This window comes from Streptomyces viridiviolaceus (genome assembly GCF_014650995.1).
Lineage (GTDB): Bacteria > Actinomycetota > Actinomycetes > Streptomycetales > Streptomycetaceae > Streptomyces > Streptomyces viridiviolaceus.
In genome coordinates this window covers 55,984-112,561 of the sequence record NZ_BMWA01000024.1, presented here as the reverse complement: position 1 = coordinate 112,561, position 56,578 = coordinate 55,984, and the positions used below count along the sequence as shown (strand labels likewise).

Annotated in this window: 51 protein-coding genes and 1 pseudogene (2 of these 52 running past the window's edge); 25 read left to right on the top strand and 27 right to left on the bottom strand. The window is 71.8% G+C overall.

The genetic code is table 11. The features are described 5' to 3' along the window. Positions 1–1,546: the 3' portion of a fucose isomerase gene (locus IE260_RS30340; protein WP_189877634.1), read on the top strand. The gene continues 89 nt to the left of window position 1, outside the view; the window shows 1,546 of its 1,635 coding nt (coding positions 90–1,635); its start codon lies beyond the left edge, outside the window; the stop codon is at positions 1,544–1,546. A 118-nt stretch (positions 1,547–1,664) separates the two neighbouring features. Beyond that, entirely contained in the window at positions 1,665–2,669 is a 1,005-nt protein-coding gene (locus IE260_RS30335; RefSeq protein WP_189877632.1) for an NADPH:quinone reductase, read from the top strand. A gap of 16 nt (positions 2,670–2,685) precedes the next feature. Here the strand turns inward: IE260_RS30335 and IE260_RS30330 are convergent, their stop codons facing one another. Then, positions 2,686–3,111, bottom strand: coding sequence for a hypothetical protein (locus IE260_RS30330; RefSeq protein WP_189877630.1), 426 nt, complete (start codon positions 3,109–3,111; stop codon positions 2,686–2,688). A gap of 430 nt (positions 3,112–3,541) precedes the next feature. On the opposite strand from IE260_RS30330, the gene IE260_RS30325 reads away from it, so the two are divergent. After that, complete coding sequence (locus tag IE260_RS30325) at positions 3,542–4,069, top strand: DUF2269 domain-containing protein (RefSeq protein ID WP_189877701.1); 528 nt, start codon at positions 3,542–3,544, stop codon at positions 4,067–4,069. A gap of 93 nt (positions 4,070–4,162) precedes the next feature. Here IE260_RS30325 and IE260_RS30320 read toward each other — a convergent pair whose 3' ends face one another. Then, on the bottom strand, positions 4,163–5,110 hold the full coding sequence (locus IE260_RS30320) for a helix-turn-helix domain-containing protein (protein ID WP_189877628.1): 948 nt from the start codon (positions 5,108–5,110) through the stop codon (positions 4,163–4,165). Between the two features lie 94 nt (positions 5,111–5,204). Between IE260_RS30320 and IE260_RS30315 the strand changes: the two genes are divergently transcribed. Together IE260_RS30315 and IE260_RS30310 are read left to right on the top strand one after the other, a co-directional pair. Then, positions 5,205–6,728, top strand: coding sequence for an alpha/beta hydrolase (locus IE260_RS30315; protein ID WP_189877626.1), 1,524 nt, complete (start codon positions 5,205–5,207; stop codon positions 6,726–6,728). Positions 6,729–7,193: 465 nt separating this feature from the next. Further along, a complete protein-coding gene (locus tag IE260_RS30310) occupies positions 7,194–7,691 on the top strand; it encodes a GtrA family protein (protein ID WP_189877624.1) in 498 nt (165 codons plus the stop codon). A gap of 59 nt (positions 7,692–7,750) precedes the next feature. Here IE260_RS30310 and gap read toward each other — a convergent pair whose 3' ends face one another. From gap to IE260_RS30295, 3 genes are all read right to left on the bottom strand, one after another. Then, the gene (gap, locus tag IE260_RS30305) at positions 7,751–8,749 is read right to left on the bottom strand and encodes a type I glyceraldehyde-3-phosphate dehydrogenase (RefSeq protein WP_189877621.1); all 999 of its coding nucleotides are present in this window, start codon (positions 8,747–8,749) and stop codon (positions 7,751–7,753) included. 101 nt (positions 8,750–8,850) lie between these two features. Further along, positions 8,851–9,807, bottom strand: coding sequence for a GlxA family transcriptional regulator (locus IE260_RS30300; protein WP_189877619.1), 957 nt, complete (start codon positions 9,805–9,807; stop codon positions 8,851–8,853). Between the two features lie 110 nt (positions 9,808–9,917). Further along, complete coding sequence (locus IE260_RS30295; RefSeq protein WP_189877617.1) at positions 9,918–13,736, bottom strand: CHAT domain-containing tetratricopeptide repeat protein; 3,819 nt, start codon at positions 13,734–13,736, stop codon at positions 9,918–9,920. 81 nt (positions 13,737–13,817) lie between these two features. Here IE260_RS30295 and IE260_RS30290 point away from each other — a divergent pair, with 81 nt between their 5' ends. Together IE260_RS30290 and IE260_RS30285 are read left to right on the top strand one after the other, a co-directional pair. Further along, positions 13,818–14,210, top strand: coding sequence for a hypothetical protein (locus tag IE260_RS30290; RefSeq protein WP_189877614.1), 393 nt, complete (start codon positions 13,818–13,820; stop codon positions 14,208–14,210). Between the two features lie 22 nt (positions 14,211–14,232). Continuing rightward, complete coding sequence (locus tag IE260_RS30285; RefSeq protein WP_189877612.1) at positions 14,233–15,159, top strand: hypothetical protein; 927 nt, start codon at positions 14,233–14,235, stop codon at positions 15,157–15,159. Between the two features lie 204 nt (positions 15,160–15,363). On the opposite strand, the gene IE260_RS30280 is transcribed toward IE260_RS30285, so the two are convergent. Further along, positions 15,364–16,236: an SGNH/GDSL hydrolase family protein gene (locus tag IE260_RS30280; RefSeq protein WP_189877610.1), complete on the bottom strand. Its 873-nt coding sequence runs from the start codon at positions 16,234–16,236 to the stop codon at positions 15,364–15,366. 259 nt (positions 16,237–16,495) lie between these two features. Continuing rightward, positions 16,496–17,455: an adenosine kinase gene (locus IE260_RS30275; RefSeq protein WP_189877608.1), complete on the bottom strand. Its 960-nt coding sequence runs from the start codon at positions 17,453–17,455 to the stop codon at positions 16,496–16,498. Positions 17,456–18,409: 954 nt separating this feature from the next. Here IE260_RS30275 and htpG point away from each other — a divergent pair. After that, positions 18,410–20,308: a molecular chaperone HtpG gene (htpG, locus tag IE260_RS30270; RefSeq protein WP_189877606.1), complete on the top strand. Its 1,899-nt coding sequence runs from the start codon at positions 18,410–18,412 to the stop codon at positions 20,306–20,308. A 70-nt stretch (positions 20,309–20,378) separates the two neighbouring features. Here htpG and IE260_RS30265 read toward each other — a convergent pair whose 3' ends face one another. Continuing rightward, positions 20,379–20,834 (bottom strand): MmpS family transport accessory protein, encoded by a 456-nt coding sequence (locus tag IE260_RS30265; protein ID WP_189877604.1) that lies wholly within the window; start codon positions 20,832–20,834, stop codon positions 20,379–20,381. Positions 20,835–21,290: 456 nt separating this feature from the next. On the opposite strand from IE260_RS30265, the gene IE260_RS30260 reads away from it, so the two are divergent. Then, positions 21,291–21,566 (top strand): hypothetical protein, encoded by a 276-nt coding sequence (locus tag IE260_RS30260; RefSeq protein ID WP_189877602.1) that lies wholly within the window; start codon positions 21,291–21,293, stop codon positions 21,564–21,566. Between the two features lie 92 nt (positions 21,567–21,658). Next, entirely contained in the window at positions 21,659–21,955 is a 297-nt protein-coding gene (locus IE260_RS30255; RefSeq protein ID WP_268254952.1) for a DUF6463 family protein, read from the top strand. Between the two features lie 85 nt (positions 21,956–22,040). Here the strand turns inward: IE260_RS30255 and IE260_RS30250 are convergent, their stop codons facing one another. From IE260_RS30250 to IE260_RS30235, 4 genes are all read right to left on the bottom strand, one after another. Beyond that, the gene (locus tag IE260_RS30250; protein ID WP_189877598.1) at positions 22,041–22,973 is read right to left on the bottom strand and encodes a LysR family transcriptional regulator; all 933 of its coding nucleotides are present in this window, start codon (positions 22,971–22,973) and stop codon (positions 22,041–22,043) included. A gap of 84 nt (positions 22,974–23,057) precedes the next feature. Further along, on the bottom strand, positions 23,058–23,894 hold the full coding sequence (gene fdhD, locus IE260_RS30245; RefSeq protein WP_189877595.1) for a formate dehydrogenase accessory sulfurtransferase FdhD: 837 nt from the start codon (positions 23,892–23,894) through the stop codon (positions 23,058–23,060). After that, positions 23,882–25,066, bottom strand: coding sequence for an MFS transporter (locus tag IE260_RS30240; RefSeq protein WP_229881448.1), 1,185 nt, complete (start codon positions 25,064–25,066; stop codon positions 23,882–23,884). Before IE260_RS30240 ends, fdhD begins: the two co-directional genes overlap by 13 nt. A 160-nt stretch (positions 25,067–25,226) precedes the next feature. Continuing rightward, a complete protein-coding gene (locus IE260_RS30235; RefSeq protein WP_189877593.1) occupies positions 25,227–27,518 on the bottom strand; it encodes an FdhF/YdeP family oxidoreductase in 2,292 nt (763 codons plus the stop codon). Between the two features lie 328 nt (positions 27,519–27,846). Here IE260_RS30235 and moaA point away from each other — a divergent pair, with 328 nt between their 5' ends. Together moaA and IE260_RS30225 are read left to right on the top strand one after the other, a co-directional pair. Further along, the gene (gene moaA, locus IE260_RS30230) at positions 27,847–28,869 is read left to right on the top strand and encodes a GTP 3',8-cyclase MoaA (protein ID WP_229881445.1); all 1,023 of its coding nucleotides are present in this window, start codon (positions 27,847–27,849) and stop codon (positions 28,867–28,869) included. A gap of 242 nt (positions 28,870–29,111) precedes the next feature. Continuing rightward, positions 29,112–30,296 (top strand): molybdopterin molybdotransferase MoeA, encoded by a 1,185-nt coding sequence (locus tag IE260_RS30225; protein ID WP_189877591.1) that lies wholly within the window; start codon positions 29,112–29,114, stop codon positions 30,294–30,296. A 27-nt stretch (positions 30,297–30,323) separates the two neighbouring features. Here the strand turns inward: IE260_RS30225 and IE260_RS30220 are convergent, their stop codons facing one another. The 4 genes from IE260_RS30220 to IE260_RS30205 form a co-directional block, all read right to left on the bottom strand. Continuing rightward, positions 30,324–32,624: an FdhF/YdeP family oxidoreductase gene (locus tag IE260_RS30220; RefSeq protein ID WP_189877589.1), complete on the bottom strand. Its 2,301-nt coding sequence runs from the start codon at positions 32,622–32,624 to the stop codon at positions 30,324–30,326. A gap of 37 nt (positions 32,625–32,661) precedes the next feature. Beyond that, positions 32,662–33,180, bottom strand: a complete 519-nt coding sequence (locus IE260_RS30215) for an SRPBCC family protein (protein WP_189877587.1) — start codon at positions 33,178–33,180, stop codon at positions 32,662–32,664. A 212-nt stretch (positions 33,181–33,392) separates the two neighbouring features. Next, complete coding sequence (locus tag IE260_RS30210) at positions 33,393–35,195, bottom strand: FUSC family protein (protein WP_189877584.1); 1,803 nt, start codon at positions 35,193–35,195, stop codon at positions 33,393–33,395. Between the two features lie 90 nt (positions 35,196–35,285). Further along, on the bottom strand, positions 35,286–35,945 hold the full coding sequence (locus IE260_RS30205) for a type III effector protein (protein ID WP_189877583.1): 660 nt from the start codon (positions 35,943–35,945) through the stop codon (positions 35,286–35,288). 128 nt (positions 35,946–36,073) lie between these two features. Here IE260_RS30205 and IE260_RS30200 point away from each other — a divergent pair, with 128 nt between their 5' ends. From IE260_RS30200 to IE260_RS30190, 3 genes are all read left to right on the top strand, one after another. Beyond that, a complete protein-coding gene (locus tag IE260_RS30200) occupies positions 36,074–36,508 on the top strand; it encodes an Hsp20/alpha crystallin family protein (RefSeq protein WP_189877698.1) in 435 nt (144 codons plus the stop codon). Positions 36,509–36,620: 112 nt separating this feature from the next. Continuing rightward, positions 36,621–37,040 carry a DUF2267 domain-containing protein gene (locus tag IE260_RS30195; protein WP_189877696.1) on the top strand — a complete coding sequence of 140 codons (420 nt, stop codon included), beginning with the start codon at positions 36,621–36,623 and terminating at the stop codon, positions 37,038–37,040. A 70-nt stretch (positions 37,041–37,110) separates the two neighbouring features. Beyond that, complete coding sequence (locus IE260_RS30190) at positions 37,111–37,548, top strand: DUF2267 domain-containing protein (RefSeq protein ID WP_189877581.1); 438 nt, start codon at positions 37,111–37,113, stop codon at positions 37,546–37,548. A gap of 95 nt (positions 37,549–37,643) precedes the next feature. Here IE260_RS30190 and ligA read toward each other — a convergent pair whose 3' ends face one another. Further along, complete coding sequence (gene ligA, locus IE260_RS30185; protein ID WP_189877579.1) at positions 37,644–39,743, bottom strand: NAD-dependent DNA ligase LigA; 2,100 nt, start codon at positions 39,741–39,743, stop codon at positions 37,644–37,646. Positions 39,744–39,852: 109 nt separating this feature from the next. On the opposite strand from ligA, the gene IE260_RS30180 reads away from it, so the two are divergent. Further along, a complete protein-coding gene (locus IE260_RS30180; protein ID WP_189877577.1) occupies positions 39,853–40,596 on the top strand; it encodes an SOS response-associated peptidase in 744 nt (247 codons plus the stop codon). A 128-nt stretch (positions 40,597–40,724) separates the two neighbouring features. Here the strand turns inward: IE260_RS30180 and IE260_RS30175 are convergent, their stop codons facing one another. From IE260_RS30175 to IE260_RS30165, 3 genes are all read right to left on the bottom strand, one after another. Continuing rightward, the gene (locus IE260_RS30175) at positions 40,725–41,069 is read right to left on the bottom strand and encodes a hypothetical protein (protein WP_189877575.1); all 345 of its coding nucleotides are present in this window, start codon (positions 41,067–41,069) and stop codon (positions 40,725–40,727) included. 137 nt (positions 41,070–41,206) lie between these two features. Then, on the bottom strand, positions 41,207–41,758 hold the full coding sequence (locus IE260_RS42040) for a zinc-binding dehydrogenase (RefSeq protein ID WP_229881441.1): 552 nt from the start codon (positions 41,756–41,758) through the stop codon (positions 41,207–41,209). 462 nt (positions 41,759–42,220) lie between these two features. Beyond that, a complete protein-coding gene (locus IE260_RS30165) occupies positions 42,221–42,631 on the bottom strand; it encodes a MarR family winged helix-turn-helix transcriptional regulator (RefSeq protein WP_189877573.1) in 411 nt (136 codons plus the stop codon). A gap of 138 nt (positions 42,632–42,769) precedes the next feature. On the opposite strand from IE260_RS30165, the gene IE260_RS30160 reads away from it, so the two are divergent. From IE260_RS30160 to IE260_RS30145, 4 genes are all read left to right on the top strand, one after another. Continuing rightward, positions 42,770–43,303 carry a DinB family protein gene (locus IE260_RS30160; RefSeq protein ID WP_189877571.1) on the top strand — a complete coding sequence of 178 codons (534 nt, stop codon included), beginning with the start codon at positions 42,770–42,772 and terminating at the stop codon, positions 43,301–43,303. Between the two features lie 64 nt (positions 43,304–43,367). Continuing rightward, the gene (locus IE260_RS30155; protein WP_189877569.1) at positions 43,368–43,643 is read left to right on the top strand and encodes a hypothetical protein; all 276 of its coding nucleotides are present in this window, start codon (positions 43,368–43,370) and stop codon (positions 43,641–43,643) included. Positions 43,644–43,869: 226 nt separating this feature from the next. Continuing rightward, entirely contained in the window at positions 43,870–46,410 is a 2,541-nt protein-coding gene (locus IE260_RS30150) for an ATP-dependent Clp protease ATP-binding subunit (protein ID WP_229881438.1), read from the top strand. A 59-nt stretch (positions 46,411–46,469) separates the two neighbouring features. Then, positions 46,470–46,748: a hypothetical protein gene (locus IE260_RS30145; RefSeq protein ID WP_189877567.1), complete on the top strand. Its 279-nt coding sequence runs from the start codon at positions 46,470–46,472 to the stop codon at positions 46,746–46,748. A gap of 21 nt (positions 46,749–46,769) precedes the next feature. On the opposite strand, the gene IE260_RS30140 is transcribed toward IE260_RS30145, so the two are convergent. Next, positions 46,770–47,246 (bottom strand): GreA/GreB family elongation factor, encoded by a 477-nt coding sequence (locus tag IE260_RS30140; protein WP_189877565.1) that lies wholly within the window; start codon positions 47,244–47,246, stop codon positions 46,770–46,772. 300 nt (positions 47,247–47,546) lie between these two features. Between IE260_RS30140 and IE260_RS30135 the strand changes: the two genes are divergently transcribed. Beyond that, entirely contained in the window at positions 47,547–48,923 is a 1,377-nt protein-coding gene (locus tag IE260_RS30135; protein WP_373303426.1) for a cytochrome ubiquinol oxidase subunit I, read from the top strand. A gap of 75 nt (positions 48,924–48,998) precedes the next feature. Continuing rightward, complete coding sequence (locus tag IE260_RS30130) at positions 48,999–50,033, top strand: cytochrome d ubiquinol oxidase subunit II (protein ID WP_229881430.1); 1,035 nt, start codon at positions 48,999–49,001, stop codon at positions 50,031–50,033. Between the two features lie 18 nt (positions 50,034–50,051). Here the strand turns inward: IE260_RS30130 and IE260_RS30125 are convergent, their stop codons facing one another. Then, positions 50,052–50,729, bottom strand: coding sequence for a hypothetical protein (locus IE260_RS30125; RefSeq protein WP_189877563.1), 678 nt, complete (start codon positions 50,727–50,729; stop codon positions 50,052–50,054). A 264-nt stretch (positions 50,730–50,993) separates the two neighbouring features. On the opposite strand from IE260_RS30125, the gene IE260_RS30120 reads away from it, so the two are divergent. Together IE260_RS30120 and IE260_RS30115 are read left to right on the top strand one after the other, a co-directional pair. Continuing rightward, entirely contained in the window at positions 50,994–51,977 is a 984-nt protein-coding gene (locus tag IE260_RS30120; RefSeq protein WP_189877562.1) for a Dyp-type peroxidase, read from the top strand. A 4-nt stretch (positions 51,978–51,981) separates the two neighbouring features. Continuing rightward, a complete protein-coding gene (locus IE260_RS30115) occupies positions 51,982–52,797 on the top strand; it encodes a family 1 encapsulin nanocompartment shell protein (RefSeq protein WP_189877560.1) in 816 nt (271 codons plus the stop codon). Between the two features lie 28 nt (positions 52,798–52,825). Here IE260_RS30115 and IE260_RS30110 read toward each other — a convergent pair whose 3' ends face one another. The 5 genes and pseudogenes from IE260_RS30110 to IE260_RS30090 all read right to left on the bottom strand — a co-directional run bounded on the left by IE260_RS30110 (position 52,826) and on the right by IE260_RS30090 (position 56,442). Beyond that, entirely contained in the window at positions 52,826–53,185 is a 360-nt protein-coding gene (locus IE260_RS30110; RefSeq protein WP_189877558.1) for a thioesterase family protein, read from the bottom strand. A gap of 9 nt (positions 53,186–53,194) precedes the next feature. After that, positions 53,195–54,598 (bottom strand): potassium channel family protein, encoded by a 1,404-nt coding sequence (locus tag IE260_RS30105; RefSeq protein ID WP_229881427.1) that lies wholly within the window; start codon positions 54,596–54,598, stop codon positions 53,195–53,197. A gap of 177 nt (positions 54,599–54,775) precedes the next feature. Continuing rightward, positions 54,776–55,312, bottom strand: a complete 537-nt coding sequence (locus IE260_RS30100; protein ID WP_189877556.1) for a DUF488 domain-containing protein — start codon at positions 55,310–55,312, stop codon at positions 54,776–54,778. Between the two features lie 51 nt (positions 55,313–55,363). Then, a pseudogene (locus IE260_RS30095) lies at positions 55,364–55,738 on the bottom strand (LLM class flavin-dependent oxidoreductase); the annotation flags it as partial. A gap of 110 nt (positions 55,739–55,848) precedes the next feature. After that, a complete protein-coding gene (locus IE260_RS30090; protein ID WP_189877554.1) occupies positions 55,849–56,442 on the bottom strand; it encodes an NADPH-dependent FMN reductase in 594 nt (197 codons plus the stop codon). Between the two features lie 112 nt (positions 56,443–56,554). On the opposite strand from IE260_RS30090, the gene IE260_RS30085 reads away from it, so the two are divergent. Beyond that, positions 56,555–56,578 carry the beginning of a helix-turn-helix domain-containing protein gene (locus IE260_RS30085; RefSeq protein ID WP_189877552.1) on the top strand. It continues 813 nt past the right edge of the window, so the window shows 24 of its 837 coding nt (coding positions 1–24); it begins with the start codon at positions 56,555–56,557; its stop codon lies off the right edge, out of view.

Here is a 56,578-nt window from a genome sequence, read left to right as displayed (position 1 = left end):
CGCCGCCAACGCCACCTGCTGGCCCACCCAGGAGAAACTGGAGAGCGACCTCGCGGCCGCCGTCACCGACCTCGGCTGGAAGGTCCGCCGCGGCCACCCGGTCGACGACGCCAAGGGCCACGGGTTCATCGACAGCCAGCGCGCCGGTATCGAGGTCTTCAGGAACCTGCCCCGTGAGGCCCCGCTGATCGTCGTCGAGGCCGTCTGGCAGTACAGCCACCACGTCCTCGCAGGTCTGCGCAGCCACCGGGGCCCCGTCCTGGTGGTGGCCAACTGGAGCGGCGAGTTCCCCGGCCTGGTCGGTCTGCTGAACCTCGCCGGCAGCCTCACCAAGGCCGGACGGGACTACTCGCTCCTGTGGAGCGCCGACTTCACCGACGACCGGTCCCGCGACGGGCTGCGGACCTGGCTGGAGACGGGCACGCTCACCCACGACACCAGCCATGTACGCCCCCTGCCGCCCCTGCCGCGGGACGCCGAGACCGAACTGGGCGTGGCCCTCGCCCGGCAGCTGCGCGAGGAGAAGGCCGTCATCGGTGTCTTCGACGAGGGCTGCATGGGCATGTACAACGCCATCATCGACGACGAACTCCTCAACCCGCTCGGCATCTACAAGGAACGCCTGTCGCAGAGCGCGCTGGTCGCCGAGATGAACAAGGTCTCCGACGAGGAGGCCCAGGCGGTCCGCGCCTGGCTCGACCGCGCCGGCATGACCTTCCACACCGGCACCGACGAGGCCACCGAACTCACCGACGCCCAGCTGCTCAGCCAGTTCAGGATGTACATCGCCGCACTGCGCATCTCCGACGACTTCGGGCTCGACGCGGTCGGCATCCAGTACCAGCAGGGGCTGAAGGACACCGTCCCGGCCAGCGACCTCGCCGAGGGCCTGCTCAACAACGTGCAGCGCCCCCCGGTGTTCAGCCGCGACGGCGCCCGCGAGCTCTACCCCGGCGCGCCTCTGCCGCACTTCAACGAGGTGGACGAGGGCGTCGCCGTCGACTCGCTCGTCACCAACCGGATCTGGACGGCCATGGGCCTCGACCCGGCCACCACCCTGCACGACATCCGCTGGGGCGAGGAGTACGACGGCCGGTTCGTGTGGGTCTTCGAGATCTCCGGCTCGGTGCCCGCCTCCCACAACGGCGGCTACGACAGGTCGTACAGCATGCGCCAGCCGCCGATGTTCTTCCCCCTCGGCGGCGGCACGCTCAGCGGGGTGTCCAAGCCGGGCGAGATCGTGTGGTCGCGGGTGTTCCTGATGGACGGCCGCCTGCACGTCGACCTCGGCCGTGCCACCTCGGTGGAACTGCCCGAGGAGGAGACCCGGCGCCGGCTGGAAGCCACCAACCACCAGTGGCCGATCATGCACGCGGTGTTGCACGGCGTCACCCGCGACCAGTTCATGGCCCGCCACCGCGCCAATCACCTCAACGTGGCCTACGCCCCCGACGCGGCGACCGCCGACAAGGCACTGCGCGCCAAGGCGGCGCTCTTCGCCGAACTGGGCGTCGAGGTGCACCTGTGCGGGGACGTCGGGCTCTAGACGTTCCACGAGGCCCCGCGGGCGCCGCGTCACCCGTGTGCGCGCCCGCGCCCGTCCGGATTCCCCCACCAGGGCTTCTCGCACCGCCGGACGGACGGCCGGTTCGTAGCATGAGGGCATGACCGGCACAGTTCCCGTTCCCCCCACGATGCAGGCCGCGTACATCGACTCCGTCGGCTCCGCCGACGACATCCACTGGGGTGAACTCCCGGTGCCGTCCGTCGGCCCCACGGACGTCCTCGTCCGTGTCGGGGCCGTGGCCGTCGATCCCGTGGACACGTTCGTGCGCTCCGGGACCTACGCCACACCTCTTCCGCTTCCCTTCGTCGTCGGCCGTGACCTCGTGGGCGAGGTCGTCGGTGCCGGACCCGGCGCGGTGGGTTTCACCGACGGGCAGCGGGTGTGGTGCAACAGCCTCGGTCACGCGGGCAGACAGGGGGCGTGCGCGCAGTACGCGACGGTCGCCGCCGAACGGCTCTACGTCGCGCCGGACGACATCGACGGGGAGCACCTCGTGGCAGCCGCCCACCCGGCGGCATCGGCGTGGCTGGCACTGTTCCGGCACGGGCGGCTGCGGGCCGGTGAGACCGTGTACATCGGCGGCGGTGCCGGCAACGTGGGCGGCGCGGCCGTGGCCCTGGCCGCCCGGGCCGGGGCGCGGGTGGTCGCCACGGCGCGCGCCGAGGACGCCGCCGCTGTGCGCGAGCTGGGAGCCGCCGAGGTCCTCGACTACCGGGCGGCCGACCTCGGCGAGCGGCTGCGCCGGGCCGCGCCCGACGGCTACGACGTGCATCTGGACACGTCCGGGCACGGGGTGCTGGCCGAGTCCGTGGAACTGCTGGCCGGGGGCGGGCGCCTGGTCGCGATGGCCGGACTGGGCGCAGGGCCCTCGGAACTCCCCCTGGGCCGGCTGTACACCCGGGACGCGAGCATCGTGGGCTTCGCCATCAGCAACGCCACGACCGACGACCTCGCCCGGGCGGCGCAGGGGGTCGTACGCCTGCTGCGCGACACCCCGTGGCGTCCGCGCATCGTCGGTCGTCTGCCGTTGTCGAGGACGGCGGAGGCCCACCGGAGGCTGGAGGCAGGGGAGGTGCGCGGCCGGCTGATCCTGGTCGTGTGAGCGACGGCGGAGGTGGTCAGCGGGCCTTGCACCTGGCCTCGTCGACGACGAAGCCGAGCCCGATACCGAGCATCCAGAAGTCCTTCGCCAGTGGCATGCCCTCCTGAGTGGGGCGCAGGCCGCCCGGCCGGCGCATGCCGGGGGTGCGCAGGTACAGGCCCACCAGGCCGGAGGAGAACGCGGTCAGGCCGATCCCCGCCACCATCGTCGGTACGACCGGCAGCAGCAGTGCGGCGCCGAGTGCCGTCTCACCGGCCGAGAGCATGCGGACGAAGGTGGTCGGCCGCAGCCTGCCGAGGAACGGGTAGGCGGTCTTCGCCATGGAGTGCAGGTAGGCGGCGCTCTGCTCGTCCATGCCGCGTTTGGACATGCCGGAGTCGAGGAGGAAGGCTCCGGTGACCAGTCGTGGCGGCACGTGTCTCGGTTCGATGGGCAGGCGCATGGCAACTCCCGGCAGCGAGGTGAAGAGTCTCGCGAAGCAGCCTATGGCGCACGTCGGCCTGCCGCAGGGCGGCGAGCGTCGACCACATGGCCCGTCGACTTCGAGGCGCTTCACCATGTACGGCGCCCAGGTCAACCCCGTGCCACGAGCCGGCGCCGGCCGCTGCTGCCCGTGGCGGCGGGCACGGGCATCGGGTCGGACTGCGCGACGCGGCACTGCGACGCCCGTCACCGCCCAGGACACCGACATCGAGGGCTACGCCAAGCGGGCGAAGAAGACGCCGGTCACGCGCTCGACAGTGAGCGGCAGCAACCCGCGCGGCCACAACCAGAACCTGGTCCGGCGACGCCCCGCGTACGCCCAGGTCGGTACGCGCGGTTACTCCCGCCGCCGGACGTCTTCGGGGGCATCACCCGGCAGCGTGGGTGAGGTGAAACTCAGCCGACCCGCTCGCCGGGCTTCCCTCGTCGTCCATGTCGTCGCCTCCGCCGGATGGCTCGGGCTCACGCTCGGGTTGCTGGCGCTCGGCGTCACCGCGGCCACCACCGCCTCACCGGCGAGCGTGGAGGCCGGTGTCCGCGCCATGAAGCTCTTCGCCGACTGGCTCCTGCTCCCTCTGGCGTTCCTCACCCTCTCCAGCGGTGTGGTGCTGTCCCTGGGCACCCCCTGGGGTCTGGCGCGGCACCGGTGGGTCTGGACCAAGTTCTGGCTCACCCTGGCGACGACCGTGGCCACGGCCTTCGCGCTGCGCCCCGGGGTCGACTCGGCGGTCGCGGCCGTCGCCGCGGGCCGGCCCCTCCCCGACGCGGGCGACGTGCTGTTCGGACCGATCGTCTCCCTGTCCGCCTACGTGTTCATGACGGTGATCTCGCTCCTCAAGCCCTGGGGGCCGACCCGGCGGGGCCGCAGGCTGCGCGGCTCGGCCCGCCCGCACGTCGGCGTCACCGGCCCGTCGTAGACGCGTCGAGGTGCGCCGGCGTCTCGCCGACGGCGGCGCATCGCCTCGGCGGCCGACCGGGGCCGGTCTCCGAGCCGGTGCCGCGCGGACGGCTCACGCCGCCGTGCCGGCCGTCTGCGTCCGAAGCGCGGCGAGCAGCCAGTCGTGCGCGGACCCGGGCGTGGGCTCCGGCCGCCGGCCCGGCGGGGTGATCACCTCGGCCACCAGCTCCCAGTACCGGTCGATCCGCGGGTCCGCCGCGAGCTGCCCCGCCAGCAGACGGCGGAAGTCCGCCGTGTCCCGAGCGCTGTACGCGCTCGCGTAGGCGGCCACGAAGCAGTCCAGCGCCTCACCCGGGTGCGGTTCCCGGTTCAGGCGCAGCCCCGCGCCCGCCAGCTCGTACGCCTCGGCCAGCCCGGCGTACAGTACGGCCGCCCCGCGGGCCCCCGCCGCCCTGTGGGCCTCGGGCTGCGGCTGTTCGACGCCCTTGCACGGGCGCAGCGTGAGGGAGTTGAGCCGGGCGAAGGCGAGGACCTGGGCCGGCTCGGGGTCGTCGGGCGGCTGGGGGACCGCCGCCTCCAGGAACGCGGTGACCGACCGGGCCGGCATCCGCGGCGGCAGCCAGCCGCGCCAGAAGCGGACCAGCGGCGCCGTGCTCGGCGGGGTGCTCACCGCGCCGATGACGCGCAGCCGGTCGGCCCGCTCCGCGGGCGGACACTCCTGCACCAGCCGCAGCGCGGCCTCACGCCAGCGCAACGCCTTGAGCTCGGTGCCGAGTTCGCGCAATCTGCCGGCGACGGCGTCCTCCAGCACACTGCCCGGCGCGTCCTCCTCGTCGACGACGCGGTGCACCTCCGGCACCGACAGACCGAGGGCGCGCAGGGAACGGATCAGACGCAGCCGTTCGAGCGACTCGGGACCGTAACGGCGGTGCCCGCCCACGCTGCGGGAGGCTTCCGGCAGCAGACCGCGGTCGGAGTAGAAGCGGACGGTCTTGACGGTGACCCCCGCGTGCTCGGCGAGCTCGCCGATGCTGCACAGACCGTCGTACGACGTGAACACTTGAACCTCCCCCAGGCGGAGTTCCTACCGTACCCGCGAGCGCGGCCGCGGCCATCGGAGCGGCCGCGGACGACTGCGTACCGAGGAGAGAGTCATGACCGCGTTCATCCTGGTGGCGGGGCTGTTCACCAACGCACACGTGTGGGAGGGCACGGCCGGGCGACTGACCGCGGCGGGTGCCGAAGCGCACGCGGTGGCCCTCACCGGACTCGACGGCCCGCCCGGCGGTGCGGAAGTCGCCGGCATCGACCTGGAGACGCACGTCGCGGACGTGCTCGCCGCGATCGACTCCGCCGCATCCGGGGACATCGTGCTGGTCGGCCACGACTACGGCATCCACCCGGTGCTGGGCGCAGCCGACCGGCGGGCGGACCGCATCGCCCGGATCGTCCACCTGGACTCGGGTATGCCGCAGGACGGTGTCCCGGCGCTCGCCGCCGTGCCCGACCAGTCGCTGCGCGAGCAGTTGGCCGAGCGCGCCGGGGCGGGCGGGGCCGAGGGGGCCGACGGAGTTCTGCCGCCTCCGGCACGTGAGGCGTGGCAGCGGTGGGGCAGCACCGAGGGCATCCCGGACGTGGCGCTGGACCGGCTCACCGCCCTCGCCGTACCGCAGCCGCTGGGCACCCTGCTGCAGCCGCTGCGGCTGACCGGCGCGGTGGACGCGGTGCCGACCACCGGGGTGCTGTGCACCGGCAACGGCACGAGTATCGAGATGGTCCAGATGCTGGTGGGCTTCGGCGACCCCGCCCTGCAGGCCCTGACCGACCCGAGCGTGACCTTCTTCGAACTGCCCACCGGGCACTGGCCGATGCTGTCCTGCCCCGGCGAGCTGGCGGACACCCTGCTGCGGGCCGCGGCCGGCGAGGGACATCGGCTGACCCCGGCCGAGGCCGCCGGGACGCCCGGGCACCTGCGGCCGTTCCTGCTGGACGTCCCCGAGATCCCCCGGGAGCGGAACGGGAACGTCGACCTGTACCTGCCCGACGCGGCGGGTCCCCGGCCCGCGGTGGTGTTCGTGCACGGAGGCCCGGTGCCCGCCGAGGCGCGGCCGACCCCGAGGGACTGGCCGACCCTGGTGGGGTACGCCCGGTACGCGGCCGCGCAGGGCGTGGTGGGAGCGACTCTCGACCACCGCCTGCACGACCTGGCCGACTACGAGCGTGCCGCGGCGGACGTGGCCGCCGCGGTGGAGCAGGTCCGGGCCGATCCCCGGGTGGACGGGGACCGGGTCGCGCTGTGGTTCTTCTCCGGCGGCGGCCCGCTCACGGCGGACTGGCTCGGGGCGCCCCCGGCATGGCTGCGCTGCCTGGCGGCCGTCTACCCGATCCTGGCCCCGCTGCCGAACTGGGGGCTCGGCGACAGCCGGTTCCGTCCCGCGGACGCGCTGGCGGGCGCGGGCACGCTGCCCGTGGTCCTCGTCCGGGTGGGACTGGAGATGCCCGAGATCGCCGCGACGGTCGAGGAGTTCCTCGCCGCGGCCAAGGACTGCGGGGCGGACGTCGAGGTGGTCGACGTACCGAACGGCCACCACGGCTTCGAGACCCTCGACCCGACCGACGAGTCCCGTGAGGCCGTGCACCGCGCGATGCGCTCGGTGCTGGCACGTCTGACGGACTGAAGCCCGGTCCGCCGTGCCGCGGGACGACGCCCTCACCGACGCCGGTCCTCGCCCCACGGTCCGGCACGAGTGCGGCACCGGTCCCGCGGACGGCGTCGGACCGGTCGTCCGCCGCGCCGGTCGGCCGCGGTGACGGGCTGGTCGAGACGGCGCAGCGCGTGGGTCGTCCCCTCGACCCTGGTGGCGAACCGGTCGCGTTCGTCGCGGAGCATGCGGTGTTGTGCCGCGGTGGTGCGGCCGGAGGCACGGCTGGGTGAGGACCCCGCGCTCCTGTCTCCGCAGCCGGCCGTGCACCCCGCCGCGTCGTGGTCGCCGTGCCCGCCACACCGCCGTCGGCGGGCCCGCGCCTCCGCCCGGTCGGGCCCGTCGGCCCTGGAACACCGCGGAGCACCGCGCCTAGTAGGCTGCGCAGGCACGAGGTGCCGGTGGTGATCACCCGGCCGACGAGCGGTGGGGGCGTGACAGATGGCTCGGCTGAGGATTCCCGGGGCGGCCCGCCTGCCATGGTCCCGGGAGGTCGGCTTCTTCATCGCGATCGGCATCGTCTCGACCGTCGGACAGGCACTGCTCTACTGGCTGTTGCGCAACTGGTGGCAGCCCGCGGTCGCCAACCTGGTGTCCCTGCTCGTACTGACCGTGCTGAACACCGAAGCGAACCGGCGGCTGACCTTCGGACACGTCGCCGCACCGGCGGTCCGTGCCCACCTGGGGGCCGGCGGCCTCTTCCTGCTCGGCTACCTGGTCACGTCCGGTGCGGTCCTGTTGTTCAAGCACCTCGATCCCGGCGCTCCGCGAGTCGCCGAGACCGTGGTACTCGCCGGCACGTCCGTGGTCGTCACCGTCGTGCGCTTCCTCGTACTGCGGCTGGCCGTCTTCCGCGGTCCGGGCCGCGGCGACGGCGAGCCCGGACCGCGGGAGGCGGCCTCGTCGACCGGTCCGGAACGCTCGGTACCCGCGGGCTAGGACGGCGCACCGTCGTTCCAGGGTGCGGCACCCCAGGAGGCGCCGCACCCGGTGCTCGGTCAGCCGGCGGCGAGGAGTTCCAGCGTGTCGATCACGCGGTTCGAGAAGCCCCACTCGTTGTCGTACCAGGCGACCACCTTGACGTGGCGCCCGTCCACGCGGGTGAGGGCCGAGTCGAAGACCGACGAAGCCGGGTTGCCGGTGATGTCGGACGACACGAGCGGGTCGTCCGAGTACTCCAGGATGCCGGCGAGCCGGCCCTCGGCCGCGGCGCGGTACGCCGTCAGGACGTCGTCACGCGACACGTCACGGCTGACGGTCGTGTTGAGCTCGACGATCGAGCCCACCGGCACCGGCACCCGGATCGAGTCGCCCGACAGCTTGCCGTCGAGGTTCGGCAGGACGAGGCCGATCGCCTTGGCGGCGCCCGTCGTGGTCGGCACGATGTTGACGGCGGCGGCGCGGGCACGGCGGGCGTCGCGATGCGGACCGTCCTGCAGGTTCTGCTCCTGCGTGTAGGCGTGCACCGTCGTCATGAATCCGTGCTCGATGCCGGCGAGTTCGTCGAGCACCGCGGCCAGCGGCGCGAGCGCGTTCGTCGTGCACGAGGCGTTCGAGACGATCGTGTGGAGGTCCGGGTCGTACGCGTCGGTGTTGACCCCGAACGCGAGCGTGACGTCCGCTCCGTCCGACGGCGCGCTGACGAGCACCTTCTTCGCGCCCGCGTCGAGGTGGGCGCGGGCCGCCTTGGCCGACGTGAAGCGGCCGGTCGCCTCGAGCACGATGTCGACACCGAGCTCGCCCCACGGCAGCCGCGCCGGTTCACGCTCGGCGAGCACGGTGATGCGGCGGCCGTCCACGACGAGGGCGTTCCCGTCGACGGTCACCGGGCGACCGAGCCGGCCGGCCGTCGTGTCGTAGGCGAGCAGCCGGGCGAGGGTGGTGGGCTCCGTGAGGTCGTTGACGGCGACGATCTCGAGGTCACTGTCGCGTTCGAGCAGTGCCCGCAGCACATTGCGTCCGATGCGGCCGAATCCGTTGATGGCGATGCGCGTCATGAGTGGTGTCCCTTCGTTCGTCACCAGGTTCGCGCGCGGCGCGGGTCCGCGGCAGCGGCGTGAGTGCCACGGTTCGAAAGGATCGCGCCAGGTGCGACGGGCTACTCGCCCTTGGCGAACGTGCGCCGGTACTCGCTGGGCGTGGTGCCGAGGATGCGCTGGAAGTGCAGCCGCAGATTCGTGCCCGTCCCCAGACCGACGTCGGCGGCGATCTGCTCGACGCTCCGCTGCGACCGTTCGAGCAGCTCACGGGCCATGTCGACGCGGGCGCGCATGACCCACTGCATCGGCGTGTAGCCCGTGTCCTCGACGAACCGCCGCGAGAGTGTGCGCGGCGACACCGCCGCATGCCGGGCGAGCACCTCGAGGGTGAGGGGCTCGCCGAGCCGGTGCAACGCCCACTCGCGGGTCGCGGCGAACCGCTCACCGAGGGGCTCCGGCACGCTGCGCGGCACGTACTGCGCCTGGCCGCCGCTGCGGTAGGGGGCCGCGACCAGGCGCCGGGCCGCGTGGTTCGACGCGGCCACTCCGAGGTCACCGCGCAGCATGTGCAGGCACAGGTCGATGCCCGACGCGGCACCGGCCGACGTCAGCACGCTGCCCTCGTCGACGAACAGGACGTTCTCGTCGACCTGGACGAGCGGATGCTTCGCGGCGAGCGCCCGCGCGTAGTGCCAGTGCGTCGTCGCACGCCTGCCGTCGAGCAGGCCCGTGGCGGCGAGCGCGAAGGCGCCCGTCGAGATGGCGGCGAGCCGCGCGCCCCGGCGGTGGGCGGCCGTCAGCGCGTCGACGACGGCCCGCGGCGGATCGTCGCGGTCCGGGGACCGGTACCCGGGGATGAAGACGATGTCCGCCCACGCGAGCGCTTCGAGGCCGTGGGCGACGTGGTACGACAGGCCGTCGCCGCCGGTCACCAGACCGGGTACCGCACCGCACACCCGCACCTCGTACGGCATGCTTGCGCGGGTCGTGAACACCTGCGCCGGGATACCGACGTCGAGCGGCTTCGCACCCTCGAGCACCAGGACGGCAACGCGACGCAGACGGGAGTTCGGCACGGAGACAGGCTACGCGGGTGACGGCCGGGACCTTTCTGAGTTCGTCGCGCAGACGACCGCCGTCGGTCATGGACGACGCCGTCGAGACCGGCTGAACGCTCCTGCACCCCCTACGGCCCCGCGTGCACCTGGCAGGCCCAGAGGCTGGGGGTCTGCGGGTAGGTGTCCCGCAGCGAGCGCACCGTGGTGTGCAGGGCCTGCGCGGTGCGGGACACCTCCAGTGCGCCGTTGCCCGTGTGCAGGGCCGCATACACGTTCCGGGCGGTCTCGGCCCCGATCGCGTCGACGACGTGCCACAGCGAACCGACGACGTGCGGGAAGCCGGCCATCTGGAACGCGCTGACGACGTGGACGGCCTCGTCGGCGAGTTCGGGGCTGCTGCGCAGGGTGTCGCAGGCGGAGAGGTACGCGAGACGGGCGGCCGGCAGCCTGAGCCGGGCGAGGTCGCGGACGGTCAGCGGGTGTTCGGCGTGGTCGTGGAGGATGAGCCGGCTGTCGGACGGACTCCGCAGATCGCTGAGGGCGTGGCAGGCGAAGTGCGCGTACGCGTGGCGGGGCAGGGCGGAGACGACCGCGGACCGCGTGGCCGAGGAGTCGGCCAGCAGCTCGGCACGGGGCAGCAGCCCGGCCAGGTGCTCCGACTCGCGGCGTACGCCGGGCAGGGGTGCCGTGCCGGCGGCTTCCGCGACGCCGACCACGAGCGTTCCGGTGCCCGCCGGGCGGGCGGCACGCTGCCGGGCGTGGTGCAGGGCGCGCAGCGTCGGCGTGTAGGAGGAGACCACCCGGTCCAGCGCGCCCGAGGTGCCGTCGGCGGGGGCCGCCGCGTGCGGCGGCAGCGTGCCCAGGGCGCCGCCCGGCGACCACCACAGCCGGGGCCACGGTCCCGTCGGTGCGGCCGGGACGCCGAGGTGGTCGAGGACGGGGCCGGTGACCGTCTGCCACAACCAGGCGAGCGTGGACCGGACGACCTGCTGGGCGCGCTGTGCCTGCCTGCGCGGGGTTCCGGGCGACTCGATGCGTGCCAGGGCCTCCTCGAACTTCTGCCGGCGCGTTGCCGTCGTCCCCGGATCGAGCCCCGGAAGCGGCACGGCGTCGATGGAGTGCTCGGTGACGACCAGCGCGTCACTGCCGTACGGGGAGACGTTGACCAGGACCACCGGGCCTGCCGCCGCCGTCGCACGCAGTTCGCGTTCGTCCCACTCACGCACCGGACGCAGCAGACCGAGTCCTGGGTGCTCGGTGCGGATCCGGCGTGTGAGTTCCTGCCAGTCGGCGGCCAACCGCTGGCGCCGGTCGGCCCGGGCGTCGGCGGCGCGCGCTCCGTCCCGGGGGGCTTCCTCCGGGAACTCGGCACTGAGTGGTTCCCGGCTCTCGGTCGCCGTGTCGAGGGCCGTACGGAGCTCCTCGAAGCGGTCGGCGAGGTCCGGTGCGGCCTCCCGGAGCCGGGTGAGGTCGCTGTCGGCGTCGAAGGCTTGGGAGAGCAGCACACCCCTGGCCTGTTCGAGGAGCCCGACCGCCAGCCCGGGCCGGCCGCACCGCACGGCGCAGGCAGCCGCGGCAGCCCCCAGACCGACGGACCGGCTCAGCAGGAACTCCTGGTCGTCCCGCAGGAGATGGCGGGGCGTGACGGAGTGCAGCAGGTCGACCGCCATCACGTAGCCGTCCAGGGCACGGTCCCAGACGCCGAGCTGCGCCCAGAGGTCGCCGCAGGCCCGCGCGGCGGTCAGGCGCTCCGAGGGCGGGCACTGCTGCTCCAGGGCTGCTTGCCTGAACACGTCGGCCGCCTCGGCCAGATCGGTGTCGCGTCCCCGGCCGGTGCCCTGGTCCCGCAGAACGACGCCGAGGTTCGTCAGGCGCAGTGTGCGCCTGGCATGGCCCGGCGGGGTGACCTCGACCACCCGGCGGAACAGCGCGATCGCCTCCTTGCGGACCGCCGACGACACCAGGGAGCGGAAGCTCAACAGGCGGGTCTCTGCGGCCAGGGTCAGGGCACCGGGCAGGTCGGGCGAGTCCGCGGGCAGTGCCGCGACGACCGCGTCGGCCAGCTCCCGGGCCTCCCGCGCATCGATCAGCCGTTGCGCGGGGTCGCGGCGGCTCATGAGGGCCGCGGCCAGGTTGTGGCGGCGGCGCGGCAGCAGGGGGTCGTCCGCCGGGGTGAGTGCGAGGGCCTCCCTGAAGAGCCGGATCGCCTCGTCGAGCCGGGCGTCCGGGTCGGCGGCACGCTCGAAACCGGTCATGACACTGATCGCCGTGGAGCCGAGCACCGTCGCGCGGTGTGCGCGGCCCAGCCCGGGCAGCTCCCTGGCACGGCGCCGGCACTCCTGGGCCTCCCGCAGGTCCTCGCCGTCACCCAGCAGCTGGTGGCGCAGGCCCAGGGCCATCCCGAGGTTGAGCAGCCGCACGCTGAGGATCTCGTGCTCTTCCGGGGTCGACGCCACCGCCTCCCGCATGACCCGGACCGCCTCGTTCAACTCCTCCCGACGGCCGGTGCGTTGATAGCTGCTGGTCAATACCAGGCCGAGATCGCTGAGTGTCACGGCCCGCTCGGGGTGGCCCGGCGGCAGCAGCGCCTCGGCCCTTCGCAGCAGCGTCAGGGCCTCGGCCAGGTCCGCGCTGTTGCCGTCGGGATCGAGCCGGTACCGGGCGTGCAGGGCCATCGCGGGGGCGATCAGCCGCGTCGCGGTCTCGGCGGTCGCCTGCGCGGACGCGGCTGCCACGGCCGTCAGATGCGTGATCGCCGCGTCGAGATCGGCCGGATCGCCGGTGAGCGCGAAGCGGGCGCGCAGGGCGTTGCCCAGCGTGTTGCGCACCCCGGTGCGCTGCTCCCCGTCCTGCGACGCCTCCCATGCCTGTGTCAGCACCCCGACCGCCTCGTGCAGATCCTGCGGCCGGCCGGTGCGCTGGTATCGCAGCATGAGTGCCAGGCCCAGGTTGAGACCTGCGGCGGCCGGACCCTTGGGATCGCCGGCGGCGGCCCGGCGGAACAGGTCCACCACCTCGTCGCACTCCTCGGCCGTGGCGCCCTCCCGGTGCCTCAGCGCCAGCAGCGCGGCGCCCAGGGTGCTCAGGCAGTGGGCCAGGTGCGGGCTGTGCGGGGGCAGTTGGGTCAGTACGTCTCGCGCGATGCCGACCGCCTCGTAGAGATCCTCCGGGTCGAGCGACTGCCTGTAGCGCTCCAGCAGTTGGATGCCCAGGTTGCTGAGGGCCAGGAGCCGCTCGGGGGAGTGGGCCGGGATGCGTTTGAGGGTGCGGTGGCTGAGTCGGATCCCCGCCGCCGGTCCCGAGTCGGCGTCCGGCTCGCGCCGCCCGACGAGGGACAGCGCGTGGGTCAGATCGGCGACCCGGGGCACGTACGCGGGATCGTGCTCGGGTGTCGCGAGGACGGCGAGGCTGCCTGTCGCGACCGCCGTGGCGAGCAGGGCCTCGTGCGTGGGCGCGTCGATGCCCACCCGCACGGCCAGCCGGTACAGGCGCAGGTCGTCCTCGGTGGCGTCCCGTGGCGGATCGTGCTGTCTGCCCTCGGCCGCGATCACGGCCGCCGCGCACTGGGCCGACCACTCGGCGACACCGTCGGCGTTCGCGGGGTCGGGCCGGACCGCGGGGTCGGTCGTCGCGTAACCGGCCGCCAGTTGCGGTGGTACGAGACCGGGATCGGCCACCCAGACGGGGAAGAGCAGGGTTCCGGCCATGGCGCCGTGGACGGGGCCGTCGGGACCGGGGGAGGCCGCCGCGCGCGCGGCACACAGCCATCCCGCCGCGTGCCGGGCCTCCAGGTCGGTCCTCAGGTCGGCCAGGCACAGCAGTCCCCGCAGTTCGGCGTCGGCCTCGGGGCCGAACACCACGTCCGGATTCACCCCTGTGTGCGCGCTTCCCGCGCCTGCGACGCGTGCGCGGATGGCCTGCACGAGCCGGTCCCGGTCGTCCCTCACCTTGTCGCGCCCCCCTGTCGTTCAACCCCGTGGCGTGGCGACCCACCCTCAACAGTGCCAGTCCTCGGGCACACTTGGAGCATGACCGTATCGCCTGACCATCCCGAACTCGTGCACCGCACAGCGGCGTTGTGCGCGCTGCTCGGCTCGCGCGACACGATGCGCGAACCGGACGTCCGGGAGGCGGCCGAGCGCGCGCGGGACCGGCTGCGGTCGGGGGCGGACGCCGACGAACTCGCCGCGTGCTTCGACGCCTTGGACCACGCGCTGCGTCGGGCCGGGGTCGCGGTCGGCCTCTCCCCGGCACGCGTTGGGCTCGCGGTCCGCGGGGTCGCCCAGCACCTCAAGGTGGCCGTGTGCCCCGGACCGGTCCGCTGCAGCCGGTCGGAGCGGGCCCGCGACCTGCTGCCCGCCCCGCACTGTGCCGTCCACGACGCACGTATGCACAAGGCGCGCCTGCGCCCCGACGGGTGACCGCCTCCGGGCCGCCGACCCCATGAACCCTCTCCTCGCCACCCTGGGCAGCAAGCTCACCGAACGCTGGCTGAACCTCCTGGTGCTGCCCGGCGCCCTCTTCCTGGCCGTCACCGCCGTCGGCACCACCCTGGGCCACCGCCACTGGCACGACGTCGACCGGCTGCGCACCACACTGGACGAGCTCGCCGCCCGTCCCGCGCTCGACCGGACCGGCACCGCCGCACTTGTGGTGGCACTCGTCCTGCTGGCCGCCGCCGCGGCCTCACTCGGCGCGCAGTTCCTGGGAGGCGCCATCGAGCGGTACTGGCTGCGCTTCGGCCAGGACCCCCTCTCGCGTGCCCTCACGGCACGGCGCCGACGTCGGTGGGGTGAAAGGGACGAGAAGGTCGAGGAGGCCGTCCTCCGAGCCGCCACGACCGGGGACGGGGCAGACGGTGCGGTGTCGGTCCCGGCCCGTACGTGGGCACGGATCCAGGCGCTGACCGAGGCCCGCGACCGCATCGCGGTACGCGCCCCGACGCGGCCCACCTGGTACGGCGACCGCATGCAGGCGGCCGCGGACCGCGTCGAGGCCGCCTACGGGGCCGACCTCGCCGCCCTGTGGCCCCGGCTGTGGCTGATCCTCCCCGAGCCCGCCGAACGGCAGATCCGGTCGGCCCACGACTCCTTCGGCGCCGCGGCGCGGCTCGCGGCCTGGGCGGTGGGCTACGCCTTGCTCGCCTGCTGGTGGTGGCCGGCCGCGCTGGTCGCCGTGGGCTGCGCGGCGGCGTCCCGGTCCCGTGCCCGTGCCGCGCTGGAGGGGCTCGCGGCACTCGTCGAAGCGGCCGTCGACGTACACGGCCGGGAGCTGGCGGCCCGGGTCGGTCTGATCGCCCCGGACTCGGCGGGGCTGCTGGCCCGTGACACGGGGGACCGGATGTCGGAGATCTTCCGGAAGAACGACTGAGACGCGGACGGGACCGGTGCCCGGACGAGCCGGCGGGGCCACGGCTTCATGTGGCCTGACGCCGGGCCGCCGACGCCGAAACCGCTCCGCACGGAGCGGACGTGACGCCCCGTCGCCGAGGCGGCGGGGCGTCTCCTGGCGTCCACGGGCCTCTCTCCCGCACGTCACCGCCGTCGACGACGGCCCGAGCGGTCTGCCGAGGCGTCAGCTCAGGCCGAGGACGCTCATGGTGTGCTCGGCCATGCGCTTCTCCCCGAGGGCGTTGGGGTGGACGGGGACGACGCTGTGGCCGAAGAGGAGCGGCTCGATCCACCGGGTGCCGGCGGCCTTGCAGGCGTCGTGGCCGTCCGACGCCTGCGAGAAGTCCACGTAGACCGCACCGGTCTCCTCGGCGGCGCGCTCGACGACGGCGTTCAGGTGCGCCTGGATGCCCCGCAGGTAGGGCACGTCGCCGGAGGCGATCGGCAGCTTCGCGAAGCAGGACGGGTCGGCGGTGGCCGGCACGATCCACGGGTAGCCCAAGGCGGCGACACGCGCATGGGGAGCCTTGGCGCGCACGTTCTGAAGGGCGGCCTTGAGGGCGGGATAGGTGTTCGCGGCTATCCGGTCGTCGAAGGAGCTGCCGTGCTTGTCCTTGCAGGGGCTGCCCTTTCCGCCGCTGAGAACGCCCGCGGAGCCGCAGGCGAGGATGGCGTTGATGAACGTGTTGTTGTCATTGCCGCCGATGGTCAGCGTCACCAGGTCGGTGTCCGCGCCGAGCGCGTTCAGCTGGGGGGCGACTCCCGGGTACTGGGCCTGAGTGAAGTGTTTCGTCTGGGCGGCGCCGCAGGTGACGTCCTTGAGGTGGGCGCCCGTTCTGGAGGCGATGACGTTGGGGTAGTTCGCCGTGGAGCGCAGACACAGCAGGTTGGAGGTGTCCACGGGCAGGACTCCCGAGCCGGCGCTGTAGCTGTCGCCGAGAGCGACGTAGTCCAGGGTCGTGGTGGCGTGTGCGGTGGTGGCGGTGAGGCCGAGGGCGAGCGCGCCAACGGCGGCTGCTGTCGCGGTCATGACATGGCGCACGGCATGCTTCGGCATGTGCTCTCTCTTCTCGGGAAGTGGCACGGGGGGAGCGGGCATGGCGGTGCCCGGGGTGCGTGCTGCTCTGTGAGAGTGCGGCGGCTCAGGTGGGGAAGCGGCCGACGGTCGCGCCCCGGGGGAGGGGCGCGCTCGCCGGCGACCGTGACGTACCGGTTGTGGGGTTACCGATCGGTTCTACCGTTAGGTAATTTGCACCCGTCCTGACACCGAGTCAACATCGGTGACCCGACTTCTTGAAACGTGGTGGGGAACGCCGCTACGGCGTGACCGGCGAGGAGTCCTCCTCCGGTGCCGCGAGGGCCAGGGCTGCGGATTCCGACTCCGCCGCCCGGGCGAGCAGTTCGGACCGGCCGATGGCCTCCGTGCGGGTGGAGGGCACGGTGCACGCGTGGGCCCCGGCGACGGATCCGTAGCGGGCGCAGCGCTGCGGATCCTCTCCGTTCAGCCAGCCGAGCAGGAAGGCCGAGGCGAAGGCGTCGCCCGCGCCGTTGGAGTCCACGACCGGAGCCGGGGGATCGACGGCGGGTACGTGCGTCACCGCGTCGTCGGTCAGCAGGTACGCGCCTTCGGCGCCGGCGGTGGCGACGACGATCCGGGCGCGACCGCGCGCGGCGATCTCGCGCATGGTGCGCTCGGTGTCGGCCAGCGCGGTGGTGGAGAGGAAGACGACGTCGGCCGCCAGGGCGAACGGCTCGTGATAGGGGTCGACGCCGTCCCAGTCGTGGAGGTCGGTCGAGAGGGTGACCCCGGCCTCCCGCAGCAGGGGCAGGGCGTGCGCGCACGGTTGGGTGATCACGACGTGCGCGTGCCGGCTCGCGGCGGCGAGCTCCCGCACCGTCGCCTCGGGGAACCGGTCGGACTCGCCGGAGCGCGTCGCGTCGTACAGGGACAGGCGCCGTCCGTCGGGCCCGACGAGGTTGACCGCGCGCTTGGTGCCCGCCGGCTGAGGCACCGCGGTGAGGGGGACGCCCCGGTCGCGGTGGAGGGCGCGGACCAGGTCGCCCTCGTGGTCGTCGCCGATCATGTCGAGATGGTGGGCGCGCAGTCCCAGGGCGGTCAGTCCGAGCGCCACGAAGTCGCCGCTCTGGCCCGCGCGGGTCTTGATCCCGGGCCGGATCATGTGGCTGTCGGCGAACGGCAGCGGCAGTTCGGGGACGTGGACGATCGTGTCCACTCCCGCGCCGCCCAGGACGAGGACGTCGATGTCGGTGCTCATGGGGTCCTCCCGGGCCGTCGTCGGCAGCCGAGTCAAACAGCCGGCCGCCACCGTGGCAAGGACTTGCAGAAAACCTCTGCAAGTCCTGTCGGTCGTCCGGCCCGCCGGTCGACGGCAGCGCTCAACGGCCCTCGGCGCACAGGGCCGCGTCCACCGCCCCCTGGAGACGGGGCCGGCGCCCTCCGCCGCCCGGGTCACGGTGCCCCGGCCGCGCGGCCCTGTGCGCCGACCGAGTCGCCGGGCAGATCACCGCCGTGGCCCAGTAGAGGCCGCCGCAGCTGAGCGGGACGGAGACGACGCCGTAGCCGTGGCGGCTGCCCGCCGGGTACACGTCGCGGCTCCCCACGACGGGTCTCGGGTCATCCGGTGCACCGCCCGGCCGGGCAGGAGCCGCCCGCCGAACAGTACGTCCCAGAAGGAGTTGAGATCCTCCGGACCCGTCCGTCCGTCATCAGGGGCATCACGGCGGCCGCGGTGAACGCCTCGGTGCTGCCGGACGGCCTGAACCGGCCCCGCTCGTCGACCTTCGGCCGGCCCGACCGCAGGTCCGAGACGCCTGCGGTACGCGTCAGCCTGCCGTCGTACGCGAGCGCACCCGGCACCCCGTCCCGATCGACGAGCAGATCCAACTGCCGCTCGAACGGCTCCGGTTGACGGGACGCCGCATGCTCGCGAGCGCACCGGTGAGCGTCGCGGTGCGTGCGAGGCATGGGTGTTCCCCCTGGTCGTGACCCGGCCGGCACGGACCGGTCGGTCCCCGTGCCGACGGCCCTGCCAGGATCCCGGCACCGGATCACTGCGCCCAGCCCCCGGATCCGGGGTGCGGTGAACCCGCTTGCGGCCCTCTCACCTGCATGCACCGGGAGCCCGACAGAACCTGTCGAGGAGCCGGGGCTGTTCTAGAGTGACCTCCACCAGTGCAGACCACTGCGACCTGTGAGGTACACACCAACCATGCCGAGCGAAACGTTTGAGTTCCAGGTAGAGGCGCGTCAGCTCCTGCAGTTGATGATCCACTCGGTCTACTCGAACAAGGACGTCTTCCTGCGCGAGCTCGTCTCCAACGCCTCCGACGCGCTGGACAAGCTGCGCCTCGCCGCCCTGCGGGACGAAGCTCCCGACGTCGACGTGACCGACCTGCACATCGAGATCGACATCGACAAGGAGGCCCGTACCCTCACGGTCCGGGACAACGGCATCGGGATGTCGTACGACGAGGTCACCCAGCTCATCGGCACCATCGCCAACTCGGGCACGGCCAAGTTCCTGCAGGAACTGCGAGAGACCAAGGACGCCGCAGGGGCCGACGGGCTCATCGGCCAGTTCGGGGTCGGCTTCTACTCGGGCTTCATGGTGGCGGACGAAGTCACCCTGGTGACCCGGCGCGCCGGCGAGACCCAGGGCACCCGCTGGACATCGCGGGGCGAGGGCACGTACACGCTGGAGAAGGTCGACGAGGCGCCGCAGGGAACCTCGGTCACCCTTCACCTGAAGCCGGCGGATTCCGAGAACCAGCTCCACGACTACACCTCCGCCTGGAAGGTGAAGGAGATCGTCAAGCGGTACTCGGACTTCATCACCTGGCCGATCCGCCTGGTCCCCGAGGCGGGCGACGACGGCGACTCCGGTGAGGCGGAGACGCTGAACTCGATGAAGGCCCTGTGGGCGCGTCCGCGCGACGAGGTGTCCGACGACGAGTACCACGAGCTGTACAAGCACATCAGCCACGACTGGCGCGAACCGCTGGAGACGATCCGGCTGCAGGCGGAGGGCGCCTTCGAGTACCAGGCCCTGCTCTTCGTGCCCGCCCATGCCCCGCACGACCTGTTCACCCAGGGGTACCAGCGGGGCGTACAGCTCTACGTGAAGCGCGTCTTCATCATGGACGACTGCGAGGAACTGCTGCCGCCCTACCTCCGCTTCGTCAAGGGTGTGGTCGACGCGCAGGACCTCTCGCTCAACGTCTCCCGCGAGATCCTCCAGCAGGACCGGCACATCCGCATGATGCGGCGCCGCCTGACGAAGAAGGTCCTGTCGACGGTGAAGGACCTGATGTCGTCGGCGCCGGAGCGCTACACCACGTTCTGGCGGGAGTTCGGCCCGGTCCTGAAGGAAGGGCTGGTGACCGACTCCGAGAACCGCGACGCGATCCTCGCCGTCGCCTCCTTCGCGAGCACACGGGACGCCGAGGAGCCGACCACGCTGGCGAAGTACGTGGAGCGGATGAAGGACGGGCAGGACGGCATCTACTTCATGACGGGCGAGTCCCGGCAGGCCATCGAGAACTCCCCGCACATGGAGGCGTTCCGGGCCAAGGGCGTGGAGGTCCTGCTGCTCACCGACCCCGTGGACGAGGTGTGGGTCGACGCGGTCGGGGAGTACGAGGGCAAACGGCTGCGGTCGGTGGCCAAGGGCGAGATCGACCTCGGCGGCGAGGAGGACGGGAAGGACGGCGCCGAGAAGGAGCGGCAGAGCGAGGAGTACGCCGGGCTGCTCGGCTGGATGACGGAGCACCTGGGCGAGGACGTCAAGGAGGTCCGCCTGTCGTCCCGCCTCACGGTCTCGCCGGCCTGTGTCGTCTCCGACGCGCACGACCTCACGCCCGCGCTGGAGAACATGTACCGGGCGATGGGTCAGGAGGTGCCCCGGTCCAAGCGGATCCTGGAACTCAACCCGGAGCACCAGCTGGTGAAGACCCTGAACCGGGCCTACACGGAACGCGAGGACCGCACGGAGCTCACCGAGACCGCGGAACTGCTCCACGCTCTGGCGGTTCTCTCCGAAGGCGGCCGGCCGAAGGAGCCGGCACGGTTCGTGAAGCTGGTGGCCGACCGCATGGAACGCACGCTGTAGGTACGCCGATCGGCGCACGGTGAGGTCCCGTGGTGGCCGGCCCACCCCGGGACCTCACGGTCCGTCCCGCTCAGCCGGCGATCGGCGAGACGGCGACACAGCCGGCGGCGGAGACGACGCCCGCGTCGGACTCCTCGGCGAGGGTCTTCCCCTTGTACACGATCTTGCAGGTGAGGCCGTCGGAGCCGCCCTCGCTGACGTCCAGCGCCACCGGCAGCACGGTCGGCGCCTCGATGCCCCGCAGCGTCACCGTCTTCTTCCACGGCAGCGTGGGGTTCTTCACCGTCTCGAGCTTCGGGTCCGCCGCGTCGCCGCCGCCCGCGTTGAACTCGATGGAGTCGGCCTTGGCGCCGGTCACCTCGTAGGTGACCTGATACTCCTCGTTGAGCTGCTTGTCGACCTCCTCGACCACCTCGTCCTCGACCTGCTTGGCGGCCTCGTCGGCGACGTCCGAGCAGGCGCCGAGCCCGAGGACGAGACCGCCCGCGAAGAGCGCGGCGGCGATGGAGCGGCTGATGCGGTTCATTGGAATTGACCCCCCAGGTCACACGGACTGTGCAAGCGGCAGACAACAGTAAAGGTGACGCAAAGTCAATTTGTTACCGAACGCGGAAGCCGCTGGTCAACGCCGGTCCTCCGCTGTGACACGGCGCCATACCATTCCGTATCGTACGGTCGGGCCGTGGCGAGCGAACGGGACTGGCTGGAGGCCGGACTCGCCGTGCTGCGACAGGACGGCGCGCGGGCCCTGACCATCGAGCGGCTGTGCAGCGAACTCGACCTGACCTAGGGCTCCTTCCACCACCACTTCAAGGGCACAGCGGGCTTCAAGACCGACCTGCTCGCACACTTCGAGGCAGAGCACACCAGCCGCTTCATCGCCGACACGGAACGCGTCGGCGCCTCTGCCCGGCGCAGGCTCCGGCGCCTGCTCGGACTCGTCCTCGAAGACAAGAGCGGCAGTGAGGGCGTCGAGATCGCCATGCGGTCCTGGGCCCTGCAGGATCCCGAGGCACACGCACTTCAGGAACGGGTGGACCGGTCGCGCATCGACTACCTGCGCACCCTCTTGCGCGAACTCGGCGGCCCGGAGGTCGACGTCGAGTCGATGGCCCGGCTGCTCTACCTGGTCCTCGTCGGCGCCCAGCAGGTCGTCCCGCCCGTCCCCACGTCCGACCTGCGCGACAGCTACGCCCTGGCCCTGCGCCTGGCCCCGCACGATCCGCACGACGCGTACGAGTGGGAGGACACCCCGTGAACACCTTGGCCCGATGGGTCCCGCGGCTGATCATCGCCACCGCGCTGCTCCACTTCGCCTGGGCCTTCGCCCAGCCCCACGCCTGAGGCGCCATCGTCCGTGACGGCTTCTTCCGCAGCGCCGTGGACACGGGCGCCGAGGACTACTTCGCCCGCGAGTTCAGCATCTGGTGGATGGTGGCCGGTGTCGCGCTGCTTGCCCTGGGCACGCTGGCCCGGCACCTCGTGCGCACCACCGGCCACCTGCCCGCGCAGATCGGGTGGTACCTGCTGGGCCTCGGCGTGCCCCTGTGCGTCGTCTACTTCCCCGTCACGGGCGGCTGGCCGCTTGTCGTCATCGGCATACTCGGCCTGGTGGCCGCCCGCCGTACCGGAGCGACGCGGTCCTGAAGCGCCGCCGGAACCCCTCGGCTCGCGCGAGCCCGTCCCTCCGGGACGAGACGGCCCCACCCTGGTGCGCCACGGCGGCGAGGAATCACGCCTGGGGAGCGGGCTCCCCGGGGAGGCGTTCGAGGGCGGCGGCGATGTCGGTCCGCCGGGCGATGTCCGTCAGTGCACGGGCCATGACCGATCCGGGTTCCCTGGTCGTGGTCACCAGCCCGACCGGCACCGTCCGGGCCGGCTCGGTCAGCGGCACCGCCCGCATGCCGTGCGGAACGCCGAAGACGTGCAGCCACGTCCGCGGCACGATGCTCGCCCACCGGCCCGTCCGGACGTGGGCGAACAGGGCCGCCACCGAATCGGTCTCGACCCGCGGCGACGGGCGCACCCCCACCTCCGCGAACACCTCGTCCAGCACCCGCCGCCCCTGCATGGCCTCGGTCAGCAGGCACAGCGGCAGTCGTGCCGCCTCCGCCCAGGTCGCCGTCGCCGGACGGGCCAGGCCGTCGGCGGCGGTGGTCAGCAGCACGTACCGCTCCTCGTACAGCGCCACCGCCTGGAAGCCCTCCGACAGGCCCTTGTGCAGGTACGTGACTCCGGCGTCGATCTCGAAGTTCTGCAACTGCCGCAGGATGTCCTCCGACTGGAGGTCCGCCTTGACCTCCACGGTGACCAGCGGGTGCGCCGCGCAGAACGGTCCGGTCAGCAGAGAGACGGCACCCGACGCGGTCGGGACCGCCCCGACGCGCATCCTGCCGCTGAGCCCCGTGCGCAGGGCGCCGACCTCGTTCTTGAGGGCGTCGCGGTCGGCCAGGATCCGCTGCGCCCAGACCACGATGCGTTCGCCCTCGGGCGTGAGGCCCTCGTACTTGCGGCCACGCCGGACGAGCGGTACGTCCAGCTCCTCCTCCAGCTTGCGGATCGCTTCGGAGAGCGCGGGCTGGGAGACGTAGCAGGTCTGGGCGGCACGAGCGAAATGGCGCTCCCGGGAGAGGGCCACCAGGTACTCGAGTTGACGGAACAGCACTCCATGGGTGTACCGGACAGCTCCACGGAACGCCAGTCGGGGCCGCGCGGCGCCGCACGCCCGGTGGGGCCTCGACGGGACGGCTCAGGCCGCGGGCAGCGGCTGCACGCGCTCGGCGCCGGTGTAGACGTTCATCGAGGCGCCGCGCAGGAACCCGATGAGGGTCAGTCCGCTCTCCGCGGCCAGGTCGACCGCGAGCGAGGACGGTGCGGAGACGGCCGCCAGTACGGGGATGCCGGCCATCACCGCCTTCTGCACCAGCTCGAACGAAGCCCGGCCGCTCACCATCAGCACCGTCTCGCGCAGCGGCAGCAGCCCCGATCGCAGGGCATGGCCCACGACCTTGTCCACGGCGTTGTGCCGGCCGACGTCCTCCCGCAGGCACAGCAGCTCCCCGTCGGCCGAGAAGAGCCCGGCGGCGTGCAGCCCGCCGGTGCTGTCGAACACCCGTTGGGCCGCCCGCAGACGGTCGGGGAGGGCCGCGAGCGTCTCCGGGCCGATACGCAGCGGGTCCTCGGCGACGGACCACGCCGCCTGCGTGCGCACCGCGTCCAGGCTCGCCTTGCCGCACAGCCCGCACGAGGACGTGGTGTAGAAGTTCCGCTCCAGTGACGGGCCGGGAGCGGCCACGCCCCGGCTCAGGACGACGTCCACCACGTTGTAGGTGTTGCCGCCGTCGGCCGTGGCGCCCGCACAGTAGCGGATTCCCGCCACGGCGTCGGCGTCGTGCACCACCCCTTCGCTCACCAGGAACCCGGCCGCGAGGTCGAAGTCGTCGCCCGGAGTGCGCATGGTCACGGTGAGCGGGCGCCCGCCGACCCGGATCTCCATCGGCTCCTCGGCGGCCAGGGTGTCCGGACGAGGTGACGCCAGACCCTCCCGGACCCGCAGCACCCGCCGTCGTACGGTCACTCGTCCCATGGTGTCGACTCCTCTCCTCGGAGCGGTGCTCCGACGGTGTTGCGCGATCGTCCTGGTTCCACGGCCCGGCACATCGCGCCGCCGTCGGGGAGATGGCGTCGGCTGAACCGTGCCGTGAACACCAGGCACAGCAGGCCCACGGCCGCGAGGCCGGTCAGCAGGGCCGGATAGGAAGCAGCCCCGGCCGTGACGGCGAGCAGGAGCGGCGTGAGGAAGCCGCTGTAGGCGGCGCCGTGGTAGAGGGACGCGGCCGAGGGGCGGGCCTTCGGCGGCGCCAGTCGCTCGATCTCCCGCAGCCCCGAGGACAGGGTGAGGCCGTACCCGGCACCCAGGAGGACCGCCGCGGTCAGGACCAGACGTGCCGAGTCCAGGTACGCCGCGCCGGCACTCACCAGCAGTCCGCCGATCACGGCGACCATCGCGGTGAGCGTCGCACGTGCGCTGTGGGCGTGGTCCAGCCGGTCCGCCAGGGGCTGCACGGCGATGCCCACGGCGAGCGTCAGCGCCGTCACCAGGCCGCTGAACACCGGCGCGTGGTCCGGGACCCGGTCGGCCACCAAGGGGGGCAGTACGACGTACGCCACCGTGGAGGCGGTGAAGACCGCCGGGCTCGCCGGAAGCACCACCCGCACGAAGCGCGGGTGGCTGACGGCCGCTCGGTACAGGCCCGCCGAGAACGGTTCCACCCAGGCGCCGCGCCGTGACGGCGCGGTCTCCGGAACACGGCGTGTCGCGGCGAGGACCAGCACGGCGAGCAGTGAATGAACGAGACAGGGCAGCACCGTCGGGTGCGGCAGCCACTCGGCCAGGACACCGGCCGTCAGGGCTCCGGCGGCGAATCCGCCAGCCGTGGCGTATGTCGCGAGGCGGGCGCCGGCGGCCGGCTGCGCGGACAGCTCGCGCACCCAGGTGGTGCCCGCGGTCAGGACCAACCCGGCGGCTGCCCCGGTGGCCAGACGGCTGACGTACACCGCGCTCTCGGACACGGTCGCCGCCGCCAGCAGGGCGCTGGCCGCGGCGGACAACGCCAGCGCGGGCCGTACCACACGACGTCTTCCCAGCCGGTCGGCGGCCGGTCCGCCGAGCAGCAGGCCGGGCAGCAGTCCCAGGAGGTACATGGTGAACATGGCGGCGACCGGGACGGCGGGCCAGTGCTGCTCCGTCCGGTACACGACTGCGAGCGGGTGAACTGGTTCGCGCCCCATCCGGCAGTGCTCACCGCAGCCGCCGCCGGAAGCCGGCGGAGCGCGGCGGGGGATGAGGGCATGCGGGACTGTTTCCTTTCCGGACGCGGCGCCCGACGCCGGTGCCCCGGGAGGGCCGACGTCCGGCTCAACTGGGGTTGCGGGCGGCTTCCAGGCGGACCACGACCCCTTTGGAGGTGGGGCAGTTGCTGATGTCGGCGACGCTGTCCAGCGGGACCAGGACGTTGGTCTCGGGGTAGTAGGACGCCGCGGAGCCGCGACTGGTGGGGTAGCCGACGACCCGGAAGTTCTCCGCCCGGCGCTCCCTCCCGTCGTGCCATACGCTCACCAGGTCCACCTCGTCACCGTCGGCGATGTGGAGGGCTTCCAGGTCGGCGGGATTGACGAGCACGACCCGGCGGGCGTTGTGGATGCCGCGGTAGCGGTCGTTCGGGGCGTACCAGACGGTGTTCCACTGGTCGTGCGAGCGCAGGGTCTGCAGCAGCAGATGCCCCTCGGGGACGTGTGGCATCGTGAACTCGTTGCAGGTGAAGACGGCCTTGCCGCTCGGAGTGGGGAAGACCCTCCGGTTGACCGGGTTGGGCAGCGTGAAGCCGCCCGGCCGGGCCACGCGGGCGTTGAAGTCCTCGAAGCCCGGTACGACGCGGGAGATCCGGTCACGGATGGTGCCGTAGTCCGCCTCGAACTCCTCCCAGGGCAGGGACGGCGTCTCCCCGAGGGTCCTGCGCGCCAGCCGGCTGATGATCGCGACCTCGCTGAGGAGGTGCGGGGAGGCCGGTGGCAGCTTGCCCCGGGAGGCGTGCACGTCGCTCATCGAGTCCTCGACCGTGATGAACTGCTCGCCCGTGGCCTGGATGTCGCGGTCGCTGCGGCCCAGCGTGGGAAGGATCAGCGCGGTGTCGCCGCAGACGGTGTGGGAGCGGTTGAGCTTGGTGGAGATGTGGGCGGTGAGCCGGCACCTGCGCATCGCCTCCTCGGTCACCGCGCTGTCGGGTGTGGCCCGTACGAAGTTGCCCGCAACGCCGAGGAAGACCTTGGCGCGGCCTTCGTGCATCGCCCGGATGCCGTTCACCGCGTCCAGGCCGTGACGGGTGGGCGGGGTGAAACCGAACTCGCGTTCCAGGGAGTCGAGGAACTCCTGCGGCATCTGCTCCCATACGCCCATGGTGCGGTCGCCCTGGACGTTGCTGTGGCCGCGCACCGGGCACACCCCTGCACCCGGCTTGCCGATGTTGCCGCGCAGCATCAGGAAGTTGACGACTTCGCGGATGGTGGGCACACCGTGCTTGTGCTGGGTCAGTCCCATCGCCCAGCACACGATGATCTTCTCGCTGCGCAGGACCCGGGCGTGTACGCGTTCCATCTCCTCGCGGGACAGCCCGGTGGCGGTCAGCACGTCGTCCCAGGACGTCTTGGCTGCCTGCGCGGCGAACGCCTCGAAGCCGGTGGTGAAGCCGTCGATGAACGCGTGGTCCAGTACGGTGCCGGGCGCGGCGTCCTCGGCCTCCAGCAGCAGCCGGTTCAGGGCCTGGAACAGAGCGAGGTCGCCGCCGGCGCGTATGTGCAGGAACTGGTCGGCGATCGGCGTGCCGCGACCGAGCAGCCCACGGGGCTTCTGCGGGTGCTTGAAGCGCATCAGCCCCGCCTCGGGGAGTGTGTTGACCGCGACGACCTGTCCGCCGTTCCGCTTGGTCTCCTCCAGCGCCGACAGCATCCGGGGGTGGTTGGTGCCCGGGTTCTGCCCGACGACGAAGACGAGGTCGGCGTCGTGGATGTCGTCCAGCGAGACACTGCCCTTGCCGATGCCCAGCGTCTCCTGCAACGCGCGTCCGCTGGACTCGTGGCACAGGTTGGAGCAGTCCGGCAGGTTGTTGGTGCCGTACGCGCGGGCGAAGAGCTGCAGGAGGAAGGCGGCCTCGTTGTTCAGCCGGCCGGAGACGTAGAAGAGCGCCTCGTCGGGGGAGTCCAGACCGCCGAGTTCCCGGGCGAGCAGTTCGAGTGCCTCGTCCCAGCCGATCGGCTCGTAATGGCTCGCGCCGGGCCGCTTGACCATCGGCTCGGTGAGCCGGCCCTGCTGGTTGAGCCAGTAGTCGGACCTGCGGTCCAGCTCGGCGATCGAGTGCTCGCGGAAGAAGTCCCGGGTGACCCGCCGCGAGGTGGCCTCGTCGTTGATGTGCTTGGCACCGTTCTCGCAGTACTCGTTCCTGTGCCGCTTGCCCGGTGCGGGCTCGGGCCAGGCACAGCCCGGGCAGTCGATGCCCTTGGCCTGGTTGATGTTCAGAAGTGTCAGCGCGGTGCGCCGCAGGGAGGTCTGGCCCAGGGAGTACTCCAGCGCGTGCGTCACGGCGGGCAGGCCCGTCGCCCAGGTCTTGGGCGGAGTGACCGAGAGGTCGTCGACGGGGTCCTCGATACTGCTCATGTCTGGTCTGCCTCTCTGCCGTGCGCCAAGGCGCGGCGTGCTTCCCCGCTTCGCGATCCGTGAACGTGGGCCGGAATTCCTCGTGAGCCGTTTCCGTGAATATCCGGCTCCGGTGCGGGAAAATCTTTCGCCCATCTGCGACGGGAAGTCAAAAAGGCTTCCCCGATGACCTGACAACTGTCGCCTATCAGCTCGGGATCCCTCGTCACCCGGGTCATAACCTGCGCCGATCACACCATCGGAAACGCCTTTTTGACTCGCCCCATGGAATTCGTCGATGCTGCTCGGCAGGTGAGTAATTCGGTGTCCGCAGGGAGACGATCGCGCGATGGCGGTTCGGGAAGAAACGGTCGGCACGCCCATGGCCCCGCTGGTGGACGGGTTCGGCCGTGTCCACACGGACCTGAGGGTCTCTCTCACCGACAGGTGCAATCTGCGCTGCACGTACTGCATGCCTGCCGAAGGAATGGACTGGCTGCCCCGCGCGGAACTGCTCACCGACGACGAGATCGTGCGTCTGGTCCGCATCGGCACCCGGCGCCTGGGGATCACCGAGGTCAGGCTGACCGGCGGCGAGCCGTTGCTGCGCCGCGGTCTGACCGGGCTCGTCGCCCGCCTCTCGTCCCTGGACCCGGCACCTGAACTGTCGCTCACCACCAACGGCATCGGCCTGGCGCGCAGCGCCGCCGCCCTGCGCGAGGCCGGACTGACCCGGGTCAACGTCAGCCTGGACACACTGCGCCCGGAACGGTACGCCGCGATCACCCGGCGCGACCGGATCGGCGACGTGCTGGACGGACTGTCGGCCGCCCGCGCCGCGGGCCTGGTCCCCGTCAAGGTCAACGCGGTCCCGGTACGGGGGGTCAACGACGACGAGATCGCCGACCTGGCCGCGTTCGCCGCCGAGCACGGCTACCGGATGCGGTTCATCGAGTCGATGCCGCTGGACGCCCAAGGTGCCTGGGACCGCGACCGGATGGTCACCGCCGCCGAGGTCCTGGACCGACTCGGTGAGCGCTTCGACCTGGTCCCGGTCGGACACCGGGGCCACGCGCCGGCCGAGGAGTGGCGGATCGCAGGTACCCGGACGGTCGTGGGTGTCATCGCCAGTGTCACCCGCCCGTTCTGCGGCGGCTGCGACCGGGTGCGGCTCACCGCGGACGGGCAGTTGCGCAACTGCCTCTTCGCCACCGAGGAGTCCGACCTGCGGGCCCTGCTCCGCCGCGGCGCCGACGACGCGGTACTGGAGGCCGCCTGGCGGACCTCTGTAGCGGGCAAAGGGGCCGGCCACGCCATCGACAGCTCCGGTTTCCGCCGCCCGGAACGCCCGATGTCGGCGATCGGCGGCTGACGGGCCGGGGACGGCCCGGCGAGGACCGGCGCGGTGGCGTCCGGGAGCGGGAACGGGAACCGAGGACGGGTGAACGGGACGTGTGCACGGACTGCCGCGGCAGCCGAGGCGAACCGCGAGGTGCCGGCCCCGGCCGGACGGGACGACGGATGGGGAACCGAATGACAGGGGCACGAACGACATCCGAGGGCGGCGCGCGACAGCGGGAGGCCCGGGCCGCAGACGGCGGGCCGGACCCCGCCATGGCATGGGAACGGGCCCGATCGGTCGCCCGCGGCGCCGCCGGCCCGCTGTCCGTCGTCACCCGCGACCTCACCGAGGCGCTCGGTCATGCCCTCGCCGAACCGCTGGCCGCGCTCACCGACCTCCCGCCGTTCGACACGTCCGCGATGGACGGCTGGGCCGTGGCAGGACCGGCGCCGTGGCGGCTACGGGGCGGCCGGATACTGGCCGGCGGCCCGTCCGAGCCGCTGAGCGAGGGCACCGCCGTGCCGATCGCCACCGGCGCCCGACTCCCGGTCGGTGCGACGGCCGTACTGCGCCGGGAGCACGGCCAGGCAGAGGAGCGGAGCGGCGTGCTGCACGACCGCTCCGTCGGTCCGGGCCCCCTGGTTCCGGGCCGGGACATCCGGCCGCGCGGCCGGGAGTGCCGCTCGGGCGAGCCACTGCTCCCCTCCGGCACCACGGTCACCCCGGCCGTGCTGGGGCTGGCGGCAGCGGCCGGATACGACCGGCTGGCCGTGCACCGCCGCCCGGCCGTGGAACTCCTCGTTCTCGGCGACGAGTTGCTGGAGCACGGCCCGCCTCGCGACGGGCGGGTCCGGGACGCGCTCGGGCCGCTGCTGCCGCCGTGGCTGCGCGGTTGCGGCGCCGATGTGACCGGCCGCCGCATGGTGGCGGACGACCCGGACCTGCTGCGGGAGGCCGTGCGCCGCTCCTCGGCCGATGTCGTGGTCACCACGGGCAGCACCGCCGCCGGACCGGTGGACTTCCTGCACGACGCCCTCGACGAGGTGGGCGCCCGACTGCTGGTGGACTCCGTCGCCGTACGGCCCGGCCATCCCATGCTGCTGGCCGAGTTGCCGCCCGCTGCCGACGGCCGGCCCCGTCGGCTCGTCGGCCTGCCCGGCAACCCGCTGGCCGCCGTGGCCGGCACGGTGACCTTGATGATCCCCCTGCTGCGACGCCTGGGCGGGCACCTGGCCGGGACGCCGCGCACGACGGTCGCCGCCGCAGCACTGTCCGGCCACCCACGGGACACACGGCTGCTGCCCGTGCTCCGCACGGACCACGGGGCGACGCCGCTGCCGTTCGACGGGCCGGCGATGCTGCGGGGACTGGCGTACGCCGACGGTCTCGCGGTGGTCCCGCCCGGCGGCGTGTCCGCCGGGGATCCCGTGGAGGTCCTCGACGTCCCCGGGCGGTGACCGCCCGCGCACCCGTCCGGCCGGCCCTCACACCGTGCTCATGACCGTCGGCTCCAGCCGTACGACGATGCCCTTCGCGGTCGGCTGGTTGCTGGTCTCGGCCACGCTGTCCAGCGGCAGCAGGACGTTGGTCTCGGGGTAGTACGCGGCGGCGCAGCCGGGGGTCGTCGGGTAGGGGACCACCTCGAAGCCCTCGGTGCGGCGTTCCGCGCCGTCGCTCCACACGCTCACCAGGTCGACACGCTGCCCCTCGGCCAGACCGAGCCGGGACACGTCCCGCGGGTTCACCAGGACCACTCGGCGGCTGCCGTGGATGCCCCGGTAGCGGTCGTTCTCCGTGTACGGGATGGTGTTCCACTGATCGTGGGAGCGCAGGGTCTGCAGCAGCAGGTGTCCCTCCGGGGCGTGCGACATCTCCCAGGCGTTGCAGGTGAACAGGGCCTTGCCGACGGGAGTGGGGTACACCCCTTCGTTGACGGGGTTGGGCAGCCTGATTCCGCCGGCACGGATCACACGACGGTTGAAGTCGTGCAGTCCCGGCACGATCCGGGAGATCCGGTCGCGGATGGCCCCGTAATCGGCTTCGAACGTGTCCCAGGGAATCCCCGTCCTGCCGTCGAGGGTCCGGCGGGCCAGCCGGCACAGGATGGCGACCTCGCTGAGCAGGACCTTGGACGCCGGCTCGAGGCGCCCGCGGGAGGTGTGCACCTCGCTCATCGAGTTCTCCACGGTGACGAACTGCTCACCGGTGGCCTGGAAGTCCCGTTCGGTGCGGCCCAGGGTCGGCAGGATCAGCGCCGTCCGGCCGCAGACCGTATGGGACCGGTTGAGCTTGGTGGAGATGTGGGCCGTCAGACGGCACTGGCGCATGGCGTCCTCGGTGACGGCACTGTCGGGGGCGGCCCGGACGAAGTTGCCGGCGACACCGAGGAAGACCTTGATGCGGCCCTCGCGCATGGCCTTGATGGAGTCCACCGAATCGAGTCCGTGGGCGCGGGGCGGGTCGAAACCGAACTCCCGCTGCAGCGCGTCGAGGAAGGAGTCGGGCATCTGCTCCCAGATGCCCATGGTGCGGTCGCCCTGCACGTTGCTGTGCCCGCGCACCGGGCAGGCCCCGGCTCCGGCCCTGCCGAGGTTCCCGCGCAGCAGCAGGAAGTTGACGATCTCCCTGATGGTGGGGACCGCGTGCCGTTGCTGGGTCACACCCATGGCCCAGCAGACGATGACGCGTCGGCTGCGCAGGACCTCGTCGCGGACGTTCTCGATCTCGTCCCGGGTGAGTCCGGTCGCGGCGAGGACGTGCTCCCAGGCGAGGGTGCGGGCGTGCCGTGCGAACTCCTCGAAGCCGCTGGTGTTGGCGCGGATGAAGTCGTGGGCGAGTACCGTGCCCGGCCGGGCGTCCTCCGCCTCGAGCAGAAGCCGGTTCAGGGCCTGGAACAACGCGAGGTCGCCGCCGCTGCGGATGTGCAGGAACCGGTCGGCGATCTGGACGCCGCGCCCGAGCACCCCGCGGATCTCCTGCGGATTCTTGAACCGCATCAGCCCGGCCTCCGGCAGGGTGTTCACCGCGATGATGCGGGCGCCGTTGGCCTTCGCGCGCTCCAGCGCGGACAGCTGCCGGGGATGGTTGGTTCCGGGATTCTGCCCCACCAGGAAGATCAGGTCGGCGTGGTACAGATCTTCCAGGCTGACGGTCCCCTTGCCGGTGCCCAGCGTCTCGTGCAGTGCGAAGCCGCTCGACTCGTGGCACATGTTGCTGCAGTCGGGCAGGTTGTTGGTGCCGAAGGCCCTGGCGAACAGCTGCAGGACGAACGCGGCCTCGTTGCTGACCCGCCCGGAGGTGTAGAAGACCGCCTCGTCGGGGGAGTCCAGAGCCTTCAGCTCCTCGGAGATCAGCCCCATGGCGTCGTGCCAGCTGATGGGCTCGTAATGATCCGAGTCGGGCCGCTTGACCATCGGTTCGGTGAGCCGGCCCTGCTGGTTGAGCCACAGATCGGACCGCCGGCCCAGTTCCGAGACGGGGTGTCTGCGGAAGAAGTCCGCCGTGATGCGCCGTGTGGTCGCCTCGTCGTTGATGTGCTTGGCGCCGTTCTCGCAGTACTCGTTGCGGTGCCGGTGCCCGGGAGCGGGGTCCGCCCAGGCGCAGCCGGGGCAGTCGATGCCGTCCACCTGGTTCATGGTCAGCAGGGTGCGGCCGGTTCGCAGGACCGACGTCTCCTCGAGTGAGTACTGCAGGGCATGGGTCACCGCGGGCACTCCCGCCGCCCACTTCTTGGGTGGAGCCACGGTGAGTGACTCGTCCGGCTCTTCGCTCGGTGGCTGCTTCATCGGGCGTGTCTCGCTCTCTTGCTCCCGGGCCGGTGGATCAGCCGACGGGCCAGTGGGCAACTCGGCTTCTGGGTGGTTCCGGCTCCGAAGGCAGGACGTGACCGTTGCGGATGACGCCCCGCCAGGTACCGGACTCCTGACCCAGCCCCTCGATGTATTCCTTGAAGTGACCGAGTTCGGTTCGGATCACACGACGGGTGAAGCCGGTGGAACGGGCAAGGCGCCCCCCGACTCCGTGGGGCTCGAATCGCAGTCGTACGACGATCGCGGTGCGGTCCGGTGCGGTAGCGCGGAACGACACCTCGCCCCCGTGGCGGGATCGCCGGTCAAGGCTGCGCCACGCCACGAGCGAGTCGGGCTCCTGCTCCACGATCTCCGCGTTGAACTCGTGCCGTACCGGACCGAACCCGATCACCCAATGGGTGAGGTTGGGGCGGATCTGCTCGACCCTCTTCACCACGGACGCGAACCGGGGGAAGCTCTTGAACTGCGTCCACTGGTTGTAGGCGGTACTGACCGGCACCGCGACCTCGATCGTCTCTTCCACTGTCTGCATGGCTCCACCCGTCGTCAGGCGCTGCTGTCCTCAGTGTCACCGCCGCGTCGGCGGGGCGCCATGTGAGTCACGGGACGCTACGGTCGGTTCCCCGAAGGCCGGCTCTTCAATCGGAATCGCCCGCTCCTGAGCGTTTTTTCCACCGGCCGGGCGCAAGGCACCCGATCCTGTCCGGTCGGGCCGTCCGGTGCGACGACGCGGCGACCCGTGGGTCAGGACGCAGGGCCGCGGTGGTGCAGGCGGTCGAGCAGGACGTAGGCGCGCTGTTCCGCGGCCGCGAGTTCGGCGGGGTCGATCTCGGCCGGCCACAGCTCGCCGGCCGCGGCGTCGTCCGCCTCGCGGAGTTCGACGGCGGTCTCCGCCAGGTGTACCTGGAGGTCGGGGGGCGGTGGTCCGGCGTGGCCGGCCAGGGACCGTTCGGCTTGCTCCGTGGCTGCCCGGCACGCGGCAAGGGCATGCTCCACGCGCAGGGCGGCCTGGTCGTGGACGACGAGCAGCGCGCAGAGCAGTCCCACGGCGATGCCCACGACGCTGCCGAGCACCCGGTCGAGGACGAGCTCTCCGGCCGGTGCGGGAGCCGCCAGGTCGCTCAGGAGCAGTGCCAGGGGCGTGAGGAAGACGACGCCCAGGGCGTAGTTGCGGGCCACGACGTACTCCAGCAGGAACTCCAGGGCGACGATCACCACCGCGAGTGTCATCGGCTCCGGGTGCGCTGCCAGCACGCCGAGGGCGAGCAGCAGGCCGACGAGCGTGCCGAGGGTGCGCTGGACGGCACGCTGGGCGGTGGTGCGGACGTTGACCGAGTGCAGCACGGCGGCGGCCGAGATCGCTGCCCAGTAGCCGTGCTGCAGGTGCAGCAACACGGCGATGCCGCCCGCCGCACCGGTGCCCAGAGCCATCCGCAGGGCGGGTACGGCGAGCGCGGCCCGGTGGCGGGGCCCGTTCGGACGGCCGATCAGCAACTCGGTGGCGCGCAGGGCGGCGGTGGGGCTCTGTGCCGCGGCCGTGGGCGTCGGATGGTGAAGCCCGTCCCGCTGTGCCGTCCGAAGCGGTGAGGGCGCCCCGGGGACGAGGGGCGTCTCGCGCAGCTCGGGCGGAATCCGGCGGCGCCGGTCCATGAGGATGCGGGCCAGCCGGCGCAGCCGCCGCGCGGTGTCGGCCAGGTCGTCGGGTGCCTGCCGTGTCGTGCGGACCAGCAGGGTCCAGGACAGGTCGGTGAGCTGCAGGAAGACCTCGTCGTGGCGGGCGCCGGGGCGGCGAGCGCGCTCCGGTGGGGGTTGTCCGAGGCAGCGGTAGGCGTGGAGTACGGCAACGGTGGCCCCGTGCCTGGTCCGCCGGGGCACCTCGGTGCCGGCAGCGGACGCCTCCAGCAGGTCGGCCAGTCTGCGCAGGGCTGTGGCCACCGCCAGGCGTTGCGGCCGGTCCGGATGGACCAGCCGGCCGCAGACCCCGAGCACCCAGGCACATGCCGCACCCGCCGCCGCGAGGCCGGTGTACGGGAGCACGTCGGCGAGCGTCGGCGAGGCATTGGCCGCCACCGCGAACGAGAACAGCAACAGGACCGCCCCGAGCCCGCTCAGCCTCGTGGCATCGCAGACGAACTTCGCCACCCCCGCGACCAGCGCCGTCGCCACGACCACCACGCCGGCGCCGCCCGCGCCCTGCTTCGGGCCGGCCCACACCGCGAGCAGCGAACCGCAGCCCACGCACGCCGTCATGGCCGCGGCGACCAGTGCGAGGACGCGGGCGCGGCGTGCGTAGGGCAGATTCCGGCCGAAGGTGGTGGTGAAGGAGCCCAGCATGGCGTAGACCGCGAGGTCCGGACGTCCCGCCTGCGCGACCGGCAGGGCGACCAGCGCCGTCGCCAGGGCGGCCCGCACCGCGAAGAGGAACGCTCCGTCCACGTCGTGCAGCGTCAGCACACCTCGAGGGGAGAGCACACGCCGCGCACCCGCGATCGAACGCCGCCGGCCGCGCCGGGAAGCGTAACGGACGGATCGTCGCAAACTCGGCATTCTCGGTGTATACCTCGCACCGCGCCCGGATACCCGGCCCGGTCTTCGCCGGCCGGGCGAGGGCGGTACGCGGAACCTTCCCGGCGTGCGTCAGCGTGCGCTGTCCCCGTTGCGGCTCGGGTCGGCCCCGCGGAGGCGGTCCGTGTGGCGGGTCAGGGTGTCGACGCGGTCGGCCAGGTCGGAGTGGTCCGCCGTGAGGTGGTCGCGGGCGTCCGTCAGGGGCCCGATGAGACGGGCGGCGTCGTCGCTGCCCAGTGCCCGTACGAGGGAGGCGCGGGGTCCGGACGGCAGGTCGGCGAGGGCGCTGATCTCTCCGGCCAGCCTGCGCAGGTCGGCGGCGTTGCCCCGGGCCCAGGAGGTGACGGCACGGTCGGCGGCGCGGCGGTCGCGGGTGGCCTGCACCCGCTGTTCGCCTGTGGAGCCGGGTGGTCCCGGACGCAGCCTCAGGTAGCGACGCTCGGCGGCCTGCCGGCTGGCCACGCCGAGGGGGTGGGCGAGGTCCGCCCAACTGGCGCCGGCCTCACGGGCGGTTTCGATCAGTCCGCTCTCCCAGCCGGCGAGCTGATCACGCAGTTTCCGCAGGAGCAGGAGGGCGGCCAGTGCCTCCTCGGAGCCGACCTCGGCACCGGGCTGCCGCCCGGGCTGCGGTTCCTGTGCGGTGCGGACCGCGTCCTCGATCGCCGTCAGCGCCGCCCAGGCGGCGAGGAAGGACGCGGGCCGGGAACCGGGTTCCTGCTGGTCCGCGGTCATGTGTCACCTCCGCTTCGTCACGTCACCCTTCGGACGACATCAGGGCTTGTCATCGTTCCGATGACATGGTACAGAATTTGGTGAAGCAGCGCATGAGCAGGGACTGCCTGAAGTGGAGGTGTTTCACGATGCTGATGCGCACCGATCCCTTCCGTGAGCTGGACCGGATCACGCAGCAACTCCTCGGCGGGACGGGCACGTGGTCACGTCCGTCGGCGATGCCCATGGACGCCTACCGTCAGGGTGACGAGTACGTGATCGCTCTCGACCTGCCGGGTGTCGACCCGGACGCGATCGAGATCGACGTCGAGCGGAACATGCTGACCGTCAGGGCGGAACGCCGTCCGGTCGCCAAGGGCGACGACGTGCAGGTGGAACTCTCGGAGCGTCCTCTGGGCGTCTTCTCCCGCCAGGTGATGCTGGCCGACACCCTCGACACCGAGCACATCAGGGCGGACTACGACGCAGGTGTGCTCACCGTGCGCGTGCCGATCGCCGAGCGTGCCAAGCCCCGCAAGGTCTCCATCGGCACGGGCTCGACGCGCAAGCAGATCTCCGGCTGAGGCACGACTCCTCGTCCCGGGGGCGAAGGACGGGCCGGTCCGTTCCCGGTCACCGTGCTCCGCCCCCGCGAGGGCAACGCACCGACGAGTGGAAGGAGGACGTGTGGTGACCATGCTGCGGGAGGCATTCCTCGACCAGGTGCAGGAACGCGGCGAATACCCGACGCGTTCCGAGGCGGACCGGGCAGCGCGCACCGTGCTGGCACTGCTGGGTGCCCACCTCGTCGGCGACGTACGGGCCGAACTGGCCGCACGGCTCCCGGAAACGTTCGCCCTGATCCTCCTCAACCCGCTGCAGGCCGCCGAACCGCTCTCCGCGGAGCGGTTCGTGCGGGCCACCGCCGCATGGATCGAAGGAGCGACCGAACAGACCGCTGCCTGGGACGTCGGCGCCGTGCTCAGCGTGACCGCCGACGCGGCGGGCGAGGAGCTGACACGCGGCATCCTGCTCCAGCTCCCGCCGGGCTACGACCTGCTCTTCGGCCGGCCCCAGGACACCGCGGACCCCGAATACGGCCCTCGGCGCCGGTGACACGCAGAGCCGTCACCGGCACCGGGGCACAGCACACCATCCCCGTTCGTGAGAAAGGCGTCACCCACCGATGCAGCCCATGACGGTCCCCACGACGATCGCCACGCCGACCATGACGTTCGCCCAGATGCTGGAACAGGTCCGCCACGACGGTGCCTACCCCAGCCTGGAGAGGGCTGAGGAGGTCGTCACCGCCGTCCTCGCCGCACTCGGCCGCCGGCTCACCGGGGACGAACGAGTCGACCTCGCCGCCCGCCTTCCCCGGGAGGCCGCGGAGATCTTCGCCGCCTCGATCCCCGAACCCGAGCCGCTCACCGGCTGGTCCTTCGTCAAGGACCTCGCCTCCCGCACCGGTGGCAGCCTCGCCACCACACGCTGGGACGTCGGCTCCGTCCTCGGCGTCGTCGCCGAACTCGCCGGCCGGCCCCTGCTCGACCGCGTCCTCGCCCAGCTGCCCACCGGCTACGCGATCCTCTTCGGCCGCGCGGAACTCACCCAAGCGGCCTGACGACGACGCCTGCAGCCCGGCGAGGCAGAGCGGCGGGGCGCTGGACCGGCGTGGCGGGCCGCCGTGCCGCGGGGACCGGGATCACCGTGGGTCCGTCATCTGCCGGTCGTCAGAAAGCCGGCGACGAGCGCGGCGAAGTCGTCCGGTGTGGCGAGGCGGATGCCGAGCTGTTCCGCCTTGGCCCGCTTGGAACCGGCCCCCTCGCCCGCGACGACGAGCGTCGTCTTCTTGGAGACGCTGGAGGAGGAGCGTCCACCGGCCCGTTCGATGAGTTCGTTCATCTCGTTGCGCGTGAGCTTCTCCAGCATCCCGGTCATCGCGCCGGTGACCACCACCGACATGCCCGCCAGCGGGCCGCCCTCCGCCGGAGTCGCGGACGTGGCGTCGGCGTCGAGGCCGGCGTCGGCGGCCGGGGGCGGGGTCGCGCCGGGCTCGGTCATGTTGACGCCGGCGGCGGCGAGCTTGTCCACGAGCGGGGCGAGTTCGGCGATCTCCGCGACGATGGAGGGAGCCTTCTCCGATCCGATGCCCTCCACCCGCTGCATCGCCTCGGCGTCGGCGGCACGGATGTTCTCCATGGTGGCGAAGTGCCGGGCGATGCGACGGGACATGGACCGGCCGGTGCCCCGCACACCCAGCGCGCACAGCACCCGGGACAGCGGCTGCTCCTTGGCCTTGGCGATCGCGGCGAGCAGGTTGTCGGTGCTGGTCCCACCCATCCGGTCCAGGCCGAGCAGCTGCTCGCGCCGGAGGGCGAACAGGTCGGCGAGGTCGGCGACCATACCCGCCTCGACGAGCTGGACGACACGGGTCGCGCCCAGGCCCTCGATGTCGAGCTGGTCGCGACCCGCGGCATAGGTGAGAGAGGCGACCAGATGACAGCTGCGGCCCTGTGCGCAGCGCCAGCGCTCCTCGCTCGTGTCGATGTCCGATCCGCACCGCGGGCACCGCTCGGGGAACGCGATGGGCCGCTCGTCGCCCGTGCGCAGGTGGGCGACCGGCGCCTCGATGCGGGGGATGACGTCGCCGGCGCGATGGACCATGACGTGGTCGCCGAGGCGCAGACCGCGGCGGGTGATGTCGGCCGGGTTGTGCAGGGTGGCGTAGGTGATCGTGGAGCCGTCGATGACCACCGGTTCGAGGACGGCGCGCGGGGCGATGATGCCGGTGCGGCCGACGTTCCACTCCACCTCCAGCAGCCGGGTGATCTTCTCCACGGCCGGCAGCTTGTAGGCGATCGCCCACCGGGGTGCCCGGGAGCCGGACCCGGCGGCCCGCTGGTCGGCCGCGAGGTCGGCCTTGACGACGATCCCGTCGATGCCGAACGGCAGCTCGGCCCGCACCGCGGCGATCTCCTGAACCCGCGCCACGACCTGTTCGGGCGTCTCTACGACGACGTCCGGGACCGCGGTACGGGCGCTGGTGTGCACGCCGAGCCCGGCCGCCATGGACATCAGGTCGCTGTGGGCGAGCTCGTTCAGCTCCGCGGCGAGGGCCGGGTCGGTGTCCGGCAGGGGCAGCAGGCTGTAACCGAAGAACGTCATCGGCACGGTGTAGGCGCGCTCCTTGGCGCGCAGCGTGCCCGCGGCCGCGTTGCGAGGGTTGGCGAACGGCTGCCCGCCATGGGCGATCCGCACCTCGTTCGCGTGCTCGAACTGGGCCGTCGTCATGAGGACTTCGCCACGCACCTCAACGGTGACCGGCTCGGCCAGCGTCTCGGGCAGCCCCTCGACGGTGCCGACGGCGTGCGTGACATCCTCCCCGGCCGTGCCGTCACCGCGGGTGATCAGCCGAGTGAGGCGACCACGGCTGTAACGGGCGGCGACCGCGAGCCCGTCCAGTTTCGGCCCCACGCTGAACCGTGTCACGTCGTGTCCCGTACGCCGGGCGAGGGACCCGGTCCAGGCGATGAACTCCTCCGGCGAGAACACGTTGTCGAGACTGAGCATCGGCACCGTGTGCGGCACGTCGCCCTCGGCCGCGCCGCCGGCGACCTTCCCGGTGGGGGAGTCGGGCAGGACCTGGTCGGGGTGCTCGGCCTCCCACGCGGCGATGCCCCGCACCAGCCGGTCGTAGGCGTCGTCGTCCAGCGGCGAGGAGCCCCCTGCGTAGTAGGCGGCCGCCGCACCGACGGCGTCCTCCACCGCCTGCGCGTAGGCGGCGGCATCCACGATCACTGCTGCAGGAATTGTCATGTGCGGCATCATGCCGCCCACCACTGACAACGGCCCCGGGACGGACTCCGCCTCCTCGACACGGCGCCGGTGCGCCGTCAGGCGGCGCAGGTGGTGGGAAAGTGGCTGTATGTGCGGTCGATACGTCTCCGCCCGGAGCCCCGAGGACCTGGTCCAGCTCTTCCAGGTCACCGACTGGCGTGCCGAGGAGGCACTCGCACCCAACTGGAACGTCGCGCCGACCGACGAGGTGTGGGCCGTCCTCGAACGCACCCCGCGCGGCAGCGACGGTGCCGCATCGGTGGAACGGGAGTTGCGGCCGGTGCGCTGGGGCCTGGTGCCGTCGTGGGCCAGGGACGTGAAGATCGGCGCGCGACTGATCAACGCCAGGGTGGAGACCGTGCACGAGAAGCCGGCCTTCCGTCGCGCGTTCGCCCGGCGCCGCTGTCTGCTGCCCGCCGACGGCTTCTACGAGTGGCAGCAGATCAAGGCCGGGGACCAGGGCAAGACCCGCAAGCAGCCCTACTTCATCCATCCCGAGGACGACCAGGTGATGGCGCTCGCCGGTCTCTACGAGTACTGGCGCGACCCGGAGATCCAGCGGGACGGCGACCCCGCGGCCTGGCTGATGACCTGCACCATCCTCACCACGGAGGCCACTGACGCCGCCGGCCGTGTCCACCCCCGCATGCCGCTCGCCCTCACACCGGACCACTACGAAGCCTGGCTCGACCCGCACCACCAGGACCCGGACGACCTGCGCGCCCTGCTCGGCAGGCCGGCCGACGGCCGTCTGGACGCCCGGCCCGTCTCGCCGGCCGTCAACAACGTCCGCAACAACGCCCCGCAACTCCTGGACGAGATCGCCGTGTAGCCGCGTGCCTGCACGGTCGGCGGGGTCGCGATGGTCGAGTAACGCACCGGTGCCCGGGTCCCACACCGTGGCCGCCCCCGGGCAGCCGAACTCGCGGAGCCCTTCGACGCCGCAGCGGACGGCGTGCGCTAGGCGCGCAGCAGCCGTTGCGTGATCTCCCGGTACTCCCTGAGCGCGTGCCGGAGCTCGTCGGGGTGCGTCGCGGGGTCCCGGCCTTCCCAGTCCTCACGGAGGGCACGCCCGCGTTCCGCGAGGGCGTTCGCGAGCTGGGTGACGGCATCGTCGTAGGCGACCTCCGCCTCTTCCAGCGCCTGGCGGGGAGCGTCGGCGAATTCGTTGAGGGCCCGTCGCAGACGCAGGGTGATCTTGTCCCGTTCGTCCGCCGGGAGCAGCGGCTCCGGTCCGGCGGGGCGGTGCTCGGAGCGCTGCGAGGGGCGGTCCGGGGGCTGCTGGGCGCGTGCCTGGTCGTACATGAATGCCGCTCTCCTGTGGGTCGTGGGTCGCCGGGTTGTCGAAGCGGCATGCTGCGTGAGTCGTAACGCCAGTCAACTTCCGATGGTGGTGTGTGTCAACGTGGCGGCGCGCTCCGGCCTGGCGACGTTTCATCGGTCTACACCCGGACCAGCTGTTTGCCCAGGTTGCGTCCGTGGAAGAGGCCGGCGAGAGCCGACAGGGCCCTTTCGAGCCCTTCGGCGATGGTCTCCTCGAGAACGATGTCGCCGCTCGCCGACCATGCCGTGAGGCGGCCGAACGCCTCGGGGAACCGGTCGACGTGGTCCAGGCAGACGAAGCCTTCCATGCGTGCCCTGCGCAGCCCGATCCGGAGGTAGTTGCGCGGGCCGTGGGCGGGGTCGCCCCCGTCGTAGCCCGTGGAGATCCCGCCGCAGACGACGATGCGGGCACGCGGGGCGAGGTGCGCGAGGGCCGCTTCCAGGAGAGCGCCTCCGGCGTTGTCGAAGTAGACGTCGATGCCGTCGGGGGCCAATCGCGCCAGCTCCACCCCGACGTCCGCAGAGGTGTGGTCGACGCAGGCGTCCATGCCGGCCACCTCGACCGCCCACCGGCACTTGCCTTCGCCACCGGCTGTGCCGATCACCCGGCTGCCCAGCGCCCGCGCGATCTGGGCGGCGATCGAGCCGGTGGCGCCGGCGGTCGCGGACACCACTACCGTGTCACCGGACCGTGGCAGGCCGACGTCGACCATCCCGAAGTGCGCGGTCAGCCCGGTCGTGCGAAGAGACCGAGCATCGAGCGCGGTTCGACCCCGGGAGGAACGGGGTTGACGCCGAAGAGACCGCCGCCGGCGCCGACGGCGTGGTCCTGCCGTCCGATCTCGCCGTAGACCCAGTGCCTGCCGGCAGTGCCGGACCGTCCGGCTCGACGACCTCGCCCACGCCGGCGCCACGGACCACCTCACCGAGGCTGACAGCAGTGCGGTAGTCGGGGCCGGCGTTGAGCCATCCCCTCTGGTCGGGTCGATACCGAGCCGGCGCACCCGCACCAGGGCTTGCCCCGCACCGGGCGTGGGCCGGGGGAGGTCCGTAGCTCGAAGCAGTCCTCGGTGAGCTCGCCCCGGGGCCGGCGGGTCAGGATCCACTGCCGGTTGCTGTCGACGGCCATGGCGTCACACCACCCGGGTGAGACGGTCGAGCAGCCCGGCGAGCGTCTCCCGGTCGGAGGTGCCGAGGACCTGGGACAGCAGTGCGGCGGCCTTGCCGGTGGCGACGGTCCGGGCCTCCTCGGCGCGGTCCCCTCCGACCTCGGTCAGGGCGACCAGCGCACGGCGCGCGTCGCGCGGATCGGGGCGGCGCGTGACGTATCCCTGCTTCTCCAGCGGCGCCAGCAGCCGGGCGACGCCCGAAGGGGTCGGGCCGAGCAGGTCGACGAGGTCGATGCGCCGCAGCTGTCGTCCAGGGGCCTCGGCGAGGTGATGGAGCACGGCGAACTCCCGGAACGAAAGACCGTGGACCTCCAGTCGTCGGCGCATACCGCTCGCGGCACGGGCCAGCGCGAGAGCGAGGGCGAGGTCGTCCATGGGGCCCCTTGGATCGGTGATTATTCGATGAGTAATCAACGATTAGATGATCGTGAGCAAACCCGCGGGCCGGGAAGCCGGCCGCTGCGGGCGGCGACCCGCTGCGCACTTCACTGACGACCACAGTCTGGACAGAGGATGACCACACCCCGGACCGACCTCCTGATCCGTCAGCTCGACATCACCTGGGCCCTGCTCGAGCACCACGTCGAGGGACTGGACGACGCCGGGTGCCTCTGGGCACCCGACCCGTACCACTGGACGGTGCGGCCGGACGGGCAAGGGCGGTGGGTCGCCGACTTCCAGGTGCCCGAGCCCGACCCCGTACCGGCACTCACCATCGGATGGATCACCTGGCACATCGGTTACTGGTGGACGACCACGCTCGGCCACTGCTTCGAGAAGCAAGCGCCTCCGGAACGCGAGGAGATCTTCTGGCCGGGTACCGCCGAAGGCGCCGTGGAATGGCTGCGCGGGCTGAATCGACAATGGCGGGCGCGACTGCACGAGCTGACCGACGCCGAGCTCGACTCCGGTGAGAGGACCGCCACCCTGCCCTGGGGGCACGGCATGTCGCTCGCGGACGTGGCGGGCTGGGTCAACGTCGAACTGACCAAGAACGTCGCGGAGATCGGGCTCCTGCGCATCCTGCACGGAGCGTCCCGGCGCTGACCGGCACGGTTCGGTCCCCGACGGCTGCCCCTCGTTGTCAGTGGTGGCTGGGAGGCTGGCAGCCATGGACAGGGATGAGGAGTTGCTGCGCGGCCGGGTCTACGGGACGGATCACGAGGACCCGCACCCCGGCCCGAGACCGGGACACGTCTACGCCGAACTGGTCGGCGGTCCGCTGGACGGCCTGCTGCTCGACATCACCGGCTGGGCGCGGGACGAGATCGACACCGGCGTCGCACTTCCGACGGAACTCGGGCGGTACGGCGCCGGCGGACGCGCGATGTACGGGCCCCGTCCCGGTGACCGGAGCCGCTTCGACTGGTCCGGCGACAGCCCCTGATCGCGCCGCGCCGCATCGGTCATCAGGAGGGGCAAGGGCAACGCGCGACCAGTACGGACGTGGACGCACCGCCGCCCACCGGCATGCGAATCAGACCGGTCACCGGCTGAAACCGGGCTGCTGAGGCGGGCGCGCTCGGGCGTCCGCGTGCGACTCCCGTTCCACTTGCGGAGTGGTCGGCATGGCGTTTCGGTTGAAGAGACCCGCCGCTGCACCGGGAGCTGCCATGTCGATGTCGTCGTTCGGTTTTGGATCGTCCGACCCGTTCAGCGAACTGTTGAACCGGTTCTTTGGCATGTCGCCCGCGTCGTCGCCCCCCGCGGTGCAGCGGGTGCCGATCGGACGGTTGCTGACCGAGTCCTCCCAGGAGCTCCTCAATCTGGCCGCGCGACGGGCCCTGGAGGACGGCACGTCCGACCTGGACACGGAGCACCTCTTGTGGGCGGCCACGAAGGTCGAGCCCGCCCGCGGACTCCTGGCTCAGGCGGGGCTGGATCCCGACGTGCTCGCGTCCCAGATCGCCGAGGTGCTTCCCCGCGAGTCGGGGGAGCCGTCCTCCGAACCGGGTCTCACGCCCGCTGCCAAGCGCACCCTCGCCACCGCCTACGCACGTTCCCAGGCAACCGGCGTGTCCTACATCGGACCCGAGCACATCCTCGGCGCTCTCCTGGACAGCGCCGACTCGGGCGCCGCCCGACTGCTGCGCGCGGAGGGCGAGGACGTGAGGAAGCTGGCGGGGCTCACGGAGCAGGCGGCCCGCGGCGACGGGCAGGCCGCCGAGCGCAAGCAGCCCGCGACGACCCTGGACGAGTTCGGACGGGACCTGACGGAGGAGGCGAAGGCCGGCAAGCTCGACCCCGTGGTCGGCCGGGCCGAGGAGATCGAGCAGACCGTCGAGATCCTGTCGCGGCGGTCCAAGAACAATCCCGTACTCATCGGTGAGCCCGGTGTCGGGAAGACCGCGATCGTGGAGGGGCTGGCGCAGCGGATCGTGGCCGGCGAGGTCCCCGACACCCTGAAGGACAAGAGAGTGGTCGCTCTCGATCTGTCCGGGATGGTGGCGGGTGCGCAGTACCGGGGGCAGTTCGAGGAGCGGCTCAAGAAGGTCATCGAGGAGGTTCAGCAAGCACGCGGTGACATCATCCTGTTCATCGACGAAATGCACACGGTGGTCGGCGCGGGCGCCACGGGCGAGGGTTCGATGGACGCCGGCAACATGCTCAAGCCGGCTCTCGCGCGCGGGGAACTCCATGTCGTGGGCGCCACGACCATCGACGAGTACCGCAAGTACGTGGAGAAGGACGCGGCGCTCGAACGTCGCTTCCAGCCCGTGATGGTTCCCGAGCCGACGGTCGAGGAGACGGTGCAGATCCTCGAGGGGCTGCGCGACGCGTACGAGGCCCACCACCAGGTGCGCTTCGCCGACGGTGCCCTGGCGGCCGCGGCCGAACTGTCCGACCGGTACATCAGTGATCGCTTCCTGCCCGACAAGGCGATCGACGTGATGGACCAGGCGGGCGCACGGGTGCGTCTGCGCAGTGCCGGTCGCTCCACCGAAGTGGTCAGCCGCGAGGACCGCATCGCCAAGCTGCGCCGTGAACAGGACCAGGCCGTCGCCGCGGAGGACTTCGAGAAGGCCGCCCAGCTGAAGCACCAGATCGCCGAGGCGGAGGGCGAACTCGCGGGCATCGGGGAGCGCCGCGAGGGCGTCGTCTCCGTCACCGCCGTCGACATCGCGGATGTGATCTCCCGCCGTACGGGGATCCCGGTCTCCCAGCTCACCGCCAGCGAGAAGGAGAAGCTGCTCAAGCTGGAGGAGGAGATGCACTCCCGGATCGTCGGCCAGGACGAGGCGGTCACCGCCGTCTCGCAGGCGGTGCGCCGCAACCGGGCCGGCATGGGCGATCCGAACCGGCCCGTGGGCTCCTTCCTCTTCCTCGGTCCCACCGGCGTGGGCAAGACGGAGCTGGCCAAGACCCTCGCCGAGCTGCTCTTCGGCGAAGAGGACCGCATGATCCGCTTCGACATGAGCGAATTCCAGGAGAAGCACACGGTCGCACGGCTCGTCGGTGCCCCTCCCGGATACGTCGGGTACGAAGAAGCGGGTCAGCTCACCGAGAAGGTCCGCAGGCAGCCCTACAGCGTCGTCCTGTTCGACGAGGTCGAGAAGGCCCACCCCGACGTCTTCAACACCCTGCTGCAGATACTCGACGACGGGCGGCTCACCGACGGCCAGGGCCGCACCGTGGACTTCCGGCACTGTGTCGTCATCATGACCTCGAACATCGGAGCTCATCGCATCCTGGATCACAAGGGCGACGTCTCCGACCTCAAGGACGAGTTGATGGAGGAGCTGCGGGGCCGGTTCCTGCCGGAGTTCCTCAACCGCATCGACGACATCATCATCTTCCACAGCCTCACCGAGGAAGACCTGTCGGAGATCCTGGACCACCTGCTGGCCCAGAGCGAGCACCGGGTGCACGCGCAGGGCATGAAGCTGAAGGTGACGGAAGCCGCCAAGAAGCTGCTGATCGCCCACGGTCACCAGCCGGAGTTCGGTGCCCGCCCGCTGCGGCGGACGATCCAGGCCGAACTCGACAACCGCATCGCAGAACTCCTGCTGGGCGGCGAGGCCGAACCCGGTGACACCATCGTCGCCGACGTGCGGGACGACTCCCTTCACTGCACGGTCGGCAAAGGCGACCCCGCGGTCGCCGCGCAGAGCGGGAGCCAGAGTTCGAGGCAGGATTCCGACGAGCAGTCCTGACGCGGCATGCGCACCCGTGCACAAGGGCGCCGGGGTGCGCATCGGAGGAGGACGCAGCCATGGCACACCACCACAAGCCCAATCGAGCGGTCGAGGGCGACCCGGCGTACGGCCACACCCGTGGGATGCCCCGCCGGCCCGACCAGGACGAACTGGACGCGCGGACGGTAAGGGAGCGAGAAGAGGCGGGGCTGCCCGCCCGGGCGCCGCAGGACGCGGACACCGTGTACCGAGCGGTGCTGGACCAGGTCGACAGCGAGGCCAACGCGGGGGACATCCCGACGGGCTCCCCGCGCAAGCACCGGGGTTCCTTCCCGCCGACCGGCTACCGGGGCTGAGCCCGGGCGCGGCCGGGGGCGTCACTGCCCGCCGGATGACCCGCCGAGGGACACCACGACCGCGGTCGCCCGCCCGTCGGGCGTGTCGTAGTGCAACGAGTCGCCGGCGCGGCGGCCGAGCAGTGCGCGGCCGAGCGGACTGTCGGACGTGACCAACGTCCGGTCCAGTGCCTGGGCCGTCTCGCCGATCTGTACGGTCTCGACCGTGCCGTCCGCGAAGCGCACGGTCACCGTGCTGCCCACGCCGACCACATCGGTGGGAGGCGGGCCGGCCACGCTCGCCCGACGGAGCCGAGTGGTGATCTGCGCGATGCGGGCGTCCAGACGCTCGAGAGCGTCGGCCCGCTGCAACTCGTCCGCCTCGTCGGCGCGGTCGCCCACCCCGTCGTTGTTCCGGAGGGTTGCCGCGACCGTCGCGCGTTCGTCGCACAGATCGGCGAGCTCCTGCTCGAGGGCTTGACGGGCGGCGTCGCTGATCGGCGCTGGTTCGCTGGACATGCCGGGTCCTCGGGGTGGGAGTGCATGGGGGCAAAGCGATACAAAACCGCCTGATTTCGGCATCGTAGCGGAGGTGGTGCCGCCGCGGCGGTTCTTCCGTGCGAAGTGGCGCACCGGCGGCAGCGGACGGCCCACGCCGCAGTCGAGGGCGAGTGCCATGCGTGGCGCTGCGGGCTCTTCCCTGCCCTCGGGGGATACGGTCATCTCTGAAAAATCAGGCCAAAAGGGCCTTGTTTCGTACCGTTCCGGGAGTAACTCGTGCTCGATCGCCTCGCCTGCGGCGTCCGGTCGTTCGCCGCCCTGGCGGCGGACGGGGTGTCGGACGGCGACCTGGCCGCGGCCCGGGCACAAATGGGATTCTCACTGGCCTGGCACATCGTCGTGGCCTGCCTCGGCGTGGGGCTGCCCGCCCTGACGCTCATCGCCGAGTGGTACGGCATCCGCACAGGAGATCCCGCGCACCGCCTGCTGGCACGCCGATGGGCCCGAGGCATGGGGGTCCTGTTCGCGGTGGGCGCCGTCTCCGGCACCATCCTCAGCTTCGAGATGGGGCTGCTGTGGCCCGGCCTGATGGGCACGTACGGGCAGGTCATCGGCTTGCCCTTCGCGCTGGAGGGCATCGCGTTCTTCATCGAGGCGATCTTTCTGGGCATCTACCTCTACGCCTGGGACCGGATGCCCCCCAGGCGGCACCTGCTCACCGGCTTGCCGATCGTGGTCGCGGGCGTGGCCTCGGCGTTCTTCGTCGTCTGCGCCAACGCGTGGATGAACCAGCCCCGCGGATTCACCCTGCGGGACGGGAAAGTCGTCGACGTGGACCCCTGGGCGGCCATGCTCAACCCGGCGAGCCCGCCCCAGACCGTGCACATGATCCTGGCGGCGTTCATGGTGGCGTCCTTCCTGACCGCCGCGGTCTATGCGGTCGCCATGCTGCGGGGCCGCCGGGACTCCTATCACAAGGCCGGGTTCTTCATCCCGTTCACACTGGGCGCAGTGGTGACCCCGTTCCAGATCGTCGTCGGCGACTGGGCCGCACGGTTCCTGGCCGAGTACCAGCCGGCGAAGCTGGCCGCCATGGAAGGCGTGTACACCACCGGCTCCCACGTGCCCCTGACACTCGGCGGCATCGCCCGCGACGACGCCCTGCGCTACGGGCTGGAGATCCCGAACGGGCTCTCCCTGCTGATCGGATACCACCCCAGCACCGTCGTCCAGGGCCTGGACAAGGTGCCGCGCAGTCAGTGGCCCGCGGTCACAGCGGTGCACTGGGCGTTCGACGTGATGGTCGCCGTCGGGCTCTTCCTGCTGCTCCTCGGGGCCTGGCTGCTGCTCTCGTGGTGGCGTGGCCGACGTGGCAACGGTGAACTGCTCGACCAGCGCGGATCGCGCCTGTTCCTGTGGCTCGCCGCGATCGCCGGACCTGCCTCGGTGATCGCGTTGGAGTGCGGCTGGTGTGTCACCGAACTCGGACGGCAGCCGTGGATCGTGTGGGGGATCATGAGCGTGCGGGACGCCGTCAACCCCGCGCCCGGGCTGATGACCGGCCTGTGGCTGGTGCTGGTCGTCTATGCCGCCATGACCGTGGCCACGGTGTACGTCCTGCGCCGTCTGGCCACGCGCACGGCCGTGCCGCTCGCGCCGCAGGAAGAGGACGTCGAACGCTACCCGGTCGTGTGACCGTGGGAGTTTCCGTCACCCGTCCGGCACCACCCGATCCGCGTCCCGATTCCCCGGCCACCACTGGAGGTCACCGTGCTCGCAGACACGGCGCTCGCCGTCATGTGGGTGGGTCTCACCTGCTACGCCGTCTTCGGCGGTGCCGACTTCGGCGCCGGCGTGTGGGACCTCCTCGCCGGCGGGTCACGACGGGGACGGCCCCAGCGTCAACTGGTCGAGCACAGCATCGGCCCCGTGTGGGAGGCCAACCACGTCTGGCTGATCTTCGTGATCGTGCTGCTGTGGTCGGCCTTCTCACCGGTCTTCGCCGCCGTCATGTCCACGCTCTACCTGCCGCTGACCCTCGCGGCCCTCGGCATCATCGCCCGCGGAGCCGCCTTCGCCTTCCGCAAGGCCAGCACCGAGCTGTGGCAGCAACGTCTGTTCGGCGCCTGCTTCGCCCTGTCCTCGCTGATCACACCGTTCTTCCTCGGCACCGTCGCCGGCGGCGTCGCCTCCGGACGGGTGCCGCCCGGCCTCGCCGAGGGTGACGTCCTCACCAGCTGGCTCAACCCGACGTCGATCCTCGGCGGTGTCCTGGCCGTGCTGACCTGCGCCCACCTGGCAGCGGTGTACCTGTGCGCCGACGCCGCCCGCGAGGACCGGACCGCTCTCGCCGCCGCCTTCGCCCGCCGCGGCATCATCAGCGGCCTGACGTGCGGTGCCGTCGCGTGCGTCGGGATCGCCGTACTGCACGCCGATGCGCCGGACCTCTTCCGGGGACTGACCCACCGCGGGCTGCCCCTCGTGGTCCTCAGTGCCGTCGCCGGTCTCAGCGGGCTCGTGCTGCTGCACAGGAGGCGTTACGTACTGGCACGGCCCGTCGCGGCGCTGGCCGTCGCCGCGATCCTGTGGGCCTGGGGCGCGGCGCAGTACCCCGCCATGCTGGTGGGCGGTACGACGGTCGACCAGGCCGCCTCCGACGGCGCGGTCCTCTCCGCCTGCCTGATCGCGCTGGCGGTAGGAGCGGTCCTGCTGGCTCCCTCCTTGTGGCTGCTGTACGCGACCTTCCAGCGGCGCAGTCCTGCCGCGCCGCCCGAGGCGCGCCCCCAGCCCCCCAGCTCCCACTGAGCGGAAACCTCGATCACTTCAGACCGATCGCTGTGATGTCCAGCTGTCGGCTGCGGTCCGGATGTCATGGCGCATGTGGTTCATCAACTCGCCCAGCTCACCGACTTCGGGGTTGAGCTCCTCTGCGCGCGGCGCGGCCTGTTGCAGCCATGTCGCCGCGGCCTCCGCCAGCTCGGCCGCCTGTTCTCCGTGACCGTCGCCGAGCAGCTCTTCGATCTCGAAAGCGATGCCGGCGAGCGTTTCGTCGTCGGTTTCCGGGAGCAGGCAGCCCTTCAACCCGGGTGGGTAGGGTGTTCGCTCCCTGGATTCACGCAGGGCGGTGACGACCGCGGGCTCTTCGCTGTATCGGTCGAGGAGGCCCATGACGACGTACAACCGCGCCACCAGTCGCGGCAGGCCAGGGTGCCGGTCCAGCCACGTCACAAGGCCGTGCTGACCACCGAGGTGGTCGATGATCTCCGACATGCCGGCCGCGAGCGTGTTGGGCAGGACCCAATGGAACGGCAGCAGCCGCGCCACCTGGTCCGCGAGCTCCGCCTCACGCTGGGGAGTCGGCGTGCCGGCGACGAAGTCGCTGACCAGCGCGCGATCCAAGCCGAATCCGGCGGGTGTCGATCGGCCTCGCGAGCTGCGGGACGCGCCGTGGCGCGGGTGAAGGAGCTCACGGGTGATCCTGCTCAGCAATTTCTCGTGCATGAAGCCTCCCGGCAGGCCATACGCCGGTCCTGTCTCTGGCGGAGTGTGTCCTTGGCGCATGCTGCTGGGGCGCGCGTTCGAAGCAGCTGCCCGGAGCCTGCACGGACACTTTGCCAGGCGACGCGAGACAGCGCGCGCTGGTTGGGTCACGCGGGCCGGCCATGTGGCGACCTGCCGGTCGGGCGGCGAGACTGGGTGAGCGCGGAGGCTTTTGCCCGCTGGGCGTTGTGCCGTAGCCGCGACAGGTAGGAGGAGGCAGACTCTGTGGTCGAGTCGCAGCCCGTGCTCGCCCCACCAGCCAAAGCGGCGGTTTTCCTCGTGTGCACCATCCAGGCGGGGGGCGAGGGCATTGTCCGTGACCTGCTGCCAGATCTCGCCGGGCTGAAGCGGTCGGTCGGATTCCGGGCCCCGGATGCAGAACTCACCTGCGTGGTGGGTATCGGCTCAGCGGCATGGGACCGGCTCTTCGAGGGGCCGCGTCCGCGTGAGCTGCACCCCTTCGTGCCGTTGGCGGGCCCCCGTCACTGTGCCCCTTCCACCCCCGGTGACCTCCTCTTCCATGTGCGGGCCCGTCGTATGGACCTCTGTTTCGAGCTGGCTCAGTTGATCGCCGAACGTCTCGGCGGAGCGGTCATGGTGGTGGACGAGGTGCACGGATTCAAGTCCTTCGACGAGCGCGACCTCCTCGGCTTCGTCGACGGCACGGAGAACCCGGAGGGCCGACTCGCGGCCGACGCGGTGTTCATCGGGGAGGAAGACCGCGCTTTTGCGGGTGGCAGCTACGTCATCGTGCAGAAGTACCTGCACGATCTCACGGCGTGGAACGCCCTGACCACGGAGGAGCAGGAGAAGGCCATCGGCCGGACCAAACTGAACAACGTCGAACTGCCCGACGACGTCAAGCCCGCGGACTCCCACGTCGCCCTCAACACGATCACCGACGAGTACGGCAACGAGCGGAAAATCGTGCGGGACAACATGCCGTTCGGCCGCGTCGGAGCGAGGGAGTTCGGCACCTACTTCATCGGCTACGCGCGCACCCCCGACGTCACGGAACAGATGCTGCGGCACATGTTCCTGGGGGACCGTCCCCACGTTCACGACCGCATCCTCGATTTCTCCACGGCGGTCACCGGTTGCCTCTTCCACGTCCCGAGCGCCGACTTCCTCGACGATCTGCCCGCCCCGCCCACGGGCGCCACAGTGACGGAAGGTTCCCTGGGCATCGGCAGTCTCAAAGGAGCCTGATTACATGTCCACGCCCACCGGAACGAACAACCTCCACCGCGGCCTCGCCCCGATCACCCCGCAGGCGTGGGCACAGATCGAGGACGAGGCCCGACGCACCTTCGAACGCAACGTCGGGGGCCGTCGCGTGGTGGATGTGAGCGGACCCGACGGACCTGCGTCGGCGGCAGTCGGCACCGGCCACCTCACCGCCGTCGAAGCCCCGGCGACGGGCGTCGCCGCCCGACTGCGTCAGGTGCAGCCACTGGTCGAACTGCGCGTCCCCTTCAAGATCACCCGCGACGCGGTGGACGACGTCGAGCGCGGCGCGCAGGACTCCGACTGGCAGCCGGTCAAGGACGCGGCGCGAGCCATGGCCCTCGCCGAGGACCGAGCCATCTTCGAGGGGTACGCGGCGGCCGGGATCGACGGCCTGCGCCGGCGCACCTCCAACCCGGTCCTCGGCCTGCCTGCACAGCCCCGTGAGTACCCGGACGCCGTCAGCCGAGCCCTGACGACACTGCGCCTGGCCGGAGTCGCCGGTCCGTACGCCCTGGTGCTGGGCGCCGAGGCGTACACCGCGGTGAGTGAGACGTCCGACCACGGATACCCCATCGCCGCGCATCTCGGCCGCCTGCTGGACGGACCCCCCATATGGGCACCGGCGCTCGACGGCGCCTTTCTGGTGTCCACGCGGGGAGGAGATTTCGAACTGCGCCTCGGTGAGGATCTCGCGATCGGCTACACCGGGCACGACGCCGACGAGATCGAGCTGTACCTCCGCCAGACCCTGACGTTCCTGGTGTACACGGACGAGGCCGTGGTGGCACTCACCTCCTGAGCGCGAAGCACGTCGATCGGTGGTGTGCCTATGGCCGGGGCGCCGCCGCGAGGAACCGCTGCCGGTCCACGACCGCCCGATCGATCTCTCCGGTGGCGACGAGCTCGCCCGCGCCGTCGACGGCACGAACACGGAAGGTGAGCCGCCTGCCGGCCGCAGAGGCCGGAGGCTCGGCGACGACCTCCACCCGCCCGCCGACGCGTGTGGCACGGAGATGTTCGACGCGGATGGCCGTTCCCACCGTCGTCTGGCCCGCTCCGGTGAAGGCCGCGGCGGCCCGCACGGTCGCCGCTTCCATCCATGCGATCAGCCGAGGGGTGGAGAGCACGGGCACGTCGCCGCTGCCCACTGTCACCGCCGTGTCGGCATCGGTTACCTGATGGTGCATTCCCCTACGCTAACCGCCGGGTACGTCGACCCGGTCCGAGGAGATGGCCGGCAGAGCGAGCGCGGCGGGAGAGGACGGCGCGTGGGGACAGCCTTCGCGAGCGGTGAGGGGCCGGCGGGCGAAGGTTTCGTCCGGTGCCTGCAGGTAGACGTCGTGTTCGTGGGTGACGACGCCGACGGCGGGTTCGCGCAGGAGCCGGGCCAGCACGTAGGCGGCGGCCAGACTGGTGACGTCTCTGACCGTACCCATCGGCAGCAGGGAACGGGTCTCGGCGATGGCGTCGTGTTCGCCGGCCCTGATGATGACGCGAGTGCCGGGTGCCACGCCGTGGGCGGCGATGGCTACGGCGATGTTGTCGAGGTCGTCCGAGCCGACGGCGGCCAGGGCCCGGGCATGCCCGAGGCGTAGCCGTTCGAGTACGGACCGGTCGCCGCCGTGACCGGCCATGACGGGGATGCCGAGAGTGCGGGCGAGGCGCGCGGTCGAGACGTGGGGGTCCCGTTCCACCCCGACGACGGGAATGCCCAGGTGCCGCAGCTCGACGCAGAGCCGCATGCCGACCTGACCCATGCCGACCACGATGACGTGACCCGAGCGGGGCACTGTGCGGGGCCCTATGAGCCCGATGAGTCTCGAGCCCAGGATGCGCTCGATGACGCCTGCGGTGAACAGGGCACTGAGAACCAGCGTGACCAGCATGGACACGCTGGAGAGGACCTGGTAGCCGGGGGCATCGGTCGGAGCGGTCGCCGGGCCGACCGCGGCGACGACGCGGGCGGCGTGGAAGAAGGCCTCGGTGGGCGGGTGGCCGTGGCTCACCAGCCACGACCAGTCGACCGCCAGCACGGCGAGAATGCCGGACAGACCCGTCAGCAGCAGACGGGCGCCCGCATCATGAGGCCGCAACTGCCCGGCCACGTGCCGCAGGCAGTGCCACGGGCGCCGCCGGTGCCGCAGCCATGTCTCCGCCCGCAGTCCGCCGTCTCCTGCGCGGACGGTCCGTACCCGCTGACCGGACCGGTACAGGGCAAGGCTCGACGGATCGGTGCAGGGACCGGCAAGGGCGGGTACGGCAAGGTCCGCCGGCGATGTGACGTCGCACTGCGGCAGCAGGCGTCTGAGCTCGTCGGCGACGGTGCGGTCGAAGACCATGGCGACGATGGGGACCTCGGGGAGGAGATGGGCCACGGCCAGTGCGTAGCGCAGGGCTGCGACGTCATCGTGCAGCACGATCGCCACGCCATCGGGATCGGCCCGCAGCGAGCGGCGCAACTCGCCGTCGGTGGGCCGGAGCAGGTGGTCGACGGAGTGCCGGTGCTCTCTGAGCGATGCGCAGACACGGCGGGCGAGATTGGTGTCGCCGATGACGGTGAATGCGCGGAGGGCTGCCGGTTCCGGGTGCGTGGGAATCACAGTGCTGGCGCATCCCTTCGGTCGCGGAAGTCGGCGCCGATCGGCCGTAGGGGCGGCGGCAGTCGCATGCGTCGGCCGAATCCTCGCCGGTCACAAGCGTCGGTGCATTACCGGGGCCGGTCAAAGAGGAGTTTTTGATCGTCCGATAAGCGAGGGTTATCTTGCGGCAATCTGCCGTCAGCGTCCCGACGGGGGAGGCGGGTAGGTCAGGTGCCCGTTCTCGACCTTCGCGTGCTTGTTCAGGACGGCCGGTTTCGAGGTGGTGGCCGACATGATGTCCACGACCTCCGCGCCGGCGACGATCAACGCGTCAGCGATCAACCTGCGGTGGCAGCGCCACGGCACCGCTTCGCTGCACATGATCGCCGGCCGCTCGCGTTCGGCCACTTCGAGCAACGCGTTCAGGCCCTCCGCGAATTCGTCGCTCGCCATGTAGTCGGCGTAGTCGCGGAAGGCCTTGACCTGCCATGCGCCGTTGACACTCGGCACGCCTTCAGGGGTGTGCCGGCGGCCACCCAGCTCGGGAATCCAGCGGTACTCGATATCGGACGGCAGGGCGTCGACGATCGCCGACTGGTTCCACTGGGGGTACTTCCGCGACGACGGAAAGGAGCGGACATCGACCAAGCAGGTGACGTCATTGCTCCGCAGCATCCTCAGCAGCTCGTCGAAGTCACGCGTGGAATGCCCGACCGTATGGATACGGTTCGCCATCCTGCTGCCTCGCTCGGGTCGCCGGACCGCGACATGCGGCCGTTCGTCACATTATGACCCGGGAGGCCAAGCACCTCCTGCACCCAGGATGAGGCGGAGCTGCGTGTTCACGTCGGCGACGTCCGCCAGGTCCCGGCCGGTGAACGCCTTGACGAGGGTGCGGTCGGTGACGGCGCAGATCACGTGGTTCACGCCGCTCGGCGCGATCTCCCGGCGGATCTTCTCGCGGCACTCCTCGGGCGTGCCCGCTATGGAGAGGCGTTCGGCGATCTCCGGCGTGGTCAGCTCGATGCCGCGAGAAAGGTCCCCGGCGGCGATGGCGTCGACGACCGGTTTGAGTTCACCCGGCTCCACGCCGTTGCGGCGCAGTTGCTCCTCAGGCATCGAAGAGGCGTAGATGCCGACCGTGCTGCGCGCCGCGTCCTTTTGGACGTGGGGACGCACGGGGGGCGTCGGACACGTCAACCCTCGTGGGCAGTCCGCGCTCCTCGGGGCGGGCCCGCGATGCGCACCGGGCCGCCACGCCCCCCGCCCCGTCAGGCGGGGTAGGGGGCGGCCCGGCGTGCCGATCGGAGCGCGCCCGCCCACCAGGCCAACTGGTCGAGCAGGGTCTTGGCGTACACGGGAGCTTCGGGATCGAGCGGACGATCGTCCTGCCAGGTGTGGAAGTAGTTCGGGAAGGCCAGGCCGTCGCGGATCGTCACGGCGTGCAGTTCCGTCAGGACGTTCTCCAGGTGCAGCACCGCATGCCGGCCGCCTGCCGCACCGCCGTAGCTGACGAAGGCGACGGGTTTGGCCGTCCACTGGGTGAAGTGCCAGTCGATGGCCGCCTTCAGCGACGCGGGATAGCTGTGGTTGTACTCCGGCGTGACGACGACGAACCCGTCGGCGGCCTCCAGCGCCGAGGTGAGCGCAGCCATCCCGGCCGGGCGGGGGTAGTCGTCGCCGGCGTACTTCGGCGGTGCCGCGGGGAGCGACAGCGGGATGTCGAACTCGGCCAGATCCATGACGTCCACCTCGAACCCGCCGTGCGAACGGGCCTGTTCGGCCACCCATGAGCCCACCGTGGGACCGAAGCGTCCCTCTCGGACGCTTCCGACGATGACCAGCAGCTTGTGTGTGTTCTCCATGCCCACCACGATCGGCTCCCGGCACGGCGGCAGACAGACCGGGCTCAGGCTGGCCCCCGCAGGGCCACCCTGAGTACTGCGCGACGGGAGGCCGGCGCCATAAGCTCGGCCCATGGGCACGCCGTTGGGGGATTTC

Bases quoted from the DNA above. Each gene is read 5' to 3' on its own strand.
- IE260_RS30335 (WP_189877632.1), top strand. From the start codon at position 1,665: ATGACCGGCACAGTTCCCGTTCCCCCCACGATGCAGGCCGCGTACATC.
- IE260_RS30330 (WP_189877630.1), bottom strand. From the start codon at position 3,111: ATGCGCCTGCCCATCGAACCGAGACACGTGCCGCCACGACTGGTCACC.
- IE260_RS30315 (WP_189877626.1), top strand. From the start codon at position 5,205: ATGACCGCGTTCATCCTGGTGGCGGGGCTGTTCACCAACGCACACGTG.
- IE260_RS30310 (WP_189877624.1), top strand. From the start codon at position 7,194: ATGGCTCGGCTGAGGATTCCCGGGGCGGCCCGCCTGCCATGGTCCCGG.
- gap (WP_189877621.1), bottom strand. From the start codon at position 8,749: ATGACGCGCATCGCCATCAACGGATTCGGCCGCATCGGACGCAATGTG.
- IE260_RS30290 (WP_189877614.1), top strand. From the start codon at position 13,818: ATGACCGTATCGCCTGACCATCCCGAACTCGTGCACCGCACAGCGGCG.
- IE260_RS30285 (WP_189877612.1), top strand. From the start codon at position 14,233: ATGAACCCTCTCCTCGCCACCCTGGGCAGCAAGCTCACCGAACGCTGG.
- IE260_RS30280 (WP_189877610.1), bottom strand. From the start codon at position 16,236: ATGCCGAAGCATGCCGTGCGCCATGTCATGACCGCGACAGCAGCCGCC.
- IE260_RS30275 (WP_189877608.1), bottom strand. From the start codon at position 17,455: ATGAGCACCGACATCGACGTCCTCGTCCTGGGCGGCGCGGGAGTGGAC.
- htpG (WP_189877606.1), top strand. From the start codon at position 18,410: ATGCCGAGCGAAACGTTTGAGTTCCAGGTAGAGGCGCGTCAGCTCCTG.
- IE260_RS30265 (WP_189877604.1), bottom strand. From the start codon at position 20,834: ATGAACCGCATCAGCCGCTCCATCGCCGCCGCGCTCTTCGCGGGCGGT.
- IE260_RS30260 (WP_189877602.1), top strand. From the start codon at position 21,291: ATGCGGTCCTGGGCCCTGCAGGATCCCGAGGCACACGCACTTCAGGAA.
- fdhD (WP_189877595.1), bottom strand. From the start codon at position 23,894: ATGGGACGAGTGACCGTACGACGGCGGGTGCTGCGGGTCCGGGAGGGT.
- IE260_RS30235 (WP_189877593.1), bottom strand. From the start codon at position 27,518: ATGAGCAGTATCGAGGACCCCGTCGACGACCTCTCGGTCACTCCGCCC.
- moaA (WP_229881445.1), top strand. From the start codon at position 27,847: ATGGCGGTTCGGGAAGAAACGGTCGGCACGCCCATGGCCCCGCTGGTG.
- IE260_RS30225 (WP_189877591.1), top strand. From the start codon at position 29,112: ATGGCATGGGAACGGGCCCGATCGGTCGCCCGCGGCGCCGCCGGCCCG.
- IE260_RS30220 (WP_189877589.1), bottom strand. From the start codon at position 32,624: ATGAAGCAGCCACCGAGCGAAGAGCCGGACGAGTCACTCACCGTGGCT.
- IE260_RS30215 (WP_189877587.1), bottom strand. From the start codon at position 33,180: ATGCAGACAGTGGAAGAGACGATCGAGGTCGCGGTGCCGGTCAGTACC.
- IE260_RS30210 (WP_189877584.1), bottom strand. From the start codon at position 35,195: ATGCCGAGTTTGCGACGATCCGTCCGTTACGCTTCCCGGCGCGGCCGG.
- IE260_RS30205 (WP_189877583.1), bottom strand. From the start codon at position 35,945: ATGACCGCGGACCAGCAGGAACCCGGTTCCCGGCCCGCGTCCTTCCTC.
- IE260_RS30200 (WP_189877698.1), top strand. From the start codon at position 36,074: ATGCTGATGCGCACCGATCCCTTCCGTGAGCTGGACCGGATCACGCAG.
- IE260_RS30195 (WP_189877696.1), top strand. From the start codon at position 36,621: ATGCTGCGGGAGGCATTCCTCGACCAGGTGCAGGAACGCGGCGAATAC.
- IE260_RS30190 (WP_189877581.1), top strand. From the start codon at position 37,111: ATGCAGCCCATGACGGTCCCCACGACGATCGCCACGCCGACCATGACG.
- ligA (WP_189877579.1), bottom strand. From the start codon at position 39,743: ATGACAATTCCTGCAGCAGTGATCGTGGATGCCGCCGCCTACGCGCAG.
- IE260_RS30180 (WP_189877577.1), top strand. From the start codon at position 39,853: ATGTGCGGTCGATACGTCTCCGCCCGGAGCCCCGAGGACCTGGTCCAG.
- IE260_RS30175 (WP_189877575.1), bottom strand. From the start codon at position 41,069: ATGTACGACCAGGCACGCGCCCAGCAGCCCCCGGACCGCCCCTCGCAG.
- IE260_RS30165 (WP_189877573.1), bottom strand. From the start codon at position 42,631: ATGGACGACCTCGCCCTCGCTCTCGCGCTGGCCCGTGCCGCGAGCGGT.
- IE260_RS30160 (WP_189877571.1), top strand. From the start codon at position 42,770: ATGACCACACCCCGGACCGACCTCCTGATCCGTCAGCTCGACATCACC.
- IE260_RS30155 (WP_189877569.1), top strand. From the start codon at position 43,368: ATGGACAGGGATGAGGAGTTGCTGCGCGGCCGGGTCTACGGGACGGAT.
- IE260_RS30150 (WP_229881438.1), top strand. From the start codon at position 43,870: ATGTCGATGTCGTCGTTCGGTTTTGGATCGTCCGACCCGTTCAGCGAA.
- IE260_RS30145 (WP_189877567.1), top strand. From the start codon at position 46,470: ATGGCACACCACCACAAGCCCAATCGAGCGGTCGAGGGCGACCCGGCG.
- IE260_RS30140 (WP_189877565.1), bottom strand. From the start codon at position 47,246: ATGTCCAGCGAACCAGCGCCGATCAGCGACGCCGCCCGTCAAGCCCTC.
- IE260_RS30125 (WP_189877563.1), bottom strand. From the start codon at position 50,729: ATGCACGAGAAATTGCTGAGCAGGATCACCCGTGAGCTCCTTCACCCG.
- IE260_RS30115 (WP_189877560.1), top strand. From the start codon at position 51,982: ATGTCCACGCCCACCGGAACGAACAACCTCCACCGCGGCCTCGCCCCG.
- IE260_RS30110 (WP_189877558.1), bottom strand. From the start codon at position 53,185: ATGCACCATCAGGTAACCGATGCCGACACGGCGGTGACAGTGGGCAGC.
- IE260_RS30100 (WP_189877556.1), bottom strand. From the start codon at position 55,312: ATGGCGAACCGTATCCATACGGTCGGGCATTCCACGCGTGACTTCGAC.
- IE260_RS30090 (WP_189877554.1), bottom strand. From the start codon at position 56,442: ATGGAGAACACACACAAGCTGCTGGTCATCGTCGGAAGCGTCCGAGAG.